Below are 56,866 nucleotides of genomic sequence, written 5' to 3' on the forward strand. Positions count from 1 at the left end.
AAACAACCGCTTCACATCGCCTTGCGCTATCTTGACGCTGACTTCGCCCAGTCCCTCGGCGCAGATTACCTTTTCGCCGAAATGCAGTTCGCCTGGGCGCGCGAGGATGTTGAGCGACGCTACTTTCCTTTGGCGGCACGCGACAGAACGGCGATGGGCTACTTGAGTTGGAAACCCTTCCTACCTGGTACGGCCGTGCTTCAGGCTACCAAGCCGGCGATGATACTGGGGACAGTTTTAGTGGCTGGGGCGTTGGCGGGGCTTGTTGTGCTTCTTCAAGGGCGTGCGGATCGACTACGGAAGAGCCAAGGTGAGCTCTACTATTTGGCGCATCATGATCCTTTGAGTGGGCTTCCAAACCGCGCTGCGTTCAAAGCGGAAGTCGAGAAAACTCTCGCGACTTCTGAAGCCGCTGTGCTCTTTCTCGACCTCGACCGCTTCAAGCAGATAAACGACACTCTGGGCCATCCGGTCGGGGACCGATTGATTGTCGACGTGGCCGCTCGTCTCAAGTCTGCCGTTTCCGCAGGCGCTATGGTTGCTCGCATTGGCGGCGACGAATTCACGGTCCTCGTTCCAGCATCGAAATCGGTAGATGTTGAACAATTGGCTGAACAGCTCATCGCTGCTATTCGCCAACCCTTCGAAATTGACGGACAACCGATCTTAATCGGCTTGAGCATCGGCATCGCTTTCTCTTCGCCCGGCAACTCTGAAGCCAGGGATATTCTACGTCGTGCGGATATCGCCCTCTACAGCGCCAAAAGCACAGGGCGCAATCGCTACGTGATCTTCGGTGCCCACATGGAGGAAATGGCCAAGACCCGCCGTGATCTGGAGCAAGACCTACGTGCCGCCCTCGACAGTAGGACGCAGATTGAGGTGCATTATCAGCCGGTGTATGCTGCGGAAAACAGTCACTTAATAGGCGTCGAAGCACTGGCGAGATGGCGGCATCCCATAAAGGGACTCATACAGCCGGATGTATTCATCTCTATCGCTGAGGACGCAGGACTTATCGACAGGCTGGGCGAGCAAATACTCCAGACAGCATTGGCGGACGCTAAAAAGTGGCCGAGCTTGAGTGTCGCGGTGAACGCGTCGGCGGTGGAACTAAGGAGCGATACCTACGCGCTGCGCGTCGCAGCGGCGCTTGAACGAGCCAATTTTGATCCAAGTCGTTTGGAAATTGAGATTACGGAAAGTGCTGTGCTTGGAAATGAAGACGCCTGTCGTCGCAACATCAACTCCCTTAGGCAGCTCGGGGTCGGATTTGCGCTTGATGATTTTGGCACTGGCTTCTCGTCGTTCGGACGTCTGCAGCAGCTCGATGTCGATCGCATAAAAATCGACCGCTGCTTTGTCGCTGCTTACGGGACCGAGAATAACAACGGGATCGTGCAAGCAATGATCAGCTTGGCACACGCAAAGGGCTTGAAGATCACAGCAGAGGGTATCGAAACCAATGAGCAGAAGGCTTGGCTCTGCGCACTTGGATGTGACGATCTTCAAGGGTACCTTCTGTGCAAGCCGGTTTTGCCCGAGATGATCAGCGACATGTACAACCGCCTTCGAGCGGTTAACTCTCAGAAATAGCTGCATCGGTCATCGTCCGCTCGCAGCTCTTGCCGGCATCTTTCTTAGAATCTCTTAAAGCCGAGGTCCGAAGCCTTGATAAATTGAGTTGGTTCCATCGACGCAAAGGTGTCAAAGACCGACGATATGCTAGCTGGTGCTGCTAGCCGACCTCGCGCCGCCCGCTTGGCTTGGCAATAATGGAAGTGGCGGCGTAGGGATGAATTTGCCATCGAATAGTGCGCCAATCTTCACCGCTTTATGTTAGAGCTTTCTCCGTGAGATCAGCCAACTAACGTTCTAATCTCTGGTGGCGTAAGGTCGATTTCGCGTCACCCCCGACTAGTTTTTGTGCAAATAGGTGTGGGCTTTTCAGGAGGTTGTCCATTCGGAGCGGGTTTAGAAGACTGGAGTTACCACCCCAGTTTTCCATGATCGCTCCGAATGAACATTCACAAGAGTGCACCCGACTGAAGCCGGGCTACGGCTCATGCTTCAGGTCCAGGGACTTCGCGAAAGCCTGCGGGCCCCTCGGCCTCAACCATATCCGCACCAAGCCCTCACCTTAGCCGCAGCGGGTGCGTAAAGGTTTCGCCAGTCCTTCGTTGGCACGTGCGAACGGTTCAACCACAACCATTAGATCACGGTGCGACGATAGCGGTTTCGCTCTTCCTCGATCTGCTCAGGTGCATAGGGATCGAGCGTATCGTCAAACGTCGTCCAACCCTGTTCATTATAGGCCCGGCGACGTTCGACCGGATCGACCCAATTTGACCCCTGAAGAATGGACTGGGCCTCGGAGGCGCGGGCTTCATCAACCCTGGCAGTGACCAAGGTACCACCACGACGGACACCTTCAGCATATAGATGCGCGTCATCTTCCGAGACCCCGGATTCTGTCAGTGCCCCGATAAGGCCGCCGGCAGCACCGCCAGCAACGGCCCCGGCTGCAGCTCCGGCAGCGGTCGCCGCAAGCCAACCCGCCGCAACCACTGGTCCGACACCCGGGATAGCCATCAGACCAAGTCCTGTAAGCAAGCCCCCGGCGCCGCCCACGGCAGCACCGATACCAGCGCCGGTCGCGGCCCCTTCGCCAGCGTTCGAGTCCCCCTCGATTCGTCCGCTTCTATTGGAAACGATGCTGATGTCGTCCGACGGGACACCTGCCGCTTCCAACCTGCTTACAGCCGAGCGAGCGTCAGAATAGTCGTCGAATAGTCCGGTTACAGTTCTCATGATCGTTCTCCTTGGGTTACTTGGCGACAATGTTGCCTTGATAGTCGAGGGCAATAGAGACGGCCTTGCCGTCCTTCATGCCGGATGCCATCCAGATCCCCTTGTCATCGAGCTTCAGATCCTTGACGCCGGTGTATCCGGCTTCAGCGATGCGATCTTTGGCCTGTGCTTCGGTAAAGCTATTGGCACCCTCGACAGGCGCAGTCGGATTTTTGGTGTCAGGAGTTGCAACCGCTGGTGTATCACCGTTGGCCGATGGAGCTGGCGTCGTCTGAGCGAAGGCTGCAAGGGCGGATGCACCAACAATCCCCGCGGCGAAGATGAGTTTCTTCATGTGTGTTTCCTCCATTTTTACGAATCACGTTGCAGATCCGTGCGGTGGAAACCCCTAGGCATGTTATTTGTTCCCCGCATAGGCGGGATAGTATGCAATTGATTCTCCTTAAATAAAGGCGCCGTTTTGCCCAACGGCGCGCCCTGTCCGATTATTGGCCAGCGGTGCCGAGGCAGTTGCGAGACGAATGGAGGGGCGTGGAAGCAGCGGGTTAAGTAAGCAATTTGAAAGAAACGTCACAGAGTCAGACTAAGGTCCGATTTTCAACTCCTAAAGTTGTGCTAGCCTCAAATGTTCAGAACGAGGGCGAACCAGGAAAGGGAGGATGTTCCATGTCCGAAGGCGTGATAACCGAGATTATCGACGCTCAGCAACAGCTGCCCAATCTATCCCGGCTCGAGCGGCGCCGTCTGCTTCGGCGTATCATGGACGAGATCATGGCGGCACGATCATACGGGCAGTCCAACGGAGTATTCGACGATGCCTCGTCCTTGGAACGACTGATCGCAAGCACCTGCAATAGCATCGCTGAGATCGCCAGTATGGACGATGTCGGCTTCAGGCGCGTTCTGGACGAATTCGCCAAGCTCATCATTACAATGCACAATCTCGCCAGCCCAACGCCTTCGGCAGCAAGGGTGCTTCATTAGCGGCGCGAGGCCGGGATGCTAAACGCGTGATGGCAACTTCTTCATGATCGTCTTAGCAAATCTTACTCCCTCAATTCGACACATTAAGGAGACCAGGATGCGGGTGTTGATTGTTGAAGACGAAATGGCCATTGCACTCGACATCGAAGCCATGGTGCTAGCGGACGGGCATGAAGTCATCGGTCTTGCCCGAACAGAAAAGGAAGCTCTGGAGCTTGCGCCTGAGGCCGAGATCGCTCTCGTTGACATACGCTTGGCGGACGGATTGAGCGGTCCTAAACTTGCGCGGAAACTCCTCAAGGGATTCGACATAGCTGTCATCTATGTTACTGGAAATCCCGAGGTCGCTCTCGATAGCGGGGCCGATGGTGTCGCCGTCGTCAGCAAGCCTCAGACGCCGGAGAAAATCCTCGAGGCGATCCATCTTGCAGCCGCATGGCGAAATGGCAGGACGTTGCGCGCCTCACAGCATGCAACAAACCTCGAAGACTCAACGTGACCTTACCTTACCCGGCGCTTTGTGCGACAGAGTGAAACGGAATTGTGGCGACCAGCTTTCCCCATTGGTCTGTAACCTCGAAGGACAATCCGTCGATTGGTTCTTCGAACAGGATGAGCTTTGCGACCATCGTCCTTGCCGCTGCAAATACCTCGCTGTACGTGCCGTCAACCGCCACGAGATCAAATCCGTCGGTGTCTTCGTTGAAGCAATTTTCGCTCGTAATGTGGAAAAAGTACCTCGCCATTGTCTGGACCCGAGCGGAACCAATGAATGCGCTATTGACGAGTTTGGACATAGTCAGGCGTTTCCTGCTGCAGCGAGTATCGGATCTGGTCAATCTTTCCGTACGCATCACCCACACCCAATATTGCCTTTGCTTTTTCGAGGACGACAGGACTGACGGTGCCGGTCTTTGTGGCCGATGCGAGTGCGTCTTCAAGCGCGTCGTCGCCGAGCAGTGGGTCTTCCTCGGTCGGCGAAACGCCGTATTTGAGTTCATAGCGCGCGTATGCGGTTGCGTATGCCGCAATCCCGGCCATGCGAGGGTCGGACGTGTGAAGCAGTGCTCTGTAGTTTCGGTTCAGTGAGTTCAGTCCCGCCATTTGTCGCGTGGTCTTGTCTGCCGTCGAGTTGGTTTTGGCGTTCTTCTTCGACGACTGCGTATACCCGCGCGTCTCGGTTTCAGACTTTTCCTTGGCTGTCGAAGACGATTTGAAGTTGCTCGACGCGCGACCACTATTTCCGCCGTTTCCGCTGGCGCTGTGCCCGGAATTGCTACCGCCGCTTCCATTCCCGCCTCCATTCCCGGCGCTTCCATTCCCACCTCCCCCGTTTCCTCCCCCATGGCCTCCTCCTTGCGCATATGCGGATGTCGCACTGGGGGGAAGCGCGATAGAGCCCGCGGCAAACGCCATTGACAGCGCCAGGGCCGACCCGAGTGTTGTGAAACGCATGACTTCCTCCATATTGCGAACAATAGAAGTCATGCTAGCTGAGGAAGAAGGCCGACACATCGGGCGAAGGTCTTACCTTCCCCCGACTTTGGTCCGAACGTTTGGAATACCCGACGATGGGGACCTGGTCTGGGACTAAGGTCTGAGGAAGGGTAATACCTAGGTCCGAGTGCCTTGCATTTCCGGAGCAACAAGACAAACGTGTATGGCGGCGCCCCTGTATGGGACCGGCCATACGATAGGAAGGCCAGAGCATGGACATCTCAAAGCGCGATTTTCTGACGTCGATCGGCGCTTCGGCCGTCTTCGCTGCGGTTGGACTGTTGGTAAGCCGACCTTCCTTTGCCGCGGGTGGCAATGGTGGAGGGAACGGTAATGGAAACGGCGGCAGCAAGGGAAACGCTGGTGGCAGTGGAAACGCTGGCGGCAATTCCGGGGGTAACGGCAACGGCAACGCCGGGGGTAACGGCAACGGCGGAGGGAAGGGCAACGGAAGCAGCAAAAGCGATGGCGGCACTGGATCCAGCGCCACCTCGAGTGCGGGAACACAGGCGAGAGAAGGCGCCGATGGTTCGATAGACGTCCGTCATGCCAACGGGATCACGGAATCGCTTCACGGCGGGCGCTATGTGATGAGGGACTCGAAAGGTCGCACGATCATCAGCCGGCTCGCCACGACCGCCGACGCCCGGCGGCTCAGTCGCCTCGTCCGCTAATGGCTCTCCCTCCAAAGCAGGGCAGCCTCGGTCCTGTTTGTGACCCCGAGCTTTGTCAGGATCTGCGTCATGTGGTGCTTGACGGTCTTTTCCTGCAGGTCAAGGCGCAGACCGATGCGCTTGTTCGACAGGCCCTGGGCGACCAGATCCATTACCTCACGCTCGCGAAGGGTAAGGGCGCCCTTGTTCGACGCTTCCGGACTGAGGGAGCGCTCCATTATTTTGGCCGACATCGCGGGAGAGACATACCGCGATCCACTGAAAACGGTTCTAATCGCTTGCGCTAGGCCCCGAGAGCCTACTCCTTTGAGAACGTAGCCCATAGCTCCCCGTTGAAGCGCATCGACCAGTGTATCGACCTCCTCCGACGCAGTGAGCATCAGAATCCTCGTATTTGGGCTTTTGGAAAGGACAGCACTGATCGCGGACAACCCGTCTCCCGGCATTGAGACGTCGAGTAGCATGATGTCTGGTTGGCTGTTCGAGGCGATAAGCAATGCTTCATCGCTGCTGGTCCCTTCTCCAACAACCATGAAGTCGCTGACCTCGGCGAGGCTGCGGGTCACGCCCTCGCGAAAGAGTGGGTGGTCGTCCACGACGCCGATAGTTATGGGTGGCATTTCATTCTCCCGCTTCCATGGGCTGGAAGGTCATGGTCACGCTGGTTCCTCCTGCACCGGTCCTCACCTGGAATTCTCCTCCGAGACTGTCGATGCGTTCCCGCAATCCGGCAAGGCCAAGGCTTTCAGGTCTGACCTCGGTCGGGTCGAAGCCATCTCCGTGATCGCTAACCTCGATTTGCACGTGACCGTTGTGCGAGACAACCCGGACTGCCTGCTGAACGCCGCCGCCATGGCGATAGGCATTGTTCAGCGCCTCCTGAATGAAGCGATAGATACAGATCCTTACTGCAGGTGCAAGCTCGGGGCCATCTTCGTCGATGGTGGTTTCGACGGGGCTCTCCGTTTTTTGCTGGTGGGCCATGACAACACGCTCCACGATCTCCGTGATCGATGCCTTTTCGATTTGCGGCAGAACCAGCCCCTTGCAGATATTGCGGATTTCCGCCATCGCCTCTGAAAGGCTGGAGCGGATCCAGGCAAGCTCTTTGTCGCGCACTTCCGGCTCTGTCGCGGCGTCGACCAGAAGCTCGCTGTCAAGGCGAAGAGAGGCATACGCGATATGCTGGGCGGGACCGTCATGTAGATCTGCGCCGATGCTGCGCAGATAGGTTTCATTCAAGGCCGCGGCGCGTTGGGAGGCGCGCTGCAGCCGGTGCTGCAAGCCTTGGTTCTCGCCAAGCAGCTGAGACAGATCATCCACGCGGTCTTTCAGATCCCTACGTTGGGCTTCAATCGTTCGACTGCCGCGAAAGACAAGTATGGAGAGAATGAGGAAAAAGATCGCCGTCACACTGGCGATCGCGAGCCAGCTCCGCAATCTCGCCCCAGCGAGACTATCCTCGAGCCCTTCTGCCGTCTCATAGAACTCCAGCACAGCCACAGCCTGTCCGGACCACGGCTGGAGAACCGGATTATAGATCTCCATGAGCGGCTTGTTGAGACTTGCTTCTTCGACACTCTCCGGATCGGAAGCACGTTCATAGTTTGCGACCAGCGAGCCGGCAAATGCCCTGCGAAGCTTGTCGCTTACCGAAAATGTCTGCCCAACCAGTTTCTTTTCATTGGAGTAAAGGATCGTGCCATCGCGGCGCCAAAGTTTGAATGAGACCAGCCGTCCACCAAGCGCGCCCTGGCCGAGGGTCTCGTCCAGTGCGAGCGCGCTTGCTTCGTCCAGGGGCGCTTCACTCTGCATATCTGGAAGTATGGGCGCGACCACGCTGTCGACGTAGAGAGCCGTGGCTGCTGCAGAGTTATGGATGACCGCGTCTTCGATGAGTTGCGTGACGACCATGCCCACCGCCAACATCGCAGCAATTGAGACAATGCCTCCCGCAAGGAAAAACTGCGAGGCGAGCGAGCGGGCGTTCCATTTGCTGAGCAAGTTCATCTTCAACCTGACGAGGGACTGATTGGCTCAACGTATGGCATTTTAAGATCTTTTCCAGTTCGAGGACTGCGGACGCGAACGGCCACCAAGCCAAATGGTTCCTGGCTTCAGACTTTGGTCGGAAGACTATCCGACTGAGGTCTGAGCGAGGGAACAGCAACGAATTCATTCCCGTTGGTTGGCAGCGGTCCTCGGAGGCCGCCTCAGAACCAAGGAGGAAAACATGCTAACCAAGATTATCATCGGTGCGGCCACTGTGTCGCTCTTCATGTCGGGCGTGGCTCTCGCGGGCTCGTCGACAGTTAATGGTGCCGCCGGAGGCGCCGTCACCGGAGCAATCGTCGGTGGTCCGGTCGGCGCGGCAGTGGGCGGGATTGCCGGTGCCGCCGTCGGTGCAGCCTTCGATCCGCCGCCGGAAAAGGTTGTCACCTATGTCCGCGAGGCTCCGCCTCCATCGGCACGCGTTGTCGTCAAGGAGAAGGTCGTCGTCGGACACCCCCTTCCTCAAACTGTTGTCGTTACGCCTATCCCGGATAATCCGACGTACGGCTATGCGATCGTCAATGACGAGCGTGTCATCGTCGAACCGTCGTCCCGCAAGGTCATCCAGGTCATCAACTAATCTCATCGAGGACGCGGCGCATGCCGCGTCCTTTCACAACTCTTTGCATCGCCGCTCCGGCGGCGCTTCGCGGCCCAAGAGGAAACCCATGATTTACTGCGAGAAAAAATCCGACGATCAGGCTGGGCCTCTCAGAGCGATTGCGCTCGCGATGGTGGGTATCCTCGTGGAACTTTCAGCTGTCGGGCATCATGACCAGTCTGGCAGGATCCGGTCGCCTGAAGTTCTAGAGCGGGGTGGCGCAAAATGAACGCCCTCCTATCGGCCACCTTTGCAATCGCCAGCTCGATCGGCGCCTGCATCGCAGCCGCGTCGGTTGCGTCACTTGTCCTGGCAAAACCCGAGCCCCCAGCGTTCGCTGATCTCGACAGTCCCGACCTGTGGACGGCAAAGCCGTTCCGTATTGACCCAGGCAAGCAGCGCTACGAACGGCTTCCGCCTGCCATGTCCACTTATGCTGTCCAGGCGCAGTCCAAATATGCGGCACGAACCGCCGTCGAGCAGGCCATGCTGACGGCCTATCCGACGATCCAGATCGTGCGTTCGGCAGGTCGATGACAGTGTCGGACTTGTCTTCGAAGGAGGGCGCCTCCAGGCGCAAGACTTCCGCTCTCTACCTTTCGCCGGACTTGGCCCGTTGCTTGTTGCCAGAGACAAGCCCGGGTGGTTGAAGATATTTTCGAATACGGGCATGATTAACTCGGTCTCCGAACCGACTGCAAACCGCAATTTTCCCGGCTTCCCGTTCAGGGCCTGTGAGGCGGTTCGTCTGACGCGGCCGATAATGCAGAATGAAGGAAATGGGATGTCTCAACGAGCAGGTAGCGCCGATCTTCCTCTTCACGGAGGACGGGTGCCGCATTGGCTCGGCGATCGGATGACCCGTCTCGGGGCGTTGATCACTGAGGCGATCGTTCACCATTATGGCCGTGATGAGTTCCTGCGCAGGCTCGCCCACCCGTTCTGGTTCCAGTCCTTTGGCGCGGTCATGGGCATGGACTGGCATTCCTCGGGCATCACGACCAGCGTTCTTGGAGCGCTGAAGCGCGGCCTGAAGCCACGTGCTGGTGAACTCGGTCTCCATGTGTGCGGTGGGCGCGGCGCGCATTCGCGCAAGACGCCGCAGGAACTCGTGTCGATCGGCGAGCGTGTCGGTCTCGATGGTGAGGGACTTGCGACCGCAAGCCGCCTCGTTGCCAAGGTCGACAGTGCGGCTCTTCAGGACGGCTTCGATCTCTATCTTCACGGGTTCATCGTTGCCGATGATGGCCATTGGGTTGTCGTGCAACAGGGAATGAATGGGGATAAGCGGCAGGCCCGACGCTATCATTGGCTTTCCGAAGGTCTGGAGAGCTTCGTCAACTCGCCACATGCGGCAATCGAGGGCCGGACTCAGGGCGAGATCGTCAATCTTGCCGACAAACGTGCCGAGCGGTCGCGGCGTGGGCAGCTCGATCTCCTGGCAACGCTAGCTCCAGACAGGATCATCCGCGAGGCCTCGGCGTTGCTTCGCGTCGAGCAGCCGGCGCCTGAAGCCGCCGAACAGCCAATGTTGCCGCATCTGATCATGCCGGCGCATCACGATGTCTGGGAGAGCGACGTCAATATGCGCCGTTTGCATGGAAATCTGGCAGCGGCAGCCGACCGCGGCCCGGCAGATTTCGAAGAGTTGCTGCTTGTTCCAGGCGTCGGGGCTCGCACGGTCAGGGCGCTTGCGATGGTGGCGGAAGTGGTACACGGCGCGCCGTGCCGTTTTTCCGACCCGGCGCGGTTCTCGATCGCTCATGGCGGCAAGGACCGCCATCCATTTCCGGTTCCGCTCAAGGTCTATGACGAGACGATCAACGTGATGAAATCGGCGGTGCAGAAGGGCCGGCTCGGCCGGGAAGAGGAATTGCAGGCGTTACGCCGGCTGGACGAGCAATCGAGGCAGATGGAACGCTATGCCACCGGACCAGATCTCAAGGAAATTGTCGCCGGTGAATTTCGGCAATCCGCCGATTTCGGCGGCAGGAGCGTGTTCGGATGGGAACGGGGCGGGAACTCTTAAACGAGCATGTATGAGATCATGCATGTACGGCTGCTTTTGAGGCGAAAACGAGCATTTTTGCTAGCGCCATGTCGCAGATGAGCCACCAGCGGCGCGACCAGTATTCCTAGTGGAGTTCGGCCGCCTCACGCGCGAGGATGGGGTTGACGACTTCCAAGCGAACACGATGTGGCACAAATGGTTAAGCGAGAATTGAACCAAATGGGTGGTTCCCCCCCTTGGCGAGAACGCCGCGCCAAATCGAAGGCCCTCCGCGAAACAAACGAGGACAGACACCTCTCTCGAGAGTCGTTTAATCCTCGCGCTCGCAACGCAGTTTTTAGCATTGCATACGAAAGTGCGTCTGCGGCTCGTACGATGGAAAAACCGACCGTCAGAGCTTAAGCGCTGACTACAGGATCGGTGCTTGCGCCGATGAGCCAAGGATGGTGGCCTCCGGCGCGTATGCGGAACTAATGCGCTCGACAATGGTTTCCATCATGGATCGTGTCGAGCGGATCCCCAAAGCTCCGTTACAACCACACCTCCCGGTTGCCGGCGCGATCCGCCCCATGCTGCCACCACCGATTTGGGTTACGGCGGCAGGGCTGAATAGCACGAGTGTCTCACCCGTTGTCTAGAGGTTGCTGAAGGTCACCTATACACACCGCGATACCTCTATGGATATGCAGCGGGCGTGCAGAACCTCGGATTAATATACCTTAGGACGATTTCCACGTTTCTACCGGCATGGCTGTCAGTGGCTTTCCGTTGATTAATTTCGCTCACTGCGATAGCTAGTAATTAGCTTTTTGGGACATGAACATGAATGATGTTAGTCAAATCACGGGCAGGCAGCTTGCTGCGGGGCGTGCGCTACTAGGGATCGGCCAAGCGGAGCTTGCTGCAAAGGCCAACATATCCGCTCCCACACTGCGCCGTATGGAAGCCAGTTCGGGGCATGCCGAAGGTATGAAAAACAATGTGGCCTCCGTGGTCACCGCCCTCAGGGCCGCCGGAATAACGTTCGTCGATGGAATGTATTCTGGAGCAGGCGGTCAAGGCGTACGCCTTTCCACCCCCGGCGCCATATCGACAGATCTCAACGAGCCGGAGATCGTTCAACACGAAAGCCACCTTGCGAAGGGTGCCTGTGGCTGACGTGGATTTCCGATACACGCCAGCACCGGTTGATCTTGCTGTCATCAACCATGTCCTGAAGGGACTTTGCCGCCACTACGGAATCGAGCGGGATAGGAAGGCCGTTCTTCAAATCGCCACGCTCCTGCTCCGACTGTGGAACGAGGGGGTGCATGGCCATGAGGACTTGCGGGAACGCGCGGCCGCAGCATTGGGCGAAGCTGCCTTTGGAACCAAACGCGAGCACGGCTAAGTATAATTTTTCAGACAAACAGCCGGTTCAAAGCGCTGAATAGGATTTCGACGCGGTTCCGAATACTGGCCGATCCGATGCGAAGACCTGCAACCCGTCCGCAGTTTTCGAACCGGGAGTGACGACTATGTCGAAGATCACGACCCGACCCGCCTCAACGACCGTGCAAAGGATTTCACGATCGCGCAGAGCCGCCCCGCCTTCCGGCCACCTCTCGGCGACCTTGCGGGCGAGATCCAGTCCGTCAAGACGGCCACCGGTCTGCACATCCGTGAACAGGAGTTGCAGTAAGCTATGCTTCTCAAGGAATGCAATTGCGTCGTCGGCGGAACTCGCCTCGACGGCGTCATAGCCGGCGTCACGGATGATGTCGGAAGTGTCCATGAGGATCAACCGCTCGTCATCAACGACGAGGGCGATCGGTTCGGACAGGAGTCGAGAGGGTTGCTTTCCATGCTCGACAACCCATCTCGAGATACATGGTTCCACAACCTGATCGCCTGCTCGCGGGTTGGGCAAATTCTGAAAGGGCCGGAACTAAAGCTGCGCGCCGCCGTTCCTTCCTCACGGTCGTGTGATCGCGACCGAACATAAAGGCATTCATCAAATCAAGCATGTGTATGCCGCAACCGAGCCACCGCTTCGTTGCCGAATGCCTCCGCCCAATGACCGCTTCAACTCAGCCGTGACGTGGCCATGCATCCCATCACCAAGAACCCAAGGATAGCCACCATGGCCAAAGAACCTAAGACACTCGACGTCCTCTTTCACGACACCTTGAAGGACGTCTACTTCGCGGAACATAAGATCGTCGCCACACTCCCGAAGATGAACGACGCCGCACAGAGCAAGCAGCTCAAGGACGCCTTCACCAAGCACCTGGCCGAGACGAAGGTCCACGTCGAACGGCTCGAAGAGGTGTTCAAGATCATCGGCAAGAAGCCGGAACAGAAGACCTGCGACGCGATGATGGGCATCGTCAAGGAAGGCGCAGAGATCATGGAAGAGTATGCCGGCACACCTGCCCTCGACGCTGGCCTTCTCGCTGCAGCGCAGGCCGTCGAGCACTACGAGATGGCACGCTATGGCACGCTGCGCACCTGGGCGCTGGAACTGGGCATGAAGGACGCCGCCAAGCTCCTGCAGACCACTCTCGACGAGGAACAGGCGACCGACATCGCCCTGACGTCGATCGCGACGAAGGTCGTCAACCAGAACGCCGAAAAGGCCGCTTGATCCGTTGTCCGGCCGGCTTTGGTTGGCCGGACATCTCCCCCCCTCTTAGGCGCCGCTCCCAACCGACCAGAATTTCCATGACGAGCAGCACGACGACCGCGACATCCGACCGGGCGACTGGACGAGGCTTGGCGCGAACTCCGACGCAGACTGCGTCAACTTTGCAATCTTCAGCGCGCATGCGGAGCGGATCGAAATATGCCTGTTCGACGACGGCGGAAAGAACGAAACGGCGCGTATACGTTGCCCGAGTTCACCAACGAGGTCTGGCAAGGCTACGAGCCGTGATTTAAGCCGGCCGCGCTATATGGCTGCCAGGCGCCTAAGCAAGCCGCGCTCGCGATGATGCGGCGGGCGGTCGAAGGCGGCACGCTCACGTCCACCTGTGTGCCATACGAACTCCAGGAAAGATCAACCAGTTATCGCCTCGGTGCCGAACAACCTGCGATTAGCCAGGAAGGCGAAGACCGAGACTTGAAGGCCAACCTGCGATATAACTTGAGCATTTCCCAGTAGGATGGGCGCCTCCATCCATATCGAGCGCATAGTTTAAAGATCGGGTGGGCGGTGAGCGGCGCGGAACTTTCAAAGACGACCAAGGCCCCGATGGGCGAGGCATATCGACTTACCGATGGTGAGCTTCGCAGCAAGCTATCCGGCCGCACGCTATTGATCCTCATCGGTGTCGCCGTCATCCTCCGGCTGGGCCAGGAGATCTTCGTCCCCCTCGCGCTGTCTCTGCTTCTTGCGTTCACGCTCGCGCCGATCGTCTCTTTCCTTCGCAAGCGCTCAGTCCCGAAGATCGCCGCGGTTCTTCTCGCCGTCGTATCGGCGTTTTGCGCGATCGCCCTGTTCAGCATCGTCGTGGCGACGCAGGTCACGAACCTTGCGGAGAACATCCCGACCTATCAAAGGAATCTGGTCGACAAGGTTCATTCCCTCGCCCAGGCGGGTGCCGGAAACGGCGTCCTCTACCATCTGAGCAAGTTCGTCGAACGTGTCGGCGCCGAGATTCAGACGCGGGCCGTCGAAAGCCAGAGCCCGGCCGCGCAGACGCCCACGTTTCGCGAGCCGATGCCCGTCGAGATCGTGACGCGTTCCGATCCGATCCAGACGCTGGGGAACCTGCTTCTGCCGCTCATCAGCCCTTTCGCGACGGCTGGCCTCGTGGTCGTCCTGGTCATCTTCATGCTCCTTGAGCGGGAAGACTTGCGGGACCGCTTCATCCGGCTGGTCGGGCTCGGAGACCTACACCGGACGACCGCCGCCCTTCAGGACGCGGGCAAACGGGTCGGGCGATACCTGCTGATGCAGTTGGTGGTCAACACGCTCTACGCAGTGCCGATTTCAGCCGGCCTCTGGGTGCTCGGCATTCCGAACGCGATCCTTTGGGGGCTGCTGACCCTGGTTTTGCGTTTCGTTCCATATATCGGTGCGATCATCGGAATGATCCTGCCGCTGTTTCTGGCCCTTGCCATCGCGCCGGGATGGTCGCTCGTCGTTTGGGTCGCCGTTCTCTATCTCACGACCGAGCTGGTCAGCAATAACGTACTTGAGCCATGGCTCTATGGAGCCAATACCGGGCTGTCACCATTGGCGATCATCATCTCGGCGATCTGGTCGTGGCTCTGGGGTCCGCTCGGCCTCATGCTATCGACGCCGTTGACGGTCTGCCTGGTGGTGCTCGGGAGACATGTTCCTCAATTCGGCGTGCTCGACGTCCTGCTAGGCAACGAGCCCGTTCTGGAGCCGCACGAGAAGCTCTACCAGCGTCTCCTCGCCGGAGATCCGAACGAAGCCTCCGACAACGCCGAGGAGTTCCTCGAAGAGGAATATCTGGTCGACTACTACGACAAGGTGGGCCTTCCTGCGCTCCTGCTTGGCGAGACGGACCGTCAGCGCGGCGTGATGTCGGAGAGCCAGATCATGCTGGTGGCGTCGAGCTCGCTGTCTCTGGTGGAGAACCTGTCAGACATAGCGGACGAGGAGGAGAACGAGGAAGAGTCCGCATCGGGGGCGACTTCCGAGACGGGGGCCGAACTGGAGCTTCCCGACGGTCGGGGCCGCACCCTGTTATGCATCGGAGGCCGCGGGGGCCTGGACGATGCCGCCGCAGCGATGCTTTCGCAGGTGCTGGAAGTGCAAGGAGCAACGTCGACCACGTCGTTATACTCGGAGCATGCCGTTCGCGGATCCCTGGCTTTCCCCGTCGACGGTATCGACACAGCAATCGTCACATATCTCAATGGAAATTCGAAATCCCGAGCCCGCCAGATCGTTCGCCGGCTGAAACGACTGAAGCCCGACCTCCGCGTAGGGCTTTTCATGCCGACGGCGAATGGTCAGGACTATGCGCAGATCGACCCGTCCGAGATCGATGCCGACTTCCTCGCGACGTCCATAACGCAAGCGGTCCGATCCGGCCTTCTTTCGTCAACGCCCGTAGGTCTCAAAACGGTTGTTCGGAAGATCGCCCGGCGCGCATCGCCTTCCGGCAGGTCGTCCGCTTCATCGACCTGAGGGATCCGTTCTCTGCGTCAGCCTACTCCTTCATCCACTGCCGCCAACCTATCGCCTCTTCGACGACGGCTGCGGCACGCTTCTTGATGTCCATCCCCTCGCCCAGATGCGGCTGACGTGGCCGGCGACACATTCTTGTGAATGTTCATTCGGAGCGATCCTGCAGAGCTGAGGTGCTTCTTAGCCGCGACGGAGCACCCGTTTGGATGCTCCGAGCTACTTTGATGTTCGCTGGGGTGTGTAGACTACATTCCAAACGATTGACCTCGAAGCTCAGATGCGTCTTTATCTGGCGCGAATTTGATTATTTCAGTCCCGAGAACCAGTGGCTGGCCTCCCCTTCGCCGAACAGACCAGACGTTCTCGGATAATTTTGCCTCAGAAAGGCAGGGGATCATAAGCACCTATTTTATTGGCATCGATGCCGGTTCATCACTTTGCAAAGCGGCCATTTTTGATCTCTCCGGCCACCAACTTTCAGAAGCCACGCGGCGCACACCAATAAGCAGGCCGAAACCCGGTTGGTGTGAGCTTGACCCAGAGATGTGCTGGATGGCCGTCGTTGACGTCATCCGTGACGCGCTCCGATCAAGTGGGCTGGAGCCGCGGCAAATTGCCGGAATAGGCATCTCGGCAGCCATGGTGGGTGCTTGGCTTGTCGATTCCACGGGCAAGGCGGTCAGGCCCGGGATCAACTGGGAAGACAGCCGAAGCCAAGAGGTCATCGACCGGATGACCTCTGCCGATCCGAACGTCGGCTCGCGCATATTCCAGTCCTCCGGCTCGGTCCTGCAGCAGGGATGTACGTTGCCCGTGCTGGCCTGGCTCGTGGAGCATGAGCCGGAAACGATTGCGCAGACCGTTTATGTCCTGAGTTACAAGGACTTCATTCGCATGAGACTGACCGGCTTTGCGGCGACCGACCGCAGCGAGGCATCCGTCCTCCCAGGCAGCGCCCGTGACAGGCAGCGCAGTGCGGCAATGATCTCGCTGTTCGGTCTGGAGGCGTATTCCCGCTTGCTGCCTCCGGTTTTTGATTCCGAAACGGTGCAAAGTTTCCTCAGCGACGAAGCCGTGGCTCTCACTGGACTTCCCCGGGGCCTGCCGGTGGGCATTGGAGCCGGCGATGTCGCGGCCACGGTCATCGGGGCCGGCGGATTGGATGCAAGCAGCGCGACGGCGGTTCTTGGAACGACCTGCATGGTTGGCGTTTGCCATGAAATGCCGGTATTCACGCCGCCGGATGTCGGACTGCTATTCTCGCTTCCCGGCGACGTCTGGTACCGCTCGATGGTCAATGTCGCGGGAACGCTCAACCTCGACTGGGCAATTGGTGCATTGGCACCCGACCTAGCTTCGAACCCTGATCGTTATCAGCAGATCACCGCAATGGCCGAGGGCGTCCCGATCGGGGCACGGGAGCTGACATACCTGCCGTACCTCAGCGAAAGCGGCATCATCGCACCAGTCGTTTCGCTTGATGCTCGCGCGCAGTTTGCCGGCCTGACATCTAGGCACGGTCGGCCGGAACTGTTTCGCGCGGTGTTCGAAGGGGTTGCGCTGGCCATGCGTGATCTCCTCGACGTGCTGAACTTCGCCGGAAACGAAATCGTGCTGACGGGTGGAGGAAGCCAAAGCCCGTTCTGGAGTCAGATGATAGCCGACATCTTGCAACGCGACGTGGTCGTGCCCCACGGCACACAGTTCGGCGCGCGGGGCGCAGCACTTCTGGTTGCTACCGCGCTTGGCCATTTCCCGGATATCCGTAGCGCGTCGCGAGCCGTTGCCGGGGATGCCAAACGCTACCGATCCAACCCCGCGACGCGGTCTGCATACGAAGCCGCCCTGCAGCGATATCGCGGTCACCGGGATCGCTTGATCTCCAAGTAGCGTACCCAGCAAAATTCGTCGCAGACGCTTGCATTTTGAAAATTGGTCTATACCATTCATTCCTGCGGACTATACCGGAGGGATTGACTGTGATCGATCAAGAGGCGCCTCTCTACATCAAGATTGCAACTCAGCTTGCGAGTGACATCCAGGCAGGGCATCTGAAGGCAGGCGAGAAGATCGATTCTGAGCGTGCGCTGGCTGCCGGTCTCGGCGTGAGCCGCATGACAGCCCGCCAGGCCATCCAGCATCTCACCACGCGCGGCCTCGTCGAAACCCGGATTGGTCAGGGGACGTTCGTAACGCACCCTGTAATCGAACAGAAACTCTCGACACTTTCGGGTTTCACCGAGGAGATGGCGCGCCAAGGTCACAAGACCTCCAGCCTGGTGGTGCTTGCAGAGACCCGTGCTGCGGACAGCTTCGCCGTCGAAGCACTGCATCTTCCAAGCAACGCTCAGGTCCACCGTCTGGTTCGCGTTCGTCTCGTTGACGGTGAGCCGGTGGCGATCGAAACGACGGACGTCAGCGCGTCCCTGGCACCAGGATTGATCGACATGGCCGACTTCAGCCGTGTGTCACTCTACGGGATCTTACGGGATCATTTCGGAATCATTCCAACAACCGGTGAACAGACCATGATGGCGGCAACAGCCGACGCATCAACGGCTCGTTCCCTGAGCCTCGTCGAAGGCAGCCCGGTTCTCAAGCTGACGCGTCTGACGTTCGACACCAAGGGGCATCCATTTGAATTCGTACGATCTTTCTATCGTGGCGATTCCTTCGTCATGAAAGTGGATCTCAATCTCGGAGCATTACACGGACAATGACACAGCTGACGGATCAATATTTCGATGCGCTGATTTCCCGGCTGAGGCAGGTGCGGACGGAACTGGCGCCAGCCATGGCAAAAGCCGTGGAGGCGATCGTGGACGCCGCGCGTGCCGATCAACGCGTCTATATTTTCGGAACAGGTCACTCCCATGTCTTGGCCGAGGAAGCTCACTATCGCGCTGGCGGGCTGGCTATCACCGTTCCTATCCTGGCCGGCCCGACGATGCTGCACGAAGGAGCGGTTGCCGGCACCGCTTATGAACGCATGCCGGGCATCGTCGCGCCCATCTTTGCGCGCTACGACATTCGCGCGGGAGACATTCTGTTCGTGATCTCGAATTCCGGGACCAACGCCGCCCCTATCGAAGCGGCAACGATCGGGCGTGAGCTCGGCGCCACGGTTATCGCCATCACCTCCCTGGCCTACTCGACCGCTACGGCAAAAGGCGGAACACGCCTTGCCGACCTTGCCGATATCGTTCTCGACAACGGTTCACCTCCCGGTGATGCCATTCTGGACGTTCCCGGCAGCGACCTGAAAGTCGGACCGATTTCGACTGCAATCGGGGTCACGATCCTGAACGCCATCCTGGCCGAGGTTGCCGCTCGGCTTTCTGCAGATGGCAACGCTCCCATCTACCTGAGTGCCAACATGCCGGGCGCAAAGGAGATCAACGAGAAGCTGGTTGAGCGGTTCCGCCCGCGCAATCCGCATCTCTGAGACAAGTTCACTGTCAACAAGCAACGTAAAAAGAGGGAACTGACATGAAGAACAGAATCTTGGGCCTCCTTGCCGGCGCATGCCTGCTGATGCCGCTCAACGCCATGGCCGCACCGGTGGAGGTTACGTTGTGGCATATGGAACAACCGCCGCACCGCGTTGCGCGAATCCAGGAAGTCATTGATGCCTTCAACGCGGCCCATCCTGACATCAAGGTGAAGCAAGAGCCGCAGAATTGGGGCGAGGTTTACGCGAAGGCGCCTGCCGCGCTGGCCGCTGGCGCCGGACCAGACATGCTGTTTGCCATTCCTGATTTCACGCCGATTCTCAAGAACATCGGCGCCCTCACCTCGGTCTCCGATTTCGTGGGTGAACTCGACAAGGAACACCACTTCGTCAAGAGCGCCATCCAGTCCTACAGCTATGACGGCGGCATCTGGGCCGTACCGCTTTACAACATGGCGATGAACCTATGGTACCGAAAGAGCGTGCTCGACGCGGCAGGGCTCAAGGTTCCCGAGAGCTGGAGCGACTGGAAGGCCGCGTCCGAAAAGCTCAGTACCAATGGCGTCTTCGGCATGGGATTGCCGGCCAACAAGCAGCTCTACACCGACCAGACCATCTATAGCGTCATGGTCAATGGCGGCGCCACCGAGATCTTTAACGAGGACGGAAGCTTCCGCTTCAACAATCCTCAGACGGTTGCCGCGCTCGATTATTATTCCAGCCTCCAGAAGCTGTCACCGCCAGACAGCACATCGTGGACGTGGGGCGAAGCGGAAGCCTGCTTCGTGTCCAAAAGCTGCGGCATGATCATGCAGTTCTCCGTTATTTCGAGCTACGACACGCAGGGCGGCGGTGATCCGGCGGACCTTGGCGTCGCGGCGATCCCCCATGCAGACGGTGAGACCGGTCACAATACGATTGCCTATGCAAACGCGGTCATGTTGCTGTCGAAGGATGATGCCAAGCGCAAGGCATCAGAGGAGTTCGTTCGCTACCTGCTTCAGCCGGAAACCTACGGAAAATTCCTCAACATGGAACCTGGCCTGTTCATGCCGGTCACCGAAGATGGGGCGAAGTCGGAAAGCTTCTGGAGCGATCCAATGGTCCAGAAGTACAAGTCGCAGGTCGAGACGATCATTGCGAACTCGCAGAATGGCAAGCTGTTCGGCTTCACCAGCGGCCGAACGTTCCCTTCGATCGCGGCAGTCTCGGCGCAGAACGTGATCGCCGAAACCCTCCAGATGATCGTGGTCGGCGGGAAGACCGCTGCTGACGCTGTCGCTGCGGGCCAGGACAGAATGATCGAAGTCGCCAAGTAGTACCTTGGAAGGAGCGCCGGATGCAAAAATCGCGATTACTCGCCATTGTCTTCGTGGCACCGGCGCTCATCGTCTTGGGAGGGATTCTCGGTTGGCCGCTGGTATCTGCGGTCCTGTTAAGCATGCAGGACGTCAGAACCATCGGCTCAGCGGGACAATGGGTAGGCCTGCAGAACTACTCGGCCGTACTGTCCAACCAGAGCTTCTGGACGGCGGTGGCCATGAGCGTCCTCTGGGTCCTAGCCAATGCCGTTGTCCAGACGGTCCTTGCTCTGATCACCGCACTGACCCTCAACCAGAATTTCCCAGGTGTGCGTATTGCCCGCACCTGGGTCATTCTCACCTGGATCGTGCCGACTGTCGTGGTCGTCATCATCTGGAGATGGCTGTTTTCGACTTCAGGTGGAATGATCAATCCGCTCCTGACGCAGACGGGGCTGATTGATCGTCCGATCGGCTTCTTCAGCATGCCATGGACGGCGATGACGACGCTGATCTTCATCAATTCCTGGCGCTGGTTTCCGTTCATCGCGCTCATGATGCTCGCCGGCCTGACCCGCATTCCGTCCGATCTTTACGAAGCTGCGCGGATCGACGGCGCCAATGGTTGGCGAAGCTTCACGCGCATTACGTGGCCCCTCCTCGCGCCGACGCTTGGGGTCCTGACCGTGGTCGGAACATTGCTCTCATTCAATGTGTTCGACATCATATGGCTGATGACGGCAGGCGGACCGGCGGGCGGCACGCGTACGCTTCCGGTCATCATCTATGAGACGGCGTTCAAGGGCTACAAGCTCAGTGAAGCGGCCACCATGTCGGTGTTGGCGACCATTCTCCTGATGGCCTTTGCACTCCTGGCAAGCCGAACCTTGATGCGGGAGGATGATCGATGAAGCGCTCTTTCACCTCGTCCCTGCTCCTTTGCCTTTCCCTGATTGTCTTGACCCTGTTGATCGGGCTGCCGTTCTGGTGGGTGCTGTCTGGTGCATTCAAATTGCCCCAGGAGATTATCGCCAGGGTGCCGACGATGGTCCCACACTCGTTCACCCTGCAGCATTTCACAAAACTGCTGAGCGGGTCGGCTTATCCGACCTACATGATCAACAGCCTCATCGTTGCACTGCTCTCGACCGCCCTGACGCTGGCTCTGGCGGTTCCTGCTGCCTATGCGTTTTTCCGGCTCGCGTTTCCTGGCCGCGAGACACTCTACCGTATCATTCTGCTCACCTATGCCTTTCCCAGCATCGTGGTCCTTATTCCACTCTTCGGCATGTTTGCGAAAATCGGCCTTATTGATACTCTGGCCGCGCTGATCATCGTCAACGTGACCTTTGCGCTTCCTTTCTCTATCTGGATGTTGCGCTCGTTCTTCGCCTCCGTCCCCAAGGAGATCGAGGAGGCTGCCATCATGGACGGAACGCCACCGGCCATCATCCTGCGCAGGATCATGATTCCGCTGATCGCTCCCGGCATCGCTTCTGTCGGCATCTTCGCATTCATCTGCGCGTGGACGGAGTATGTTTTCGCCTCCGTCCTTATTCTTTCCGATGCAAAGCGAACAGTCCCGGTAGGGTTCTCGGGCATCATCGGCCAGTATCAGATTGACTGGGGCCTTTTGCTGGCAGGCGCGAGCCTTGCTGTCCTGCCAGTCGTCATTCTCTTTGCCTTGGTCGGGCGCTGGTTTGTCAGCGGCCTCACCGAAGGCGCCGTGAAATAAAGGACCGCACCTTGGGCAAACTCCAACTCAAGAGCATAAAAAAATCCTTCGGCGATACCGAGGTAATCCGCAATGTCGATCTGATGATCGAGGACGGTGAGTTTGTCGTGTTCGTCGGTCCGTCTGGCTGCGGCAAGTCCACTCTGCTTCGCATGATTGCGGGGCTGGAAACCGCCGACAGCGGTGCAATCGAAATCGATGGGATCGATGTATCGAAATCCGATCCCAGCAAGCGTGGGATCGCGATGGTATTCCAGACCTATGCCCTCTACCCGCATATGACTGTGGAAGAAAATATGGCGTTCGGCCTGGAAATGGCGGGCATGCCTCTGGCGGAGCGCCAGAAGCTGGTCGAGAAAACGGCCCGCACCCTTCACCTCGAACCCTATCTCAAACGAAAGCCGAAGCAGCTCTCCGGTGGCCAGCGTCAGCGCGTCGCGATCGGCAGAGCCATCGTGCGCGATCCGAAGATATTCCTTTTCGATGAACCGCTTTCCAATCTCGATGCAGAGCTGCGTGTACGCATGCGCATCGAGATCGCCAAGCTTCATGCCGACCTCGGCGCGACGATGGTTTATGTTACGCATGACCAGGTTGAAGCCCTGACACTTGCCAGCCGCATCGTCGTGTTGCGCGATGGACGTGTCGAACAGGTCGGGACACCACTCGAGCTCTACAGCGATCCCGACAACGCATTTGTCGCCGGGTTTATCGGCTCGCCCAAAATGAACTTCATTCCCGCCACTCTGTCCGGACGAACGGAGGCTGGCGGCGCGCGCCTGAACGCTCCGGATCTGGGACTTCACGATATCGTGGTGATGCCCCGAGATGCCAACTCAGAAATACCTCCGCAGATCGTGCTCGGCATCCGCCCCGAACACTTTCTCGAGCCTGACGCAGACGGTAGCGTCAATGTCAGTCTCATGCCTGAGGTGATAGAACATCTGGGTGGTGTCTCTTACGTTTACACGGATGCAGGACGCGACACCTCGCTCATTGCCGAGGTGCGCGGCAAGCCAAACCTCAAAATCGCAACCGAACTGCACCTCAGTGTCAGACCCGTCGATTGCTTGCTGTTCGACAGCCAGGGCAGACGACTTTAGCCGCAGGTCGGCAAGAATTGGAGCGGCTCCCGCTCGCGCGGGAGGCCGCGGCGATAGGTGTCGGGTGATCAACATGAGTGACGGAGCAGCGCCTGAGGCGTCGTCCTAAAATTCGATAAAGCATTTCGGCGGCGGTATGTCCGTGTTCCCCGCCCGCCGATCGGCGACATACTGGATCGCTTCGACGAGCTCGAGATCGAGGATCGGCTTTTGGATTACGCCCAACGCTCCTGGCACACCGCCTCGGATCGCGCCGGGATCACCCGTCATGAACAACACCGAAACGTCCGCATCCACCAACGTACGGCCGACGATCGGCCCGGTTGGTCCATCTTCGAGATTGACGTCGACGAACGCGATGTCCGCATCGCTGGAAAGTAGAAGCGCTTGGTACATGTTGCTCGCAATGCCGACAGTGTTGTGGCCAAGCTCTTCGACGCTATCCTGAAGGTTCAGGGCGATAAGGGGCTGGTCTTCGACAATCAATACGTTGAAAGACATTCGTCTTCTCCGTGGTTGTCCCTCGGGAAGCTAACCCCCGCCGGCAGAGGCGGTTCCAAAAAAACTAAGCCGGAAGCCCGACCTACGCCAACAACGAAGCTATCCCGACTGCTTCCTCACGGCCCAGCGAGGCCATCCTTTCCATTGAAGGCTTCTGGAAATTCCTTCGAGCGCCTCTTGTCCGATGTGCGAGATCCATCATCTTATCGACAACAGGGGATGTGTAAACGGTCCAGGGGTTTATACCCGCGGCGCTGCCCGGGCCTTCCTCCCTTCCGCCCAATCCGACCGACAGCAAGCTGTGTCGCCAAGCTGCGATGGTGCCCACCACCAGGAAAAAAAGCGCATTATGGCACCAACGTCGAGGTGGGTTTGTGAAAAGGCAAAGGCGGCTTACGCCGCCTCCCCTCCCTCGGTCTCGGTTGGCTGCAGGAAGTGCAGGTAGCCGGCCGCGCGCTGCGCATGTCCTGCGGCAGCAAAGATCGCACGCTTGTCGCCCGAGAGGACCTTGAGCCAGCTATCGAGGTAGCTTGCATGGTCGGGCCGCGGTTCGAGTTCCGGAACAATGCCCAGATCCGCGCAAAGGAAGCAGCTGCCGAGCTCGGCGATCAGTTCCTCGCGGGCGCGCTCGCTTTTGTCTTTGGAGTAGCGGCTGAGGTCGCGATCAAGGCGATGCGGTGCTGCCGTCCAGTGGGTCAGTTCGTGGCTGAGGATAGCGACATAGGATGCCGCGTCTCTGAAGATTTCAAAGGCCGGCATCTGGATGTAGTCGCGAGCGGGAGCATAGTATGCAGCCGAGCCTCCATGCCGGATCATTGCACCCGTGTTGGCAAAGAAACGGTCCGCGTGAGCGATCCGGCTGATCGGATCCTCGACCGGGGTGATCTGGTGAAAGCGCAGGTCCAGTCCGGTGATCTGGTCCGCATTGAAGACCGTGTAGGCTTTGAGAAAAGGGATATCGTGGTCGATTTCCTCGCCGGTCTGGTTCGTTTCCGTCCTGATGAAGGAACTGGCGAAGACGACCGTCGTGCCGGTTTCGCCCTTGCGGACCGCAGCACCGAGGTCGAGTGCCTGTCGAAATGTCATCCAGGTCTGCGAGGCAAACCCGCGTGCGATGGCTTCGGACCAGAGCAACAGGACGTTGATGCCGGAGTAGGGTTGGCCGTTGTGGCGGAGGGGCCGGCTGATCCGGTTCGTGGCATGTGCTGAGCCCCAGGGCTGCGTCCAGGGTCGCACGCCCTGTTCGAGGTCGGCGATGATCTTGTCGGTGATGCGGCTATAGAGATCGGATTGTTGGTGGAATTGTTGCCTGCTCATGTTCGAGCCTCCGTCTTGAGGACGCGACCATCGCGACCTGCTACGGCGGTCCGAAAGCCGGGGCGCAAGCGCTGGCCTGCACCGAATGGCCGCAACGCAGTGGAGGACGGCGAAGCCGTTGTGGGGCAGCGCGGGCACGGCAGGACCAAAAGCCGGGGCAGGACGCGAGGTCCGCGACACGAGCGCGATGGATAACGGCAGGGAAAGGACAGCCTGATCATTCGCAAGGCAACGCTTCATGACATTGCTCGATGCTAGAGCCGACGCGATCCGGCTTACCCCGCAGAAGCAAAATTAAGGAAAGGCGGCTTGCCTAGGGCGAACGACAACAGCACCCTCTTTTTGGTGATGGGATATGGGCGCCAGCCTCAACCCTTTGCGCGATCGATACCAATAAAGCTCAATTGTCTGGTATCTGCGTAATTGCTTATAAAGGTGCCGGAAACGGAGAAAACCATGCCAGAAACCGTACCTGCGAGCGTCATTGAACGACTTGAACGTGAATGGCGTATGATCGATCGGGATCGACCACCTGCTCCAAAGCAGCAAAGGGATGGGGAGATCGAACTGCCACGCTTGAAGATCGGTCGCGTCGACGCCTTGCGATGACGCACGAAGGTGTTGTCATTCGCAATGGTCAGCGTTTGTGTCGTCTGCTACGGACCGGGACGGCCGTGTTCGATGCGGTCGAGCCGGTCTTGTAGGTTCTGCCGACAATGTTCGTGGCGGGCGAAGAGGCTATCAACTCTTCCCGCGGGACCCCTCCGGAGATCCTTGATCGCTGCATGGGTTCTCTGACGATCCTCTGTCGATCGATTGGTCCGCCACTCCATCTCCTGATGAGTACCATCTTCTCAGTGACAACCAGGACGTAGGCCTTCGGTCGTTGGTCGCCGACTGGATCGGCCAGTCGTCCAGCCCGCCGACATTCTGAACGTCAGCACGAACCCCACGCCTACAATTGCGGCTTATTGCGCTCGGCGAGGGCCTGCCCTGACGAGGAGGTCGGACGCTTGCCATTTCCGACAGGACGCAGCTTCGCGGTACTGCTGGTTGTTTGGGGCTACAGCCGGTCCCGCGGTGAGGTCTTTGGCAGCAGCTCATGCCGCAACGGGGCCGCTGCAGCGGGTTACTGCCGCGCACCTTCATGCCCGGCCGCAGCCGGGTCTTCTTGAGACCGCCGTTCCATCGGCGTCGTCGATCCTAAACAATCGGAATGAACGCTTATTCTAGTGCCGACTTCAGCCCGACCAGGGGATAGCACCTGTGGCCGAACCACAACAGCCTATGAAGAAATCTTGATTATCGTAATCATCTTTCTTCCGAGGAATTATGCCAGGGGCAATAATTTCGGCAATCAGTCATTGCGAAGGTTGACAGGCTGAATCGACCAAACCCTCGCGTATTCAAGAGGTTCTCTGACGATTTCACACCGGCAAAGCCGCTCGCCCAGTGCCGCGGAATATAACGCAGGGGTTGTTCCACCCGTTCAGGTCAGACGGCCAATTTCGTGCAGGAAAGCGCCTTGCGGTTTCCGTTGGCTTTGACTAACAGAAAACTGGATTATTTTGATCATGTTTATGTGATCCAGTTTTATTCAGGCGGACGTTTAGGGGACAATAAGATGTCATTTCACCAAAGAAAGCTCGGGCTGCTATCGACCATCGCTGTCATCGGAACGGGATTTGCAATTGCTGCCAATGCACAAACGGTGAGCACCGGTGCGACCGAGGGCAAGGCAAGCGAGAACGGGACAACGCTGGCGCCGATCGTCGTGGAAGGCACGGACCAAGGTGTCCGCAACGTCGTAGAAACCGACGGCTACGTGCCGAAATCCGGTCGCACCGTAACCAAAACCAACACCCCAATCGCACAGACCGCCCAGTCCGTGTCGGTGATCAGCCGCAGACAGTTGGATGATCGCCAGCCGCAGAATGTCGGCGAGGCGCTGAGCTATACGCCGGGGGTGCGCGCCGGCCAATATGGCTCAGAACCGCGCTACGACGCCTTTAAGATCCGTGGCATTGACCTTACCTATACTGGCATCTTCCGTGATGGCCTCCGCCAGATCAGCAGCCCCAACGGGCTGTTCCGTATCGAAACCTACGGCGTCGAAGCGCTGACGGTGCTTCGGGGACCGGCAGCTTCGCTCTACGGCGCCAGCAGCTCCGGCGGCATCGTCGACATCATCTCCAAGCGGCCGACAGAGGAGACGCTTCGCGAGGTCGAATTTTACGGCTCCTACGGCCGCGTTCAGGGCGCGTTCGACCTTTCCGGTCCAGTGACCGACGACAATGTCCTTCTCTATCGCCTGACCGGTTTGGCCCGCGACGCGCGCAATGAGATCGAGGCCGTCAAGGACGATCGCATCATGATCGCGCCGGCGCTGACATGGCAGCCCGACGACGGTACACATTTCACCGTTCTCGGCGAATACATGGATTCGACCACCGGCGGCACTTGGGGCTACATCAACAACTACGGGCCGGGCGGAACATCGATCGGTGCGACGCCGGTCTATGGCGGCGATGCTCGCTTCAACGATTTCACGCAGAAGCAGTGGCGCATCGGCTACGAACTGGACCACGATCTCGGCGAAGGTGTAACGCTGCATCACAAGCTGCGCTATTCGAACCTCTCGAACCGCCAGGAATGGGTGTTCCAAGACTTTCCGGGTATCGGTTACGAGGACAACCAGGGTGTCGCTACTGACACCTATCTCGAAAGCGAGTTCCAGACAGGCGCCGCTCAGCACAAGCTGATCGCGGGCGTCGACTACAGCTTCATGGAATATGACGCCCGCCAAGGCAGCGGTCCGGATCTCTTCACGGACAGCTACACCTACGTGCCCGAGATCACCTACTACGAAAAGCAGCGACAGAACACGATCGGCGTTTATGTGCAGGACCAGATCGAGATCGACGCCTGGCGTATTTCCGCTGGCCTGCGTCATGACTGGCATACGAGCACCTACACGCCGGGCGGGGTCGACTACGCCCGCACCGACAGCGAAACCACCGGGCGCGCTTCAATCGGTTACGTGACGCCGTGGAGCATCATGCCGTATGTGAGCTACGGCACGTCCTACGTGGCCAATCCCGGTGTGGTTATCGTGTCGGGCGGCGGCACGCACCAGGCCGATCCGACGCTCGGGCGGCAGTACGAAATCGGCATGAAGTATGAGATCCCCAACCAGAACATCCTGCTTTCGGCCGCATTCTACAACATCGACCAGGAAAACGCCTCGGTCTACGAGACCTCCTCGGGGATCAACCTGCTCAGGCAGCTGGACCTGCGCTCGCGCGGTGTCGAATTCGAGGCGACCGCATCGCTCGACAACGGCCTCAGCTTCACCGGCGGATATTCGTACAACGATGTGAAGATCACCAAGCTCACGCCCGAGACGGTCGGAAACCAGCTGAATTCGTCGCCCTATCACATGTTCTCGCTCTGGGCGGACTACCAAGTGCAGAGCGGCGCCCTGGAAGGGTTAGGCCTTGGCGCAGGCGTACGCTACGTCGGCTCAAGTTTCGGCGACAATCAACACACGCCCGTTCTTAGCAACGGTGCCCGCACCTTCGTCGATGCCGCGATCCGCTATGATCTGGAGAACATCAATCCGGCCATGAAGGGCGTGCGGTTGCAGGTCAACGCCACCAACCTTCTCAACGAAGTCAACCAGGTCTGCACCACGGGCTTCTGCTACTATGACGAAGGCCGGAAGGTGGTAGCCACCGTGCGGTATCGTTTCTGATGAGTTCGGTCGAAGCCACTTCTCCCCTCCCCTCGCCGGTCGCAGTCTTCCTCGCGATCGGTGGCGTCTACATCGCGCAGAGCGTCATCGGCGGGCTGACCATGCTCGGTCTGCCGGCAGTGCTGCGGGCGCAGGGATTGCCGCTGGACCAAATCGGGCTCCTCTATCTGACCGTGATGCCATGGGCCCTCAAATTTTTGTGGTCGCCACAGATCGAGCGATTCCGCTTGCCGATGTTCGGCCGGAATCGTTCGAACATCATCGTGCTCAGCGGCAACCTTCTTTGCGCCTGTGGGATCGTGCTGACCGGCATCCTGCAACCGACGGTGCTACTGCCCGTGATTGTCTGCCTGGCGCTCGTCGCCTTCGTTGCCGCCACGGTCGACATCGCCTGCGACGGCTATGCTGTCGAGACGCTGGCAAAACAGCACCACGGCTGGGGCAACGCCGCGCAGGTCGGCGGCTCTTATCTCGGCTCTGCGATCGGCGGAGGGCTCTTCCTCGTGCTTGTCGACAAGATCGGGTGGAACTACGGCTGCTTCATCATGGCCGCCCTGATTATCGCGCTCGGCTTGCCGTTTTCCTTGGGCCCGGCAGCAAGGGTCGATGAGGTGGAGCGAAGCCACACGCCCTCGCTCGCCGCTGCCATCAAACGCCCGGAAATCAAGCGCGGCCTGCTCACGACCGCCCTCTTCGTCGCCGGACAAAAATGGGGGCTCGGCATGCTCGGCCCCTTCCTGATCGACAAGGGTTTCGACCTTGCGACCATCGGCGCCCTGAATGGCGCGGGAAGCATGTTCATCGGGCTCGGCGGTGCGCTCCTCGGCGGCGGCCTGGTCCGGCTTTTCGGCGTCCGCACGGTTCTCGTGGGCGCATTGGTGGCGCAGGCCTTCCTGCTTCTCTGCCTCGCCTATGTCGGTCTCGGCGGCTCGATACCAGCCTCTGCTGTATTCGCGATTGCCATCGCCAGCTCATCGGGCGTGATGTCGATCGGCTTCGTTGCGCTCTATGCGCAGTTCATGGACTGGTCGAATCCGAAGCAGGCGGGCGTCGACTTCACCGTTTTCCAGTGCATGGACGGCATCGTCAGCATCATTGGCGGCATCGGCGCGGGCTGGATCGCCGAACGGATGGGCTACGTCACCATCTTCGGCGGCGCGAGCGTAATCTGCCTTGCCGTCGTCCCCCCTATCATCTTTGTTCTCAGGAAAGACCGGTGAAATCCTTCTCGACCCTATCGAACTGTAATGCCGCAGGGATTGTGGACGGCTTCTTCGATGCCTTCCAGGAGCATGTAAGCATACGGCGAGACGGCGACATATGCTTTCTCCCGTTGCGCTACGGTCTGGCCACGCTGACCGCGACGGGCGACCGGATCGAGTTCAGCGCCGAGGCGGACGACGACATTCGGCTCTCCTACGTGAAGATGGCCGTGGCCGAGCACCTTGCCGCCCACCCGCTGACCAGCACGGAGAAAATCGAATGGACCGGCGCACTAGACGCGGCGCCGCCTTTCTTTCAAACCATCGAGGTCGTCTCCTCTCGCATGGTCACGCCGCACATGAAGCGCATCACTTTCCGCAGCGACAGTTTCGGCAGCTATGCCGCCGGAGGCATTCATGTCCGGCTGATCTTCCCGCCCACGGGCCGCCAACCGGTCTGGCCGTCGCTCGGCGCGGACGGACGAATCCAATGGCCGTCGGGGGCGGATGCTCTGGCGGCAAGGGTCTATACCATCCGCTCCATCGACTTGGAGGCAAACGAGATCGAGATCGATTTCGTCCTGCACGACCACATGGACGGCGTCGTCGCCCCGGGTGCCGACTTTGGCGCCAGCGCGGTTCCCGGCCAGGTCGTTGGCATCTTCGCGCCAGGAGGCGACGAAATTCCGAAAGCACCGTCCCTGCTGCTCTTTGCCGACGAAACCGGCCTCCCGGCCATGGCGCGCATTCTCGAAGAGCAGCCCGCGACGTCCCGGGTATTGGCATTCGCCGAGGTCGACAGCCCGCACGACCACTACGATTTCCCGAGCGCTCCCAATATCGAGCTTACCTATCTCTACCGCCATGGCCGAAAGCCCGGCACAGTCGGCCTGTTGCCCGAGGCGATGAGACAGCTCACGACACCTTGCCAAGTCAGCACCTATTTATGGGCGGGCTGCGCGTTCGACGACTACATGGAAATCCGCCGGGTGGCCCGAAAAGACTGGCAGCTCGCGCGCGAAAACCACAGCGTCGTGGCCTATTGGCGAAACCAATGACGTAGTGTGCTGCATAGCCCTGCGTCGACGGAGAAGTGTGACGTCCGAGTTTCATGCCAGCACTTTGGCGTCTTACTGGCGGGGACCCGAATTTGCGCGAAAACGCGCGAGAAAATGCTAGCGACAAATCTGCCGCGGCCATTGTCGGCTTCGGCAGTGCAACCAAAGACCCGACATTGGCGCTCGTCCGCAGCAATCAGGTTGCCTCGTGACCTTGGATCAAGTCAGCGCAATGCGACTTCCGCTTTCGGCAGCTTTCTCGATCGCGGCAATAATGCGATGGAGTGCGACCGCATCCTCGAAGCTTGGCGCCGTGCGGGTGCCGAGCCGCAGGTCGCTCGCCATTCTGGCATAGAGTCGTGCGACGTTCCCCGGTTCGACATCCTTCGGCCAGCCAGTGAGGTATGAGGCCGGGACCTCCAGCGGTCGGAACATCTTCTCCTCGCCCCGCCCACCCATCAGGGAAAGCTGCACCATCTGCGTGTGGCCAGAGGAACCCGAGACCCGAATGTCGCCTTCGGTGCCGTGGATTTCCCAGCACAACCCGTCATCGTCACGCGGCGTGCCACCGCGGTAGTGGATGGAGACGGGTACGCCGCTCTCCAGGGTTCCGCTGACCAATACCTGGTCCGGCGAGGAAACGGGCAACATTTCGCCCGTATCGACAGCAAGTGTCGTAGACCGTCGCGTTGCCAGGATCGCAGAGATTTCCGCGACCTCCCCCAGTACATCTCTGACCGCCGCCAGTGTGTGGCCCACCGGGATGGTCAGGAGGTTGGCACCATTGGCGCGATCCAGCAAATAGCCGTAGGTCTTCTTGTCGGGGATGCTGGCTGCACCCAGAGCAGCGCCACCTCGCGCGACCAAAGTCGTCGACAACACCTCGCCAACAAATCCGTCGGCGATCAGATGTTTCAAGTATTCGATCTCCGGAGCGACGCGCGCCTGGGTTCCGACGACACCCAGAACCCCTTTGGCTCGAGCGGATGCGGCCATCTCCTGGGCCTCGACCAAGCCGTTACCGAGCGGCCATTCGCAGTAGACATGCTTGCCCGCTTCGATTGCCGCTTTCACGATCTCAAAGTGAGGAGGCACCTTGACTGTGACGGTGACAATGTCGATCTCCGGCGTCGCGATTAGCTCGGCAACATCTGCAAAAGCCCTGGGCAGTCCATATGCGGCGGCGGCTGCTTCGCCGCTGGCCTTGCTCGTGTTGGCGACGCCAACGATTTCGAAACTCTCGGAGAGAGCGCGCAACGCAGGAATATGGGCTCGTGCGGCCCAGCTTCTGCCTGGCTGCAGGCCAATGATACCAATCTTGAAGCGATGTCCGGGCATAATGTTCTATTCTCCTGTGCACAGAGCCGGTTCTGCCGCTTAAAATAGGCCGATGTGCTCTGTGCGGAAATTCGGTAAACATGCAAGTGATCCTTGAAATTTCGCACAGGTGGCAAGATGGTCAATTGGGAAGATGTCCGGCATTTCCTGGCTGTGGCACAGAGTGGAACGCTCTCCGGCGCTGCCCGCAGCCTCAAAGTGGATCACGCGACAGTCAGCCGGCGGCTTGCCGCTCTGGAGGCTGCGCTGAATGTCCGCCTCGTCGATCGCCTGCCGCGGTCCTGCCGCCTCACGGCGATGGGAAGACAGGTGTTCGAGCGTGCCATGGAGATGGATGCTGGTGCTCATGGCATTGCGCGATTGGCTAAAGCCGGACATGCTCCGCTTGCCGGACGCATCATGCTGAGCGTCCCGCCCGTTCTCGTCACGCATCTACTGGCCGACCATCTACCGCGCTTCAGAATGGAATATCCGGACATCCGGCTTTCGCTCTCGGCACATGGCCAGCGCGTTTCACTCAGCCGCCGCGAAGCTGATGTCGCCGTACGGTTTGTGCAGCCTGATGAGGCAAGCAGCGTAGCACGGAAAATTGGGAGGATGGACTTCGGCCTCTATGCGCATCGCTCTTATGCCCATTTGTCTACGCCCGAACGCTGGGAGTTCATTGCCTGGGATCAGACCTATGCTGACATGCCAGCGCAATCGTGGTTGCTCGGCATTGCCGGTGACCGCCCTGTGGCTTGCGAATTGACACATTCAAGCGAGCACCTGATCGCGGTGCGGGCTGGCGTGGGCGTGGGCGGCTTGCCCCACTTTATCGGGAAGCGGGACCGTGAACTCGTGGCGATTGGCGAGGACATTCCACCTTTTGCGCGCGACATCTGGCTCATCGTTCACCGCGATTTACGCAAAGCGCCAGCGGTGCGTGCTGTGATGGACTTCGTTGCTGCCACCATTTCCCAGGATCAAGATTTGTCCCGGCGATGACAGTCTCCCGAGCACACACTTTGAAATGCCATCGCGGTCGGCTTCGTCACAGACAAGGCTGAGCCGACGGAGGCCAGACCGCATGATCTACACGTTCCGCTCCACAACTCCCAACTGCAAGAAATTGAGTTTAAGGTCCGTTTCCTTGTCGGCAGCACTTCCTGGCGGGCGTTAGTCGACCCGCCAGATAGCAGTCGTCAGGCATTGGTGTCGACCAGTTCCATCTGCATGTCGTTCATACGGCCACCGTGAATGGCAATCTTGGCCAGCGCAGTCTCGATCTCCTGGAGGTCGGCTGCGCACAGCTGGACACGCAGGGCACCCAAATTCTCAGTGAGGTGATCGGCATTGCGTGTGCCCGGGATCGGAACGATGAACGGCTTCTGGGCCAGTAACCACGCGAGCGCGATCTGCGTGGGCGTTGCGCCCTTCTTGATGGCGAACTGTTTCAGGAAATCGACGATCGGCATGTTGGCCGCTAGGTTCTCGGGGCTGAAACGCTCGAAGCTAGTGCGGATATCGGTCTTCGGATTGAGCTTAGTCTTTCCGTCCATCTTACCCGTCAGGTAACCCATGCCGACCGGTCCCCAAGGAACGAAGCCGATGCCGAGTTCTTCGCAGGCGGCCAGGACACCGTTCTTTTCCGGATCCCTTTCCATCATCGAGTATTCCGTCTGAATGGCGGCGAGCGCCTGCACGGCATGTGCCTTGCGGATCGTCTCGGCGCTTGGTTCGGACAGACCGAAATGGAGGACCTTGCCCTGCTGAATGAGTTCCTTGACGGTGCCCGCCACGTCCTCAATGGGGACGTTCGTGTCGACACGGTGCTGGTACAGGAGATCGATGCGATCGGTACGAAGACGCTTGAGAGATGCCTCGACGACACGCTTGATACGTTCGGGGCGGCTGTCGAGACCGATGGTGCCGTCAATGGCGAAACCGAACTTGGTGGCGATCTTCACTTCGTTGCGGATCGACTGGAGAGCCTCGCCAACGAGTTCTTCGCTCGTGTAAGGCCCGTAGACTTCCGCGGTGTCAAAGAAGGTCACGCCATTCTCATGCGCCTGCCGGAGCGTCCCGATACCCTGGGCCTTGTCGGCTGCGGGGCCATAGTTGGCGCTGATGCTCATCGCACCGGCGCCGAGTTCCGAAACCTCCAGGGTTCCGAGCTTGCGCGTTTTCATGATGGATCCTGTCTGCTGTGTTGCGGCGGTAGCTGGGGTCGACGACGTAGCCCACGCCATCGATGCGAGCGGAACTGCTGCGCCGGACATCGCCGATCGTAGAAGGAAATCCCGTCGGCCGATGCCTGAGGGGTCAACTTCGTGTCTGCTGTCCTCGTCCATGGATGTCTCCTGAAATAACGTCGGCAGGTAGCCGAACCACTGCGCGGACCTCTGCGGTGCGCGTCGACAGGGACAAAGGATAGAAGGACTTAGACCATCCGATTAGGCAGCATTATCTGCATGACTTCAGAAATGGCATTTCTGAATGGTCGTTGCCAGAGGAGCTAATCCTTGTATCGGAGAGCTTCAACCAGGAGAGCGAACGCGGCCGTGTGCTGGCGCCTGCTCGGGTAGTAAAGATGGTATCCTGTGAACGGCTGGCACCAATCCTCCAGCACCCGGACAAGGCGGCCATCGGCAATGTGTTTCTCGACCTGGCTTTCGAAGGTGTAGGCAAGGACAATACCGTCGAGGGCAGCCTCCTCGAGCATCTCCCCATCGTTCATGACGAGAGGACCGTTCATCCTCACCTCTATCTCCTCGCCGTCCCGTTCGAATTCCCATGCGTACAGGCCGCCGCCTGTTGTCTGGCGATAGCTGACCCCGCGATGTTCTTCGAGGTCGCGGGGTGTCTGCGGAATCTTTCGGTTCGCGAAATATGCGGGAGAACCGACCACCGCCATCCGAAGATCGGGGCCGATCCTGACCGCCACCATGTCCTTCTGGACCTGCTCTCCGATCCGGATGCCCGCATCAAAGCGGCTGGCGACGATGTCAGTGAGACCTTCATCGACGCTCAGTTCCACCTGGACGTCGGGATAGTTCATCAGAAAACTGGAGACGACGGGCCACAACACCGAGCGGGCCGCATGGCGGAAGGTCGTCAGGCGGATGATCCCCGTCGGCTTGTCCCGGAGCGCCGAGACTGCTGCGATCTCGCTGTCGATATGATCGAAGGCCGGGCGCAGGCTCTGAAGCATCCTTTCGCCCGCGTCGGTCAGCGAAAGGCTGCGTGTGGTGCGGGAGATCAGCCGAACGCCAAGGCGCTGCTCCAGCATTCTGACGGAGTAGCTAAGGGCTGACTGTGACAGTCCAAGCTTCGCGGCGGCGCGTGTGAAGCTGCCTGCCTCGGCCACGGCTATGAAGGCTGCGAGATCGCTGAAATCGCCGTGTCGCATTTATCTGCCTCATTTCTAACTTCATGCAGATTATAGCGTCTAATCGCCGAGTGTCGCGTGCGTTATCTGTTGAGATAGAAACTCAACATCTCGAAAGACCGAAGCATGACCGCGACACCACAACTCTTCGAACAGTTCACATTTGCCAATGGCATCACGCTCCACAACCGCGTCATCATGGCTCCCATGACCACGTGGTCGGCCAATGACGACGGAACCGTTTCAGACGAGGAGGTCGAATACTATCACCGCAGAGCGAACGGTGTGGGCATGGTGCTGACCGGCTGCACCCACGTCACGCCGAATGGGATCGGATTCACAGGAGAGTTTGCCTCCTGGGACGACCGCTTCGTCCCAAGCCTCCGTCGTCTTGCAGAGGCCGCGAAGAGCGGCGGAGCGCCAGCAGTCCTTCAGATCTTTCATGCCGGCAACAAGGCGGTGCCCGACCTCGTCCCCGGCGGAGAGATCGTCAGCGCCAGCTCTTTGAAGGCGCCTGCGGGTCCGTTCAACAACGGGGAAGTCACGACGCGTGCTCTGACACCCGACGAAATCGCCGAGATCGTATCCGCGTTCGGCGAGGCGACGCGGCGCGCAATCGAGGCGGGTTTCGATGGCATCGAGCTGCACGGCGCACATGGGTTCCTGATCCAGAACTTCTTCTCGCCGCTCTACAACCAACGTGTGGACGAATGGGGCGGATCGCTTGAGGACCGCATGCGCTTTCCACTGGCAGTTGTTCGCGAAGTGAAACAGGTCGTCGCCCGATATGCGACCCGGCCGTTCCTCCTGGGATATCGGGTCTCGGCGGAGGAAACCGAACCGGGTGGCCTGCGGATCGATGACACCTGCGAGCTCATCGACCATCTGATCGATGGTGGCATCGACTACGTCCACGTGTCCCTCCCGGACCTGCTTGGCACGAAGCCGCTGGATGGGTCCGACGAACGCACCATCGCAGGGCTCGTATCGAACCGTGTCGCGGGACGGATACCAGTCATTGCTGCCGGCCAGATCAGAACGCCCGGACAGGCGGCGAAAGCACTCGACCTCGGCCTCTCTCTGGTCGCTGTCGGCCAAGGACTCGTCATCAATCCGGAATGGGTCGAACTGGCGAGAAAGGGTGATGCCAAGTCCATCGAAACCGGGCTGAGGACATCGTCCGTCTCAGATATCGCCCTCCCCGCCAAGCTCTGGGGTGTGATCGAAGCGACCACCGGATGGTTCGTTGTCGAGAGCGATGACGAATTGAAGGCGACGGCATGATGCATTGCATCTAAGACAGCTCTCACAATGCCTTCAATCCAGCACTGCCCGGATGGGAAGAGTTCGGGCGCTGTCGGCTCCTCCGCTGAGTTCTCGAGCGGATCGTCTTGTGCGGGCCTGGGATCCCGCTACCATTTCCCAAAAGCCCGAGATTTCAGTATATCCTTGAGGCGCACAAACATCGGCGTGGTGCGGCCTGATTGGGCTAACATCATCCCGCTCGTGCTTGAGGAGATTCTGATGGAAAACCACGAGCCGTTTTTACGCGAGGCGATTGCGCTCTCGAAATCCTCGATGGAAGGCGGCGACGAACCATTTGGCTCGGTGCTTGTGAAGGAGGGCGAAATACTCCTTCGTGCCGAAAACAGCGTCTTCACTGGCCACGATATGACGAACCACGCCGAGATGAACCTCGTTAAACTGGCGGCACAGCACTACGACGCCGCTTTTCTCGGTGACTGCACGCTCTACACCAGCACGGAGCCGTGCGCGATGTGCTCCGGGGCAATTTACTGGTCGGGCATCGGGCGTATGGTCTTTGCGTGCTCCGAAACGCGGCTCGGCGAGATCGCTGGGATTGGGTTGAATGTGCCGAGCCGGGCGGTGTTGCAAACCGGCGCTCGCAACGTCACTGTGGTTGGCCCGACGAACCTCGAAGACGAAGCTGCCAAAGTCCATCAGGAATTCTGGCCGAAACATCTGGGCAAGGTATAGCCTTTTCGTCCGAAATGCATGGCGGGCACACCGAAGTGGTGTGCCTCGACGGCACCGCCGCATCTATCAAGTCGGGCCCTCATCGAGCCTTATGTGCTCATCCAGATCATTACGACAGCCGGGGTGCTTGCGAAGTCCTGCCACTGCAAACGAAACGAGGGCGTGAGCTGATATCCTATGCGCGCTCGAAGACGCTCCAATTAACCGCGGATCCCACAAGGAGACGACTGAGGCGCAAAAGCAAGGTGCGGCTACATCGACACGAACTGGCGCGAATTCTTCGCTCGTGATTCCGGCGCGGATCAACCTCCCCACGTCGGCCTGGAGGTCCTTGAGATGCCGCATGAATGACGGCCAACATCCGTCTGCAGCAAGAACAACGAGGCTGAACATTTGGCGATCGCCATCGCGTGCCTCTGACATCAACCGATGCTGACCGAGAGCGGCTTCCTCAAGGCAGCTCGCCGCGTCGCATCCTTCTCCAATGGCAAGCGGGGGGACGCGCAACGTTGTCTCAAGGAAACTTCCGGCGATGGCATCCCATAACGCCGCCTTGGAAGGGAAGATCTTGTACACGCTGGCCGGGGACTTCCCAAGAAGCCGGGCGATGTCCGCCACGTTTGTCTTCGATGGCCCGTAGTGCCGACACGCGGCCGTGCCGGCTTCGATGATCCGGGACACGTACTCAGCTCGCGGCCGGAGTCTTACAGTCTTTGAGATTTCCATCATTCGATCCCCATGCCTTGCCCGTGGCGGTGCCGAGGTTCAGTACGCAATCTGCCCATCCTTGATGGCCGCACCGTCGGAGGAGAGCTCATCCTTCAGGATCTCTCGCGCCTCCGGGCTGATGACAGCGACAGGCGCCGCGACGGCGAGCCTCGCTGCCGAGCCCGCGAAATTTGCCGCAGTCACACCGATCTGATCGGCCACGCTTGTCTTTCCGCCCTCAAGGCTCTGGCCGGCCAGCCGCCGCCCGAGCAGGCGCACGATCTCGGGACTGTCGGCAAAGGCGTTGTGGCCGAGCGGATCGTTGGTCGCGACGGCGCTGGTGTCGATGACGGAAACGCCAAGTTCGTCGAGAAGGGGCGCATAGGGTCTGAGATCGGTTCCACCCAGCCGACTGATGCCGCCCGATAGCCAGCCGGAGACCTCCAGTGCCTTGTCGCGTGTCGATGTCAGTATCACAAAGTGCGGCCGCTTCGGGCCCATCTCGGTGAACTGTCGACGGAACACGTCGATGTCGATGTCTGGCGACGCGAGAACGACGTTCTTCACCTTCGTCGGGATTGATTTCTCGCGCATTGCGACGCCGCGCAGCGCCTCAGCCGCGAGCCAGCCACCCATGGAATGGGCGAGGATCGTCACATCGGATACGTCGGGACTGTTCACAGCCTGCAGGATTAGATCCTCCAGAGCGCGACGGGAATAGTTGGCACTCTCCTTGTCGTAGAGGTAGTCGAAGGCACGTCCCCTTGATGGCCAGGTGAAGAGGATAGGTGCGGCGTCGGTTCCCGAGTCATGGACGATCTGGGCGAAGCGGAAGACAGCATCGGCGTAGGTGTTGTTGAAGCCATGTACGAAAATGACGACTTGATGCTTCGTGTTTCGATTTTTCCGGTACCAGTCGAAGGCCTGGCCCTCGGATTGCACCTTGGCGACCTGAGTGACCGCAAACTCCTTTTGCGGGTTGGGCGGCAGGCTAGACGGCCACTGGACCTCTCCGATCTTGCGGTTCCGATCGGGCGGGATAGATACGTCGACACTGTTAAGCGAGATCGCCGTTCCGCGGTCACCCGAATAGAGCTTGCCAGGATCCTCCGAAGGTTTTCGTGTCGTGGCAACAAGCATGGTGACCCGGCTGGTATCCTTCGGGGCCACAACGAGTGGCTCGAGGACATTCGGCACCCGGCTGGCGCAGCCCGATGTAACGAGAGATAGGGCCAGAAGAACGGGAACTGCTCGTTCCAAGCGGGCAGCAATCGATTTGGCGAACCCATGCCCGGAGGGACCCTGGGCACTTCGCCCAGGGAAGAAGAGGAATGATGTCATCTCAGTTCTGTTCGACTTCACGAGGAATGCGGAACCAGGCGACGTAGAGCGCCGGCAGGAAGAGAAGCGTCAGCGCCGTGCCGACCACGATCCCGCCCATCATGGCGTAGGCCATAGGACCCCAGAAAATCTCATGCGAGATCGGAATCAGGGCGAGCGTCGCTGCCGCGGCGGTGAGCATGATCGGCCGCATGCGGTGTTCGGTTGCCTCCACCACCGCCTTCCATGGTGACATTCCCTCCGCTCGCAATTCTTCGATCTGGACGATCAGGATCACGGAGTTGCGGATGAGGATGCCGACCAGCGCGAGCACGCCGAGCAGCGCGACGAAGCCGAGAGGGGAGTTGCTCGCAAGCAGTGCCACGACGACGCCGATGAGGGCCAGCGGCGCTACCGAGAAGACCAGGAACAGCCTGTGGAAGCTCTGAAGCTGTATCATCAGCAACGTTGCCATGATGACGAACATGGCCGGAGCGACCTTGGCGATAGGCCCCTGCGATTTGGCACTTTCCTCGACCGCGCCCCCGACCTTCACGGAATACCCGGCGGGCAGCGCCTTTTCGAAGGCCGACACCTTGTCGGAGAGCGCCTTCACAACGGTCGCCGGCTGCGTCCCATCGCCGATCCCAGCTTTGATCGTGATGGTCGGAACTCTGTCGCGCCGCCAGATCGTCGGCTGTTCGAGTTCGTAGCGGAAGGTCGCGACGGACGATAGCGGGACAGATTGGCCACTGCTGCTCTGCAGTTGCAGGTCAAGCAGGGTGTCGATCGAGCCGCGCTCCTTTTCCGCGGCACGGCCGATGACGTCGACCAGATAAATGTCGTCCCGGACCTGCGTTACGGCATTTCCCTGAACGACAGTGTTGAGCGCCGTCGCGATGTCCTGGGAGGAGACGCCGAGCTGTCTGGCCTTGTCCTGCAGCACGTCGATCTTTACGACACGGGCCGGTTCGTTCCAGTCGAAGGCGATGTTCCTGAGGGACGGATAGGTATCGACGATCGAACCCAACTTCTGTGCTAGGCCCCGCACCGTCTGCAGATTTTCACCGGACACACGGTACTGGATCGGCTTGCCAACCGGAGGTCCAATGTCCAGAAGCTTCACGTACGCGTCAGTTCCGGGGAAAGTCTTCTTGAGGTAGGCTTCCATCTGCTGCTTCAGCTTGTCCCTGACATCGAGTCCTTTGGTGACAATGACCGTCTGGCCGAAGGAAACGTCAGCCGGCTGCACGTCGAAGGAAAGAACGAAGCGCGGCGCACCCCTGCCAACGTAGGTCGACCAATGCTCGACACCAGGATTGTCAGCCAGCATCTCATGCTCGAACTGGGCCATCTGGCGGCTCGTTTCGGCGATCGAACTGTTCTGCGGCAGGTTCCAGTCCACGATCAGTTCCGGACGGTCGGAACTCGGGAAAAACTGCTGTTGCACCATCGACAGGCCGACGATCGATCCAGCAAAGAGAACGACTGTGGCGATGATCGTCATCCAGCGCCAGCGCAGGCAGAGTTGCAGCAGATCTGAAAATGCCTTGGTAAAGCGCCCCTTGTGCTCGGCGTGCTTCTTCATGGTCTTTGGTAGAATGGTCACGCCAATGAGAGGCGTGAATACGACTGCGACCACCCACGAAACGATCAGAGAAACCGCAATGACGACAAACAGGGTGAAGGTGAACTCGCCCGCGTTGCTCTTGTTGAAAGCGACGGGGATGAAACCCGCGACAGTGACAAGCGTGCCCGTCAGCATCGGGAAAGCCGTAGATGTGTAGACGTAAGTGGCGGCCTTTGTCAGACTGTCACCTGCTTCGAGCCGTGCGACCATCATCTCGACGGCGATCATGGCGTCGTCGACGAGGAGACCGAGAGCGATGATCAACGCTCCGAGCGAGATGCGCTGCAGCGAGATGCCGGTGTAGAACATGACCATGAAGGTGATGGCGAGAACGAGCGGGATCGCGATTGCCACAACCAGACCTGCCCTCATCCCCAGACTGATGAAGCTGATCGCGAGCACGATGGCGACCGCCTCGAACAGAGCTCTGGTGAAGCCGCCGACTGCCTCCTCAACCACCCTCGGCTGGTCGGATACCTGTTCGACGGAGACGCCGACCGGGAGCTCCCGGGTGATTTTGCTCATGGTCTTTTCAAGCGATTCCCCGAACGCAAGCACATTGCCGCCCGTCTTCATACCAATCGCGATCCCGATGGCCGGCTTTCCGTTGAAGCGGAAGAGCGATGTCGGCGGGTCGACGTAGCCACGGGTGATGGTGGCGACATCCGTCAGCGGGAAGAAGCGGTCATTCACCCGCAGATTGATCCCACGCAAGGTTTCCTCCGAGATGAACCGCCCGCCCACTCGCAACGCGACGCGCTCCGGTCCGGTTTCGACGAAGCCGGACTGGGTGACGGCATTCTGCGCCTGTAACGTGGCGACGATAGCGGCGCGGTCGATGCCAAGGGCGGCGATCTTGCGGGTCGAGAATTCAAGGTAGATCACCTCGTTCTGCACACCGACGATATCGACCTTGCCGACATCGCGGATGTTGAGGATCTGCGTCCGGGCGTTCTCGGCAAAGTCGCGTAGTTCCCTCTGGCTAAGTCCGCTGTCGCCGGTGAACGCAAAAATATTGCCGTAGACATCGCCGAACTGGTCATCGAAAAAGGGGCCGACCACGCCTTGCGGGAATTCGTGCTTGATATCGTCGACCAGGTTGCGGACGCGCGACCAGGTAGGCTTCACGTCCCGCGCGTTCGTATCCGGTAGCAGGTCGACGAAGACAATCGTCTGGCCCGCAGTCGTGATGCTTCGGGTATGTTCCAGTTTGTCGAGCTCCTGGAGCTTCTTCTCGATACGATCGGTGACCTGCTGTGTCACTTCCTCGGCTGAAGCGCCGGGCCATTGGGCCTGGATCACCATCGTCTTGATCGTGAAGGACGGATCCTCCTCGCGGCCGAGCCCGAGATAGGCGAACGCGCCCGCTACCGCGAACATGATCATGAAATACCAGACGAGAGACCTATGCTCGAGCGCCCAGTCCGAAAGGTTGAATTTGTTCACGGGCGTAGCTCCTGTCCCAGATTCACTTTCTGTCCATCGACGAGTTCATCGACTCCGGCGACGACGATTTCTTCCCCTTCCCGCAGCCCCGATAGAACCCTGATGGAACGGGCGCCGGACGCTGGGTCATCGAGTTCAACGGCTCTCGGTGCGACGGTGGCAGTCGAGCGATCCACGACCCAGACCCGGACGACACCGCCTTCGCTGCGGATCGCGGAGACTGGTAGCGCGATGGCCTGCTCCCTTTTCTCAACAAGCGGAGTCGCGGTCACCACGGCACCCAGACGGAAGATGTCCGGCGACTGATCGATCGCGATCTTCAGCCGATAGGTGCGGGTATTCGGATCGGCCTGAGGCGCGATTTCGCGGACGAAGCCAATGGCTTGAATCCTGCTGTCAAGCTGGAGAGCTACATTGAAGCGGTCGTCCAGGCGAACGTTGCTGAACTGCGCCTCGGGAACATCGACGACCACGTCGCGCTGCTCGAGGCGTGCCAGTTTCAGGATCGGCTGCCCGGCCGATACGGTCTGGCCCATTTCGGCGGAGGTGGCGGTCACGACACCGTCGAACTCAGCCCTCAGCTCCGAGTAGCCTAGCTGCTCGTGCGCCTTGGCGAGGCTGGCCGTTGCTCTGGCAGCATCGGCGGTAGCCGACTTGAGCTGCTGTTCTGCAAGATCATGATCGGCAATGCTCGCCGCGTTGCTCTGGATGAGCCTTCGCTTGCGCGCTTCGTTCGTTGCAGCGTTCGCCAATTGCGCCTGGGCATTGCGCAGTTCGGCCTCCGCGCTCCTGACCGCGAGCTGCAGAGTGAGAGGATCGATCTCGGCTAGGACATCGCCCTTGTAGACCAGGTCGCCAACGTCGACCTTGCGAGACATCATCCGTCCGAACGTCCGGAACGCCAGGTCGGTCTCGATGCGGGCGCGCACCACGCCGGGCGAGCTTGCCACGCTCTCCTGTTCGGCCGCTGCCATGACGACTTTAACAGGACGGGGAGCCGCCTGCTCTCCCGCGACGGAGTTCTGATCGCAGCCTGCAAGAAGCGACACGGACAGAAGAAGCGGGAGAGAGGTGCACATGCGATTGAGGGTCATATCACTTGCCATCCCAGGCGACTGCCTGGCCTTCCTTGAGGAACTTTCCGCCTTCGGTGACGATCAGGTCTTGTGCGGCGATGCCGGCGGTGACGACGAAATCGTTCTGGCGGTATCGGTCGACCGAAATCTTCCGGAGCGAAACAGATTGGTTTTGAGTGTTGACGAGCCACACGGCGGGTTCGCCATTGGCTGATGCGATCGCGGTGTAGGGCAGCACGATTCCGGCACGCGGCGATGCCCGCAGCTTTCCGACCACAGGCGTTCCAAGCGGCCATGGCGTACCGTCCTGGAGTCCCACCTTGATCAGGATCGTCCCTGCCTTCGCATCTATGACGGGCGAGACCTCGCGTATGCTGGCGTCGAGGAAGCGCGAGTGGTCGGAGATCGGCGCGACCTCGACCCCGTTCAGTGGCCGGCCATCCAGAAAGAACGCCTCGAAGACATCGAACACCGCATCTCTCGGTCCATCGTGGGCGAGCGTGAAGGCCGATTGCGCCGCTGACACCACCTGCCCTGCTTCAACGCCGCGGGCCGTGACGACGCCGTCCGCGGTCGCCTTCAACTTGGTGTATGACAGCGCGTCCTCTGCCATCGCGAGGGCGGCCTCGGCGGATTCGTGGGTAGCCTGCGCGCTCAGTAATTCCTTTTGCGCATCGTCAAAGATCGCCCGCGGAGCAGCCCCGGACTGCAGGAGCGACCTCGCCCGGTTGAAGGCCAGTGTCCTCTGTGCGACGACGGCCTGAGCCGACTCCAGGGCGGCCCGGGCCACGCTCACATCCGCCTGTTGTTCCGTGTCGTTGAGCCGCGCAAGGACGTCGCCGGCTCTGACATGCGATCCCACCTCCACTTTTCTCTCAAGAACCCTGCCGCTGACCCGAAAGGAAAGTTCGGTCTGGACCCGCGCCTTGACCTCTCCGGTAACTTCCGCGCCCGGCTGATACCGAGCCGCCGCCGCCGGGACGGTGCGGACCTGTTGCGGCGGCGGCGCCACCTCGGCTTTCTCGTCGCAGGCAGTCAAAACTGCGCAGACGAGACTTATTCCCAGCAATCGAAAGGACTGCATTTTTGCTCCGGTAAGGTTTGAGTCCACTAGAAGAGCCAGAATGTCCGGCAGCTCCAATTTGACGCCTGTAATGGGCATGTCCGATGTTGACAGCGACCACTTAAAGAGCAGAGTGGGCAATGTCAACATCGTCGCTGAAAAAAGTTGACAGGAGCAACTTGGGAGCCTAGATGGACGGATATGACCCAGGACATTTCCACCAAAGAGCAGCGGCCCTATCACCACGGCGACCTTCACAGGGCGATCGTGGAGGCCGCGTTGGACGTTCTCAGCGAGTCCCAGAGCACCGAGTTTTCGCTTCGAGAGCTCGCGCGTCGGGCGGGTGTCAGTCACAACGCCCCGTACAAGCACTTCGCCGACAAGCGCGAATTGCTGGCCGCCGTCTCGGCAATTGGTTTTGAGCTGCTAGCGGAGCGCATGGCGGAAGCGACCAGGGAACTCGACAGTCCTCGCCAGAGGCTTGCGGCTATGGCGCGCGCGTATGTCTGCGGCGGCGTCAACAATCCGGCGCTCTACAGGTTGATGTTCGGCGGCTACCTTGCCGGACAGGACGAGGGCCGTCCGGTAATCGAACGGACCGCGGCTTACAACATGAAAGCTCTCATAGTGAGCGCGATCTCTGACGGAGCTCTTGGGCGTCAAATTGCAGACACCGAGCCCAATACCCGCACGATCGATGGGGCGATCCTCGTTTTCTGGTCCCAGATGCACGGTCTGACTTTGCTGCTGGCGGACCGCCTGGTCGGTCCCGGCGACAAGGTGGAGGAGCTGACCGAGAATGTCCTGCAAGGAATGCTTGAAGGACTGGTGAACAGCATTCCCGCAGTGCCGGAGGGGGTCTGGGTGGGCCCTCCGCTAGCCGGGTAGAACTACCGATGACGAATCCGGGGGCACGAGCGGCAAGCGGCCTCATCATCTTCCTGGGCATGCCGCGCTCGTTCCGAGAGGAGAATTCTCATGGACGCATACATCTCTGCCCTGACGGGCCTCGCCGGCGTCGCGATCGGCGGTCTGGCCTCGTTCGCCACCGCTTGGATGACGCACCGATCACAGGTGAGGGAAAAGCATCGCGAGGTCGAGGCCGCCAAGCGCGAGAGGCTGTTTTCGGATTTCATAGCCGAAGCCACGAGGCTCTATGGTGATGCATTGAGCCATCGGAAGGACGACGTCTCCGATCTCGTTCTGCTCTATGCACTGGTCGCTCAAATGCATCTGATCTCGTCCAGACCAGTTGTGGATGCAGCGGAGCTAGCGATGGAGAGGATCGTCGAAACCTACCTGACCCCCAATCGCAACCTGTCCGAGATACGGGACCTCGCGCGTTCGGGCACGATGAATTTTCTTCTCGAATTCGGCGAGGCTTGCCGCGAAGAATTGGCGAGCGGGTACGCCGCGTTCTCCGCGACGTTCAATGAGCGTCGCTGGCGAGAAAATACTCGCCATCCCGCGCCTTCGCTTGCATCGGTTCGTTGATGCTCCAGCATAGAGGCGCATCGGCTCCTCCGCTGGAGTTCAGGGGTTGCACAGCCATTCGTATTCTGGGGCTACAACCACCCTGCCTCGTGCCGCCGAACTCGGGCAGCCGCTTCGAACCAGACTTCGCGATCACGGCTATGGCCTGATCAGCAGGAATAGACGGAGCCACGCGACATATTTGTCCATATCCTCAGGTCAGCAATTCGGGCGGCAGGATATCGGTCGCTCGGTGATCCAGGCCCACACCCTCGATCAGGATCACGCTGCCTTCCGCATTGGCCGTCCGCAGCGGGATTAAGACTTGGTAGGCGGGTGAGGCGTACCATTCCTGGGCGGCCAGCATACTTGGAAATGCGACAATGATGACATCGCCGTTTGAAACACCTTCCTTCACATCCTGGGGGCCGCCATGGATGATGAAGCGTCCATCGAACGGGGCGAGCGTCGCGTCGATCCGCTTCAGATAGGTTACGAGGTCGTCGTTCGTGGTGACACGGGACAATTGCGCAATAGCATAGGCTTGCATAGGTCGCTCCTGATTTTCGCGTGGCGGAAGCGCGGTTCAGAGGACGGCCGATCCGGTGATCCGCAATCTGGTTTCGTCGTCTGCGGGGAAAAACGCCTCGATGGCGAGCTCCGACATCGTGACATCCAGTGGCGTGCCGAACACCGTGGTGGTGGAGAAGAAGGACAGCAGCCCATCTTTGCTGGCGAGCCGCAGCGGAACGAAGATCCCGGCCGGATCCGGCGAAATGCCGGGGAGAACAGATCGGATCGCTGCGATGCCGGGATAAGACTGAAGCTCATCCAGCAGGCCATCGAGGTCGGTATCACCGGTTGCAGCAATCTGTTGGCCAAGCCTGTGCAACAGGTGCCGGCGCCATTCCGGCAGATTGGCGATCCGCGGCGCTAGCCCTTTGGGATGCAGACTGAGTCTTAGCACATTGACCGGCGCCTCCAGCAACCCGGGGTCTTCAATGCCGGCCAGCAAAGGGGTAAGCGCCGCGTTCGCCAGCACGAGGTTCCATTTCGCGTCGATAGCCAGCGCCGGAAAGGGCTCATGCGCTTTCAGCACCATGCTGACCGCCTCGCGCACAGCGCTCATTGCGGGGTCCTCCAGTGTTCGAGCCCTGAACGCAGGCGCGAAACCAGCGGCAAGCAGCATCACGTTGCGGTCGCGAAGCGGGATCTCCAGTCGCTCGGCAAGGTGCAGCAGCATCTCCCGGCTCGGCATGGCGCGGCCGCTTTCGAGAAAGCTGAGGTGGCGCTGAGAGATATCGGCTTCGAGGGCGAGGTCGAGCTGGCTGCGGCCACGCCGTTGCCGCCATTGGCGAAGCTGGGCTCCAAACGCCGTTACTCCCAGTTCACTGATCAGCGTCATATCGTCGTCCTTCCTGTCAGTCAGGGTTTAAGCGGCGGGCACCTTATCGAGAAACCCGGTCACCTGCTTAAGCTGACCATTCTCTATGAGGGCAAAGTCCGTGCCCATGATCATATCTGGCTCGCTGTCAGGACCAAATCGCCACGAAAATCGAACTCTATCGCCATAGCCGTCTGCGTCGCCCTCAAGCGCGAAACGGAAGCCGGGAAAACGCTCCTGCGCGGCTCCGATCAGGCGGGAAATCTCGGCCCTCTCATGGCCTTTCATCAGCGGATCGACATAGAGTGCATCGGCTGCCCAATGTTCAGTAAGTAAGGCTTGGCGCCGGCTGGTATCCGTTTCGTTCCATACCTCGATATAGCGGGCGGCAATTGTTGCTGCGTTTATCATTGTCATCTCCTTTGAACCGTCGTCGACAGATTTGGGACGATAAGGAAGATGACAAGCCCTTGTCCGGCGTTCAATTACGTCGGAGGTCATGAAACACTCCCACCGGCGGGGCGGCCCTTTCTTCTTGCAGGAGGGAGGGAATTGCTGCAAGGCGATCGAGGTATTCTGCAGTCGGCCCATTGCAGCTATTGCGAGGAACGCTGGCGGAGGTTTCGGCAAGCGAAGGGGCCTTCGGGGCGCAAGCGTGCTAGATGACTGAGGAATTTCTCACATCAGGACGCGAAGGCGCGACATTTACGGGAAGACTCACGGACGCGCTGCAGCGCGCGTACAAACGTCAAAAATATGCGCCCGCCTCACTCAGAACATAGCAGTTTCCCCACCCTTTCATCAATCCGGAAATAATTCTCGATGAAGGCCGCAGCATGAGTTTAAGGTCTGAAATTGTTGAAGAACTCAAGCAGGCTCTGGGGCGCACGGTCGCCGAACAGTACGCCGAGCATCCGGTTCGCTTCCATTGCGGCAGAAGCGCTGCGGGCGAAGAGTTTCTCTTCATAGGTCCATAGCGCAGCCTCGATATCGTTCGGACTTGCGGCGATGGCAGCCCCGAGTTCGGCACCGTCCAGCATTGCCAGGTTGGCTCCTTCGCCGGACGGCGGCATCAGATGAGCGGCATCGCCGAGTAGTGTCACGCCGGGCATACGCTTCCAATTATGGTTCTCCGGAAGTGCATGAAGAGCGCGAAGCACGGGCGAAGTCTCCCCGTCGGTGATGAGCGCCGTCAGCGCGGAATCCCAACCGCCGAATTCTGCGGCGATGCGGTTAAGGGCCGCTGTCGGAGCGGAGAAATCAATGTGGTCGATCCACTCTTTGGGCTTGTCCAGCGCCACGTAGGTATGGAGTACCCCGTTTGGCTCCCGGTGTGCGAGAATGCCTCTTCCTGGCGCGACAGCCATCAAGGAGCCACCGCCGACCGCTTCCGCACTCGCCGTGTGATGAGTATCTGCGTCAAACAGGTAGGTTTCCACAAACAATGTGCCGACATAGGTCGGCTTTGCCTTTGAAAGCAGCGGACGAACTCTCGACCAGGCGCCGTCGGCACCAATCAGCAGGCCGGTGGTCACAGTCGCACCGTTGGCAAAGGTTAGTTCATGTCGTCCATTGCCGAGCGCAAGGGCGGTCGTGAGTTTATGGCCCCAACGGACGGTATTGGGGGGAAGCGACTCCAAAAGGATCCGGCGAAGCTCGCTTCGGGAGACTTCTGGCCGACCACCCCTCCCATCGTCCGGCTGATCCAGCAGAACTTTGCCTTGCCAGTCGAGCACCCGCGTTTGCTGGCCGCCGGGGTGTATAAGAGCAAGAAACGCGTCAAAGAGACCGGCCGCCTTGAGAGCAAGCTGCCCGTCTTCTTCATGGATATCGAGCATGCCTCCCTGTGCGCGGACGTCAGCGGAGGTGTCCCCCTCATAAACGGCGGCCGTGATGCCATGGACGTGGAGTACGCGCGCCAAAGTCAGCCCCCCGAGGCCGGCTCCAATGATCGTCACGGGATGATAGGTCATGCGTCCTTGCTCCTATGGAATGTCATTCCATAGTTGGAATGTCGTTCCATATATGTCAAGATCGGCTATGACAAAAATTAAGAACAGCATGAAACGGCGAACCGACGCGCTCTCTCGGGATCAGATCGTGGAGGAGGCAATCGATCTTCTGGATCAGAGCGGGGAAGCTGGGTTGACATTCCAGGCGCTCTCGAAACGGCTCGCCACTGGTCCAGGTGCCATCTACTGGCACATCGCCGACAAAAACGATCTCCTCACAGCCGCATGCGATGCTATCGTTGCCCGCACCATGAACGAGACCTTGGCCGGCGGTACGCCGAAGGAAAACGTCCGCCAACTCGCGCTGGGTATATTCGATGCAATTGACGCGCATCCCTGGGTCGGCTCGGCGCTCGCAAGCATTCCTGGGGAGTTGCCGGTGGTGCGCATTCTTGAACGCATAGGCCAGCAGATGCGCGCCCTCAGGGTCCGTGACGACGCACTGTGGCCCGTAACCTCAGCATTCCTCAGCTACATACTGGGCGTCGGCCGCCAGAATGGCGCCAACGCGCAACTCGCCAGGGAGAAAGGTCTCGACCGGTCGACCGTTCTGAGCGAAGTATCGACTGGGTGGTATCAGCTTGACGCGGACGAGTACCCTTTCGCCCGAAGTATCGGTGCACAGTTTCGCGCTCACGATGATCGCATCGACTTCCTTACAGGAATCGATCTTATCCTTGGCGGCATCGACACGATGTAAATTGACGCAGGCAGTGACCTTCTACGATCGCTTGAGGATTCAGAGCGACGTTGATCTGACCACCGAGCTGTAAATACCTGGTTGGGCATTGGCTTTGCGCCGGGATGGGTCCCCTGAGAAAGGGACCACCCGACCGCATCGCGGGACGATATTGTCGATTGCGGTCCCTAAAAGCTACCTTTCGTCGCAAGGCGTCGGCGAGGTCATTAATGGTAGTCCCTCAGGCAATGCGGCGCATAACACACATTATGGAGTGAACGAGTTTGATCCAAAGCCGCCGGACTTTCGCGAAGTAAAAGTGCGGGCACGCCACCAGACCAACACGCTGAGCGTCAGCATCGAGATATCGGCCATCGGAGCGGCGACCCACACACCGGTCTCACCCCAAATGTGGGGCAAGGCCAAGGTCAGTGGAATTGCGAACAGATATGCTCGCCCCAGCGAGAGAATGGCGGCTTGCCGCGCCCTGCCTACAGCTTGCGCATAGCTGGCGGCCATCATTACCGGGCCAAAAGCGAAATACGCTGCAAGGTATAGGGGAACAATGCGTGCCACCTCCAGCCCAACAAGGGCATCGGGCACAAAAAGTCCACCCAGCCAGTCGCGTGCACTAAGCAGCAGCAGTTGCACTAGCAGGCCATAAACCACGCTCACGCCAACCGAAAAGTAAAGCGTCTGCTTTGCCCGTTCATCTTGCTTGGCACCTACCGCATTGCTGACAATTGCCTGCAGGGCCAGGCTCATACCCATCAGCGGCAGGAAGGCAAATGTCATCAAACGCATCACCACCCCATATGCTGCGATGGTCATGTCGGACTGCGGCAGCTCCAGCCGTTGCAGGGCGAACAGCACCGCCGCCGAGCCGAGCGAGATACCGATGAAATTGAGGCTGCGCGGTGCCCCAAGGGTCAGCATTTCTCGCCATTCACCGTCGCATCTCAAACCGACCATCGGCAGAACTGCCTTGCCGCTCATGCGATAGATCACCACGAGACCCAGCCCCAATACCTGCGCCAAGGCCGTACCCGAGGCTGACCCAGCCACGCCAAAATCAAACACACCGATCAGCAATGCGTTGAACCCGATATTGGCCAGGGTCACCAACACGCCTGCCATGGCCATGAAGCCAACCCGCCCCTCCATGCGCAGCGCGTCGGCGTGCACAGAGAGTAGAAACCCTGCCGGTGCGGTAACAAATGAAATGGCAAGGAAAGTCCACCCCATCTCACCGAGGTGGACGTTGCCGCCCGCCGCCAAACTGACAGCATGGGCACCCAGTCCAAAAAAAGTCAGCATTGCCAGGGCAGCGACAGCAACGGCAAGCCCCTGTGCCGAAGCAAGGGTATCGATTGCCGCACCCATGGCTTTGGCACCTAGTCGGCGTCCCAAAATGCTGGCCATACCGATACCGACCATAGTCGAGACAGCCACCAATAACATCGAGATTGGAAACACTAACGTCACCGCGCTCAGGGCATCAGCCCCCACGAATGCGCCTAGTAACATGGCGTCGACCACGGTCAGCAGGCCACTTATCGTCGTCACGACGATTATTGGCAAGCTGGTTCGAATGAAGACGGATCGGATCGATCCACGCAAAAATGAATTTTTCGGCTCAGCTGCCAACGACGATTGGTCGCTCATCAAAAACTCCCGTCATGGGCAAGTCGGATGATTTTGATGGGGGCTCGCATTGCCATCGCTCCAACTGCCCCTAAGGGAAATGGCGATCAGCTTGTCAAAGGCAGGGCTTTTACCACTGGCGATAACGCCATGCGAACGGCAGGTCACCCTGTGGACCTGGATGTGTCTCTATTGTCGGCTCGTTCTACTGTCAAGGGTATGAATGGAGCTTGTGCCTATTTGGCGGACACCAGTTAAGGTTCGGTGAAGCCTCTGCGATCACCGAACCTTGCACGGCGAAACGCTCATGTGCAGTTCGCCGCATCGGATAAAGTCCATCTGTGCATGCCCCGTGGACCAAAGGCGGAACTTCCGCTTCCCACCCCTTCATCGCCACTCTGAGGGCCGAAACTGAATCGCTGCTTTCAGGTAAGCGTCCACCATTTTCTTCGAATTCGCGCAGTTGCAGGGTCAGCGACGTTGCGTGATGCCGCTGATCATCCGGCGAAGTTCGCCAAAACGCTTCGTACCGCCGATCAAATAATGGATGTCGCATCGATTTCAGCGGTGCTCTCGCCACGAGCACTGCGCCTCCCATCTGTTGCCGCGAATGAGCGGAATTGGCGCTCGCGGAGGAGGCTGTTGTCGCCTTCCGGCCTAAAACAGTTGTTCTCTCCCGAAGCTGGAAGTCTTGACGCCAAACACGGAGGGCATTAATCGAGCGATGTCGAAAAAGGCAGGGTCAGATTAGGTAAGCCTGACCCCTTCCCATAGAGGAAGCTCTGTCCGTGCAATTGGCATGAGAACCCGCGACGAGAACAGCGTGCATCCCGCACGCTGCCTCGGCGGATTCCAGAGCTGATGAAATGCTCATATTCGTCGGGAAACCAGGATAGTAGCATGCGAATCAATCATCTTGACGTTCATGTCCCGGATGTTCAACGAACTGCCGCAGTTCTCGTAACCCATTTTGGGTTTCGGCAAGAATTTGCCCGCGATGGCCTGATCGTCCTACGTGACGAGGCCGATTTCGAACTGGTCGTCAGTCAGCCCGTTGCCGGGTTCGGCACTTCCGATCAGGTGAGCCTCGGTACATCGACGTATCACATCGGCTTCATGCTGGAGTCCGCAGATGCCGTCGACAAAATGTACTCTAACCTGCAATTGGCAGACGTGGAGCTTAATCGACCGCCAAAGGCTATTCGCGGTGGCTGGCTCTTTTACTGCATGCTCCCTGGTCGCATACAGATCGAAATAGGTTTTCGAGGCACGCCGATTTGACCTCAAAGGCGCAGCTCGAGAACCGGGTTGCGCCTGCAAACGCCATGGACGTGCCGGTGAAGACTAGGCCGACTGTCGCCGAAGTGCAGGATGTGATCGAAAGCAGGAAGAGTCCGGCGACTGTCCAAAATATGAATGGGGTATGGAGAAGAACTTAATCTTATCTGATTCTCCGAGTGTGCATATGATGGCGTTCCGACCGTCGCAATAGACGGTCCAACGATGGCGATCTGACGAGGACTGAGTATGCCGCCAAAACCTGAGAACATCCTCTCATTCGAGACCTCGGCCGATCTTGCGTCATGGCTGGGCAAGCATCACGAGGATGCGCGCGAAATCTGGGTCCAGATTTTCAAGAAGGGGTCCTGCAAGCCGTCCGTCGCTTGGGTCGATTGCGTTGTGGAGGCTCTGGCTGTTGGCTGGATCGACGGTCAGAAAAAACCCCTTGACGACCTGTCCTATCTCCAGCGCCTTTCCCCAAGAAGTCCGTCCTCCAACTGGTCGAAGAAGAACCGTGAACACGCTGAGCGTCTGATCGCGGAGGGGCGGATGACACCGATCGGCCGTCGTCATGTAGATGCTGCTAAACGTGATGGTCGTTGGGAAAACGCCTATTCGGGGTCTTCTGACATGATGATCCCGCAGGACTTTATGGACGCTCTCGATGCTATCCCGGCGGCGAAAGCCTTTTTTGCCACTCTCGATCGTAAAAACCTCTATCCGATCTACTATCGTCTCCACACTGCAAAACGCCCCGAAACCCGCGCAAAACGGATGGAGAGTATGCTGGAGCAACTCGCAAGGGGCGAACGATTTCACTGACCGCTTATTGTCGGAAAGTCATCGATCCAGGTATTCAAGCGCGTCTCCGCGAGAGTATGCGGAACTGAACAGATCACCACCAACCCGTAGAAGTTCAAAACAAGTCCACCTTTAACTCTGCTCCTCGGTGATCACAGCGGCCCTGATCGCTGCAACGCACTCTGCAAACCTTTGGGCTGGCGTCTGACAAAGCGAGGTTTTTCGTGGACGTTCCTTGACGACCAGAACCCGGAGGGGAGCAAGGACCACAAGAAGATTTTATTCGTGGCCACAATCCGATAGTGTGTCAAAACTTCTATTTCCAACGGAGCGATCCCGCCATTGACGTCAAGAAAGGGCGCCGTTCACCTGCACCAAATATGGGCAGCAGGTAATAATTTGAAGGGCGAGGAATGTCAGTCACGATCCCAATCGCAAAAAAGCCCCGCCAAAAGTGGCAGGGCAAATTTATGTGCTGAACATCGCGCTAGAGTGCTTCGATGGGCATAACATAGGGCGCTGTTCCCGTCTTTCATCCTCTGAGGAACATGTACATGAGGGGTCTAGGGGCCCGTGACGCGCGTCAATAATGACAGCTGGACGGAGCGTGCGGCTTAAAGCCCTGGGCACAGATTGGATTCATCGGGCGTTTGCGATCCATCATTCGAGGGGTAAGCATGCCATTGGTCGTCTGGGTCGTCGATGCTGTGTGTTGCTTACTTACGGCCGTTCGGCTGGATTGCTGTGTCGATGAAACTGGGGCAGCCGTAGCTGGCTCAAAAGTCGAAAGATTGAGAAGCGCAGCAACTGCTGCAGCTGCGTAGAGTGTACGGTTCACTGGCATTGTCCTTAGGATCGCGGTGGCCGCGAGAGCGATCACCGCGCACTTAATCCTCCCAGGGAGGTGATAGAGCCAGTATATGAACCGTTGATGTCAGTGCGCCGGTCCGCGAGGTCAGAAGCCGCATACTTCTGTCAAGCCGCGGGGGCTTCCGATGTCGAAGCGAGGGCTTTGTTCTTTAGCCTGCGGAGCACCGGACTTTTTTCTGTTGGGTCTTTATCATCGTGCGGGTCGGACTCCGCGCCGACTTCGTCCATTCGATGTGCTATCGCCAGGGCATAGACAACAAGGGGCCGCTGCCACCGAACGTGCCCGGGCGAGAGCTTAGGACAGGAACTTCGAGGCCGACGCAGCCGGGAGAACGATAGTCCATGGAGTTGTCCTTTCCTTTGTCAGTGGCCGAGCAACGTTTCGAGGTCGATCGCTTCGGCCATCGCCATATTGCCCTTGTCACCGGGATGAAGGTGATCGCCGGAATCGAAAGCGGGAGCGATGCGGGCATTGTTGTCCGGATCACGAAGAAGCGCATCGAAATCGACCACCGCGTCAAAGGCACCACTCTCGCGGATCCAGCGATTAACCTCTTTACGCAGTGCGTCCTTGTCGGCGTCGTAGTAGCCGTCGAGCGGAGTGCCGGAGAGAGCGCCATCAAACGGTGTCAGTGTCGCGCCGATGACCCGGATGTTGCGCGCGCGCGCCAGGGCAATGAGCTGCCTGTAGCCTGCGATCATTGCATCAGCGCTCGGCCGCTTTGCTTGCGAAGCGAAGGCGGTGCCAGGCCACGAGATATCATTGATGCCGATCAAGACAATGAGCGCCCTCACGTTGGGCTGCGAAAGCACATCCCGATCCAACCGGGCAGCGGCGTTCACACCCATCTTGTCCTCAAGCAGGCGGGCGCCGGAAATACCGGCATTTAGCACGGCGACGTGCCGGGGCGCGAGGCGTTTTGCAAGAAAGTCGGGCCAGCGCGCATCGGCATCGACCGTTGCTCCGTTACCATCGGTAATGGAGTCTCCGATGACGGCAACCGCGCCGTGGTTCGGGGTGTCGGCCAGCACGTCCGTCAAAAGAACGCGGGCATCGGTCGTTTCAGTAGCCGGAAAGTCCCCCGCGAGAGTGAGATCGCCCTTCCCGAACCAAGCTGTCTGGCGTCCATCCCAATGGAAAGTGGACAAGCGAGTTTCCCCCGGAAGAAATATGGAAACCGCAAGGCGCGATTGGTCGTCGGCGGCCATGTCCACTGGATCACTTACGGCCGGCGCGCCAGGCGGTATGGCGACGCTCCTTTTGCCGCCGAAAGTAAGCATTCGGATAGCCGACGACGATACCGTTCCTTGCTGACCGGCGGGAGCGACGCTCACGGCGCCAATCGTCAAAGGCCCGTCTCCATAGGTATTGGAAAAGACCAAGCGCAGCCGCGCACCACCGAGGCTGATTCGAACGATCTGCCGGAAAGTCTGGTCTTTCACCGTAGCCGGGATCTTTGTGGGGAACGCAAAATCCGCTCCCCAGATGGGTTGTGGACTGGCGGTCCAAGTGCCGACCCAACGCCCGTCATCGGCGGTCACCGGCGCGGCGCCGAAAAGCATGGCTGTCAGGGC

The 56,866-nt window shown here is 59.2% G+C and carries 53 protein-coding genes and 1 pseudogene (2 of these 54 running past the window's edge); 31 read left to right on the plus strand and 23 right to left on the minus strand.

Annotation, left to right across the window (positions count from 1 at the left end; translation table 11 throughout):
- A protein-coding gene (locus tag ASC97_RS08225; RefSeq protein ID WP_057467870.1) for a putative bifunctional diguanylate cyclase/phosphodiesterase crosses the window boundary here: on the plus strand, window positions 1–1,596 show its 3' portion. 570 nt of this gene lie to the left of the window's left edge; only the last 1,596 of its 2,166 coding nucleotides appear in the window; the start codon falls outside the window, past its left edge; its stop codon occupies window positions 1,594–1,596.
- 615 nt (window positions 1,597–2,211) lie between these two features.
- On the opposite strand, the gene ASC97_RS08230 is transcribed toward ASC97_RS08225, so the two are convergent.
- Window positions 2,212–2,811 (minus strand): general stress protein, encoded by a 600-nt coding sequence (locus tag ASC97_RS08230; RefSeq protein WP_057467871.1) that lies wholly within the window; start codon window positions 2,809–2,811, stop codon window positions 2,212–2,214.
- A gap of 16 nt (window positions 2,812–2,827) precedes the next feature.
- Complete coding sequence (locus ASC97_RS08235; RefSeq protein ID WP_057467872.1) at window positions 2,828–3,145, minus strand: PepSY domain-containing protein; 318 nt, start codon at window positions 3,143–3,145, stop codon at window positions 2,828–2,830.
- 332 nt (window positions 3,146–3,477) lie between these two features.
- On the opposite strand from ASC97_RS08235, the gene ASC97_RS08240 reads away from it, so the two are divergent.
- On the plus strand, window positions 3,478–3,795 hold the full coding sequence (locus ASC97_RS08240) for a hypothetical protein (protein ID WP_057467873.1): 318 nt from the start codon (window positions 3,478–3,480) through the stop codon (window positions 3,793–3,795).
- Between the two features lie 97 nt (window positions 3,796–3,892).
- Window positions 3,893–4,294 (plus strand): response regulator, encoded by a 402-nt coding sequence (locus ASC97_RS08245; RefSeq protein ID WP_057467874.1) that lies wholly within the window; start codon window positions 3,893–3,895, stop codon window positions 4,292–4,294.
- A 7-nt stretch (window positions 4,295–4,301) separates the two neighbouring features.
- On the opposite strand, the gene ASC97_RS08250 is transcribed toward ASC97_RS08245, so the two are convergent.
- Entirely contained in the window at window positions 4,302–4,541 is a 240-nt protein-coding gene (locus ASC97_RS08250) for a DUF6894 family protein (RefSeq protein ID WP_156390322.1), read from the minus strand.
- A gap of 31 nt (window positions 4,542–4,572) precedes the next feature.
- Window positions 4,573–5,250 (minus strand): hypothetical protein, encoded by a 678-nt coding sequence (locus ASC97_RS08255; RefSeq protein ID WP_057467876.1) that lies wholly within the window; start codon window positions 5,248–5,250, stop codon window positions 4,573–4,575.
- Between the two features lie 254 nt (window positions 5,251–5,504).
- Between ASC97_RS08255 and ASC97_RS08260 the strand changes: the two genes are divergently transcribed.
- Complete coding sequence (locus ASC97_RS08260) at window positions 5,505–5,966, plus strand: hypothetical protein (protein ID WP_057467877.1); 462 nt, start codon at window positions 5,505–5,507, stop codon at window positions 5,964–5,966.
- On the opposite strand, the gene ASC97_RS08265 is transcribed toward ASC97_RS08260, so the two are convergent.
- Window positions 5,963–6,586 carry a response regulator gene (locus ASC97_RS08265; RefSeq protein WP_057467878.1) on the minus strand — a complete coding sequence of 208 codons (624 nt, stop codon included), beginning with the start codon at window positions 6,584–6,586 and terminating at the stop codon, window positions 5,963–5,965. The genes ASC97_RS08260 and ASC97_RS08265 overlap by 4 nt on opposite strands.
- Window position 6,587: 1 nt before the next feature.
- Window positions 6,588–7,976, minus strand: a complete 1,389-nt coding sequence (locus ASC97_RS08270; RefSeq protein ID WP_057467879.1) for a sensor histidine kinase — start codon at window positions 7,974–7,976, stop codon at window positions 6,588–6,590.
- Between the two features lie 223 nt (window positions 7,977–8,199).
- Between ASC97_RS08270 and ASC97_RS08275 the strand changes: the two genes are divergently transcribed.
- From ASC97_RS08275 to ASC97_RS08295, 5 genes are all read left to right on the plus strand, one after another.
- Window positions 8,200–8,598, plus strand: a complete 399-nt coding sequence (locus ASC97_RS08275) for a DUF1236 domain-containing protein (protein WP_057467993.1) — start codon at window positions 8,200–8,202, stop codon at window positions 8,596–8,598.
- Window positions 8,599–8,844: 246 nt separating this feature from the next.
- Window positions 8,845–9,156: a hypothetical protein gene (locus ASC97_RS08280; RefSeq protein ID WP_057467880.1), complete on the plus strand. Its 312-nt coding sequence runs from the start codon at window positions 8,845–8,847 to the stop codon at window positions 9,154–9,156.
- Window positions 9,157–9,403: 247 nt separating this feature from the next.
- Entirely contained in the window at window positions 9,404–10,648 is a 1,245-nt protein-coding gene (locus tag ASC97_RS08285; RefSeq protein WP_057467881.1) for a DUF763 domain-containing protein, read from the plus strand.
- 804 nt (window positions 10,649–11,452) lie between these two features.
- Window positions 11,453–11,788: a helix-turn-helix domain-containing protein gene (locus tag ASC97_RS36190; protein WP_244481412.1), complete on the plus strand. Its 336-nt coding sequence runs from the start codon at window positions 11,453–11,455 to the stop codon at window positions 11,786–11,788.
- Window positions 11,781–12,020, plus strand: coding sequence for a hypothetical protein (locus ASC97_RS08295; RefSeq protein WP_057467882.1), 240 nt, complete (start codon window positions 11,781–11,783; stop codon window positions 12,018–12,020). The genes ASC97_RS36190 and ASC97_RS08295 overlap by 8 nt, the downstream gene beginning before the upstream one ends.
- Before the next feature lie 27 nt (window positions 12,021–12,047).
- Here ASC97_RS08295 and ASC97_RS08300 read toward each other — a convergent pair whose 3' ends face one another.
- Window positions 12,048–12,509: a response regulator gene (locus ASC97_RS08300; protein ID WP_274534143.1), complete on the minus strand. Its 462-nt coding sequence runs from the start codon at window positions 12,507–12,509 to the stop codon at window positions 12,048–12,050.
- 243 nt (window positions 12,510–12,752) lie between these two features.
- Here ASC97_RS08300 and ASC97_RS08305 point away from each other — a divergent pair, with 243 nt between their 5' ends.
- The 10 genes from ASC97_RS08305 (at window position 12,753) to ASC97_RS08345 (ending at window position 23,366) form a co-directional block, all read left to right on the plus strand.
- The gene (locus ASC97_RS08305; protein WP_057467884.1) at window positions 12,753–13,256 is read left to right on the plus strand and encodes a YciE/YciF ferroxidase family protein; all 504 of its coding nucleotides are present in this window, start codon (window positions 12,753–12,755) and stop codon (window positions 13,254–13,256) included.
- A gap of 166 nt (window positions 13,257–13,422) precedes the next feature.
- Complete coding sequence (locus tag ASC97_RS32630) at window positions 13,423–13,602, plus strand: hypothetical protein (protein ID WP_244481417.1); 180 nt, start codon at window positions 13,423–13,425, stop codon at window positions 13,600–13,602.
- Window positions 13,603–13,823: 221 nt separating this feature from the next.
- A complete protein-coding gene (locus ASC97_RS08310) occupies window positions 13,824–15,776 on the plus strand; it encodes an AI-2E family transporter (protein WP_057467885.1) in 1,953 nt (650 codons plus the stop codon).
- A 300-nt stretch (window positions 15,777–16,076) separates the two neighbouring features.
- The gene (locus tag ASC97_RS08315; protein ID WP_082529909.1) at window positions 16,077–17,666 is read left to right on the plus strand and encodes a xylulokinase; all 1,590 of its coding nucleotides are present in this window, start codon (window positions 16,077–16,079) and stop codon (window positions 17,664–17,666) included.
- A gap of 89 nt (window positions 17,667–17,755) precedes the next feature.
- Window positions 17,756–18,496, plus strand: a complete 741-nt coding sequence (locus ASC97_RS08320; RefSeq protein WP_057467887.1) for a GntR family transcriptional regulator — start codon at window positions 17,756–17,758, stop codon at window positions 18,494–18,496.
- Entirely contained in the window at window positions 18,493–19,221 is a 729-nt protein-coding gene (locus ASC97_RS08325) for an SIS domain-containing protein (RefSeq protein WP_057467888.1), read from the plus strand. The genes ASC97_RS08320 and ASC97_RS08325 overlap by 4 nt, the downstream gene beginning before the upstream one ends.
- A 44-nt stretch (window positions 19,222–19,265) precedes the next feature.
- A complete protein-coding gene (locus ASC97_RS08330; protein ID WP_057467889.1) occupies window positions 19,266–20,546 on the plus strand; it encodes an ABC transporter substrate-binding protein in 1,281 nt (426 codons plus the stop codon).
- Window positions 20,547–20,566: 20 nt separating this feature from the next.
- A complete protein-coding gene (locus ASC97_RS08335; RefSeq protein WP_057467890.1) occupies window positions 20,567–21,439 on the plus strand; it encodes a carbohydrate ABC transporter permease in 873 nt (290 codons plus the stop codon).
- Complete coding sequence (locus tag ASC97_RS08340) at window positions 21,436–22,263, plus strand: carbohydrate ABC transporter permease (protein ID WP_057467891.1); 828 nt, start codon at window positions 21,436–21,438, stop codon at window positions 22,261–22,263. Before ASC97_RS08335 ends, ASC97_RS08340 begins: the two co-directional genes overlap by 4 nt.
- Before the next feature lie 11 nt (window positions 22,264–22,274).
- On the plus strand, window positions 22,275–23,366 hold the full coding sequence (locus ASC97_RS08345) for an ABC transporter ATP-binding protein (protein ID WP_057467892.1): 1,092 nt from the start codon (window positions 22,275–22,277) through the stop codon (window positions 23,364–23,366).
- 105 nt (window positions 23,367–23,471) lie between these two features.
- On the opposite strand, the gene ASC97_RS08350 is transcribed toward ASC97_RS08345, so the two are convergent.
- Both ASC97_RS08350 and ASC97_RS08355 read right to left on the minus strand, forming a co-directional pair.
- Complete coding sequence (locus ASC97_RS08350) at window positions 23,472–23,867, minus strand: response regulator (protein ID WP_057467893.1); 396 nt, start codon at window positions 23,865–23,867, stop codon at window positions 23,472–23,474.
- 393 nt (window positions 23,868–24,260) lie between these two features.
- Window positions 24,261–25,184, minus strand: coding sequence for an ArdC family protein (locus tag ASC97_RS08355; RefSeq protein ID WP_057467894.1), 924 nt, complete (start codon window positions 25,182–25,184; stop codon window positions 24,261–24,263).
- Between the two features lie 1,624 nt (window positions 25,185–26,808).
- On the opposite strand from ASC97_RS08355, the gene ASC97_RS08360 reads away from it, so the two are divergent.
- The 3 genes from ASC97_RS08360 to ASC97_RS08370 are packed head-to-tail and all read left to right on the plus strand — an operon-like array spanning window position 26,809 to window position 31,198.
- Window positions 26,809–28,938, plus strand: coding sequence for a TonB-dependent siderophore receptor (locus tag ASC97_RS08360; RefSeq protein ID WP_057467895.1), 2,130 nt, complete (start codon window positions 26,809–26,811; stop codon window positions 28,936–28,938).
- Window positions 28,938–30,158 carry an MFS transporter gene (locus ASC97_RS08365; RefSeq protein WP_057467896.1) on the plus strand — a complete coding sequence of 407 codons (1,221 nt, stop codon included), beginning with the start codon at window positions 28,938–28,940 and terminating at the stop codon, window positions 30,156–30,158. Before ASC97_RS08360 ends, ASC97_RS08365 begins: the two co-directional genes overlap by 1 nt.
- Complete coding sequence (locus ASC97_RS08370) at window positions 30,155–31,198, plus strand: siderophore-interacting protein (RefSeq protein ID WP_057467897.1); 1,044 nt, start codon at window positions 30,155–30,157, stop codon at window positions 31,196–31,198. Before ASC97_RS08365 ends, ASC97_RS08370 begins: the two co-directional genes overlap by 4 nt.
- 219 nt (window positions 31,199–31,417) lie before the next feature.
- Here ASC97_RS08370 and ASC97_RS08375 read toward each other — a convergent pair whose 3' ends face one another.
- Entirely contained in the window at window positions 31,418–32,536 is a 1,119-nt protein-coding gene (locus ASC97_RS08375) for a Gfo/Idh/MocA family protein (protein WP_057467898.1), read from the minus strand.
- A 117-nt stretch (window positions 32,537–32,653) separates the two neighbouring features.
- Here ASC97_RS08375 and ASC97_RS35090 point away from each other — a divergent pair.
- Together ASC97_RS35090 and ASC97_RS08380 are read left to right on the plus strand one after the other, a co-directional pair.
- Window positions 32,654–32,782, plus strand: a pseudogene (locus tag ASC97_RS35090) (helix-turn-helix domain-containing protein); the annotation flags it as partial.
- 78 nt (window positions 32,783–32,860) lie between these two features.
- Window positions 32,861–33,523, plus strand: coding sequence for a LysR family transcriptional regulator (locus ASC97_RS08380; RefSeq protein WP_244481418.1), 663 nt, complete (start codon window positions 32,861–32,863; stop codon window positions 33,521–33,523).
- Window positions 33,524–33,720: 197 nt separating this feature from the next.
- Here the strand turns inward: ASC97_RS08380 and ASC97_RS08385 are convergent, their stop codons facing one another.
- Together ASC97_RS08385 and ASC97_RS08390 are read right to left on the minus strand one after the other, a co-directional pair.
- Window positions 33,721–34,707, minus strand: coding sequence for an aldo/keto reductase (locus ASC97_RS08385; RefSeq protein WP_057467995.1), 987 nt, complete (start codon window positions 34,705–34,707; stop codon window positions 33,721–33,723).
- A gap of 326 nt (window positions 34,708–35,033) precedes the next feature.
- Window positions 35,034–35,927, minus strand: a complete 894-nt coding sequence (locus ASC97_RS08390) for a LysR family transcriptional regulator (protein ID WP_057467899.1) — start codon at window positions 35,925–35,927, stop codon at window positions 35,034–35,036.
- A gap of 105 nt (window positions 35,928–36,032) precedes the next feature.
- On the opposite strand from ASC97_RS08390, the gene ASC97_RS08395 reads away from it, so the two are divergent.
- Window positions 36,033–37,190 carry an NADH-dependent flavin oxidoreductase gene (locus ASC97_RS08395; protein WP_057467900.1) on the plus strand — a complete coding sequence of 386 codons (1,158 nt, stop codon included), beginning with the start codon at window positions 36,033–36,035 and terminating at the stop codon, window positions 37,188–37,190.
- A 240-nt stretch (window positions 37,191–37,430) separates the two neighbouring features.
- Entirely contained in the window at window positions 37,431–37,904 is a 474-nt protein-coding gene (locus ASC97_RS08400; RefSeq protein WP_057467901.1) for a nucleoside deaminase, read from the plus strand.
- A 66-nt stretch (window positions 37,905–37,970) separates the two neighbouring features.
- Here ASC97_RS08400 and ASC97_RS08405 read toward each other — a convergent pair whose 3' ends face one another.
- Genes ASC97_RS08405 through ASC97_RS08425 form a run of 5 tightly spaced genes read right to left on the minus strand, consistent with a single transcriptional unit; the run spans window position 37,971 to window position 45,168 of the window.
- On the minus strand, window positions 37,971–38,633 hold the full coding sequence (locus tag ASC97_RS08405) for a TetR/AcrR family transcriptional regulator (RefSeq protein ID WP_338012517.1): 663 nt from the start codon (window positions 38,631–38,633) through the stop codon (window positions 37,971–37,973).
- Between the two features lie 36 nt (window positions 38,634–38,669).
- On the minus strand, window positions 38,670–39,953 hold the full coding sequence (locus tag ASC97_RS08410) for an alpha/beta hydrolase (RefSeq protein ID WP_057467903.1): 1,284 nt from the start codon (window positions 39,951–39,953) through the stop codon (window positions 38,670–38,672).
- A gap of 1 nt (window position 39,954) precedes the next feature.
- Window positions 39,955–43,008 carry an efflux RND transporter permease subunit gene (locus tag ASC97_RS08415; protein ID WP_057467904.1) on the minus strand — a complete coding sequence of 1,018 codons (3,054 nt, stop codon included), beginning with the start codon at window positions 43,006–43,008 and terminating at the stop codon, window positions 39,955–39,957.
- The gene (locus ASC97_RS08420; protein ID WP_057467905.1) at window positions 43,005–44,102 is read right to left on the minus strand and encodes an efflux RND transporter periplasmic adaptor subunit; all 1,098 of its coding nucleotides are present in this window, start codon (window positions 44,100–44,102) and stop codon (window positions 43,005–43,007) included. Before ASC97_RS08420 ends, ASC97_RS08415 begins: the two co-directional genes overlap by 4 nt.
- A gap of 1 nt (window position 44,103) precedes the next feature.
- The gene (locus tag ASC97_RS08425; protein WP_057467906.1) at window positions 44,104–45,168 is read right to left on the minus strand and encodes an efflux RND transporter periplasmic adaptor subunit; all 1,065 of its coding nucleotides are present in this window, start codon (window positions 45,166–45,168) and stop codon (window positions 44,104–44,106) included.
- Between the two features lie 180 nt (window positions 45,169–45,348).
- Between ASC97_RS08425 and ASC97_RS08430 the strand changes: the two genes are divergently transcribed.
- Both ASC97_RS08430 and ASC97_RS08435 read left to right on the plus strand, forming a co-directional pair.
- A complete protein-coding gene (locus ASC97_RS08430; RefSeq protein ID WP_057467907.1) occupies window positions 45,349–46,035 on the plus strand; it encodes a TetR/AcrR family transcriptional regulator in 687 nt (228 codons plus the stop codon).
- A 90-nt stretch (window positions 46,036–46,125) separates the two neighbouring features.
- On the plus strand, window positions 46,126–46,641 hold the full coding sequence (locus tag ASC97_RS08435; protein WP_057467908.1) for a hypothetical protein: 516 nt from the start codon (window positions 46,126–46,128) through the stop codon (window positions 46,639–46,641).
- A 193-nt stretch (window positions 46,642–46,834) separates the two neighbouring features.
- Here the strand turns inward: ASC97_RS08435 and ASC97_RS08440 are convergent, their stop codons facing one another.
- From ASC97_RS08440 to ASC97_RS08455, 4 genes are all read right to left on the minus strand, one after another.
- A complete protein-coding gene (locus ASC97_RS08440) occupies window positions 46,835–47,170 on the minus strand; it encodes a DUF1330 domain-containing protein (RefSeq protein ID WP_057467909.1) in 336 nt (111 codons plus the stop codon).
- Between the two features lie 36 nt (window positions 47,171–47,206).
- Window positions 47,207–48,025, minus strand: a complete 819-nt coding sequence (locus ASC97_RS08445; protein WP_057467910.1) for a helix-turn-helix domain-containing protein — start codon at window positions 48,023–48,025, stop codon at window positions 47,207–47,209.
- Between the two features lie 27 nt (window positions 48,026–48,052).
- Complete coding sequence (locus ASC97_RS08450; RefSeq protein WP_443216732.1) at window positions 48,053–48,505, minus strand: nuclear transport factor 2 family protein; 453 nt, start codon at window positions 48,503–48,505, stop codon at window positions 48,053–48,055.
- Between the two features lie 341 nt (window positions 48,506–48,846).
- Window positions 48,847–49,977 carry an FAD-dependent oxidoreductase gene (locus tag ASC97_RS08455; RefSeq protein WP_057467912.1) on the minus strand — a complete coding sequence of 377 codons (1,131 nt, stop codon included), beginning with the start codon at window positions 49,975–49,977 and terminating at the stop codon, window positions 48,847–48,849.
- Between the two features lie 67 nt (window positions 49,978–50,044).
- Between ASC97_RS08455 and ASC97_RS08460 the strand changes: the two genes are divergently transcribed.
- Entirely contained in the window at window positions 50,045–50,716 is a 672-nt protein-coding gene (locus ASC97_RS08460; protein WP_057467913.1) for a TetR/AcrR family transcriptional regulator, read from the plus strand.
- Between the two features lie 246 nt (window positions 50,717–50,962).
- On the opposite strand, the gene ASC97_RS08465 is transcribed toward ASC97_RS08460, so the two are convergent.
- Window positions 50,963–52,360: an MATE family efflux transporter gene (locus ASC97_RS08465; protein WP_057467914.1), complete on the minus strand. Its 1,398-nt coding sequence runs from the start codon at window positions 52,358–52,360 to the stop codon at window positions 50,963–50,965.
- Between the two features lie 879 nt (window positions 52,361–53,239).
- Here ASC97_RS08465 and ASC97_RS08470 point away from each other — a divergent pair.
- Both ASC97_RS08470 and ASC97_RS08475 read left to right on the plus strand, forming a co-directional pair.
- Complete coding sequence (locus ASC97_RS08470) at window positions 53,240–53,620, plus strand: VOC family protein (protein ID WP_057467915.1); 381 nt, start codon at window positions 53,240–53,242, stop codon at window positions 53,618–53,620.
- Window positions 53,621–53,866: 246 nt separating this feature from the next.
- Window positions 53,867–54,442, plus strand: coding sequence for a YdeI/OmpD-associated family protein (locus tag ASC97_RS08475; protein WP_057467916.1), 576 nt, complete (start codon window positions 53,867–53,869; stop codon window positions 54,440–54,442).
- A 1,212-nt stretch (window positions 54,443–55,654) separates the two neighbouring features.
- On the opposite strand, the gene ASC97_RS08480 is transcribed toward ASC97_RS08475, so the two are convergent.
- A protein-coding gene (locus ASC97_RS08480) for an SGNH/GDSL hydrolase family protein (protein WP_057467917.1) crosses the window boundary here: on the minus strand, window positions 55,655–56,866 show its 3' portion. Its footprint extends 84 nt past the window's final position; 1,212 of the gene's 1,296 nt are visible here — the last part of the coding sequence; its start codon lies off the right edge, out of view; the stop codon is at window positions 55,655–55,657.

Source organism: Rhizobium sp. Root1203 (genome assembly GCF_001424945.1).
Taxonomy (GTDB): domain Bacteria; phylum Pseudomonadota; class Alphaproteobacteria; order Rhizobiales; family Rhizobiaceae; genus Rhizobium.

Bases quoted from the DNA above. Each gene is read 5' to 3' on its own strand.
- ASC97_RS08230 (WP_057467871.1), bottom strand. From the start codon at position 2,811: ATGAGAACTGTAACCGGACTATTCGACGACTATTCTGACGCTCGCTCG.
- ASC97_RS08235 (WP_057467872.1), bottom strand. From the start codon at position 3,145: ATGAAGAAACTCATCTTCGCCGCGGGGATTGTTGGTGCATCCGCCCTT.
- ASC97_RS08240 (WP_057467873.1), top strand. From the start codon at position 3,478: ATGTCCGAAGGCGTGATAACCGAGATTATCGACGCTCAGCAACAGCTG.
- ASC97_RS08245 (WP_057467874.1), top strand. From the start codon at position 3,893: ATGCGGGTGTTGATTGTTGAAGACGAAATGGCCATTGCACTCGACATC.
- ASC97_RS08250 (WP_156390322.1), bottom strand. From the start codon at position 4,541: ATGGCGAGGTACTTTTTCCACATTACGAGCGAAAATTGCTTCAACGAA.
- ASC97_RS08255 (WP_057467876.1), bottom strand. From the start codon at position 5,250: ATGCGTTTCACAACACTCGGGTCGGCCCTGGCGCTGTCAATGGCGTTT.
- ASC97_RS08260 (WP_057467877.1), top strand. From the start codon at position 5,505: ATGGACATCTCAAAGCGCGATTTTCTGACGTCGATCGGCGCTTCGGCC.
- ASC97_RS08265 (WP_057467878.1), bottom strand. From the start codon at position 6,586: ATGCCACCCATAACTATCGGCGTCGTGGACGACCACCCACTCTTTCGC.
- ASC97_RS08270 (WP_057467879.1), bottom strand. From the start codon at position 7,976: ATGAACTTGCTCAGCAAATGGAACGCCCGCTCGCTCGCCTCGCAGTTT.
- ASC97_RS08275 (WP_057467993.1), top strand. From the start codon at position 8,200: ATGCTAACCAAGATTATCATCGGTGCGGCCACTGTGTCGCTCTTCATG.
- ASC97_RS08280 (WP_057467880.1), top strand. From the start codon at position 8,845: ATGAACGCCCTCCTATCGGCCACCTTTGCAATCGCCAGCTCGATCGGC.
- ASC97_RS08285 (WP_057467881.1), top strand. From the start codon at position 9,404: ATGTCTCAACGAGCAGGTAGCGCCGATCTTCCTCTTCACGGAGGACGG.
- ASC97_RS36190 (WP_244481412.1), top strand. From the start codon at position 11,453: ATGAATGATGTTAGTCAAATCACGGGCAGGCAGCTTGCTGCGGGGCGT.
- ASC97_RS08305 (WP_057467884.1), top strand. From the start codon at position 12,753: ATGGCCAAAGAACCTAAGACACTCGACGTCCTCTTTCACGACACCTTG.
- ASC97_RS08325 (WP_057467888.1), top strand. From the start codon at position 18,493: ATGACACAGCTGACGGATCAATATTTCGATGCGCTGATTTCCCGGCTG.
- ASC97_RS08330 (WP_057467889.1), top strand. From the start codon at position 19,266: ATGAAGAACAGAATCTTGGGCCTCCTTGCCGGCGCATGCCTGCTGATG.
- ASC97_RS08335 (WP_057467890.1), top strand. From the start codon at position 20,567: ATGCAAAAATCGCGATTACTCGCCATTGTCTTCGTGGCACCGGCGCTC.
- ASC97_RS08340 (WP_057467891.1), top strand. From the start codon at position 21,436: ATGAAGCGCTCTTTCACCTCGTCCCTGCTCCTTTGCCTTTCCCTGATT.
- ASC97_RS08350 (WP_057467893.1), bottom strand. From the start codon at position 23,867: ATGTCTTTCAACGTATTGATTGTCGAAGACCAGCCCCTTATCGCCCTG.
- ASC97_RS08355 (WP_057467894.1), bottom strand. From the start codon at position 25,184: ATGAGCAGGCAACAATTCCACCAACAATCCGATCTCTATAGCCGCATC.
- ASC97_RS08360 (WP_057467895.1), top strand. From the start codon at position 26,809: ATGTCATTTCACCAAAGAAAGCTCGGGCTGCTATCGACCATCGCTGTC.
- ASC97_RS08365 (WP_057467896.1), top strand. From the start codon at position 28,938: ATGAGTTCGGTCGAAGCCACTTCTCCCCTCCCCTCGCCGGTCGCAGTC.
- ASC97_RS08375 (WP_057467898.1), bottom strand. From the start codon at position 32,536: ATGCCCGGACATCGCTTCAAGATTGGTATCATTGGCCTGCAGCCAGGC.
- ASC97_RS08380 (WP_244481418.1), top strand. From the start codon at position 32,861: ATGGAGATGGATGCTGGTGCTCATGGCATTGCGCGATTGGCTAAAGCC.
- ASC97_RS08385 (WP_057467995.1), bottom strand. From the start codon at position 34,707: ATGAAAACGCGCAAGCTCGGAACCCTGGAGGTTTCGGAACTCGGCGCC.
- ASC97_RS08390 (WP_057467899.1), bottom strand. From the start codon at position 35,927: ATGCGACACGGCGATTTCAGCGATCTCGCAGCCTTCATAGCCGTGGCC.
- ASC97_RS08395 (WP_057467900.1), top strand. From the start codon at position 36,033: ATGACCGCGACACCACAACTCTTCGAACAGTTCACATTTGCCAATGGC.
- ASC97_RS08400 (WP_057467901.1), top strand. From the start codon at position 37,431: ATGGAAAACCACGAGCCGTTTTTACGCGAGGCGATTGCGCTCTCGAAA.
- ASC97_RS08405 (WP_338012517.1), bottom strand. From the start codon at position 38,633: ATGATGGAAATCTCAAAGACTGTAAGACTCCGGCCGCGAGCTGAGTAC.
- ASC97_RS08410 (WP_057467903.1), bottom strand. From the start codon at position 39,953: ATGACATCATTCCTCTTCTTCCCTGGGCGAAGTGCCCAGGGTCCCTCC.
- ASC97_RS08420 (WP_057467905.1), bottom strand. From the start codon at position 44,102: ATGACCCTCAATCGCATGTGCACCTCTCTCCCGCTTCTTCTGTCCGTG.
- ASC97_RS08425 (WP_057467906.1), bottom strand. From the start codon at position 45,168: ATGCAGTCCTTTCGATTGCTGGGAATAAGTCTCGTCTGCGCAGTTTTG.
- ASC97_RS08430 (WP_057467907.1), top strand. From the start codon at position 45,349: ATGACCCAGGACATTTCCACCAAAGAGCAGCGGCCCTATCACCACGGC.
- ASC97_RS08435 (WP_057467908.1), top strand. From the start codon at position 46,126: ATGGACGCATACATCTCTGCCCTGACGGGCCTCGCCGGCGTCGCGATC.
- ASC97_RS08440 (WP_057467909.1), bottom strand. From the start codon at position 47,170: ATGCAAGCCTATGCTATTGCGCAATTGTCCCGTGTCACCACGAACGAC.
- ASC97_RS08445 (WP_057467910.1), bottom strand. From the start codon at position 48,025: ATGACGCTGATCAGTGAACTGGGAGTAACGGCGTTTGGAGCCCAGCTT.
- ASC97_RS08450 (WP_443216732.1), bottom strand. From the start codon at position 48,505: ATGACCTCCGACGTAATTGAACGCCGGACAAGGGCTTGTCATCTTCCT.
- ASC97_RS08455 (WP_057467912.1), bottom strand. From the start codon at position 49,977: ATGACCTATCATCCCGTGACGATCATTGGAGCCGGCCTCGGGGGGCTG.
- ASC97_RS08460 (WP_057467913.1), top strand. From the start codon at position 50,045: ATGACAAAAATTAAGAACAGCATGAAACGGCGAACCGACGCGCTCTCT.
- ASC97_RS08465 (WP_057467914.1), bottom strand. From the start codon at position 52,360: ATGAGCGACCAATCGTCGTTGGCAGCTGAGCCGAAAAATTCATTTTTG.
- ASC97_RS08470 (WP_057467915.1), top strand. From the start codon at position 53,240: ATGCGAATCAATCATCTTGACGTTCATGTCCCGGATGTTCAACGAACT.
- ASC97_RS08475 (WP_057467916.1), top strand. From the start codon at position 53,867: ATGCCGCCAAAACCTGAGAACATCCTCTCATTCGAGACCTCGGCCGAT.